Raw genomic sequence first — 57,671 nt, 5'->3', positions numbered from 1 at the left:
GTTTGCCAGCGCTCGGCATCGTTCACGTAGATTTCCGGCCAGGGCGGCGCCAGAAAAACCAGCGGCCGATACGGATGCGCCGCCACCGCCGCGTAGTAGGCGGGCGGCACCGATTGGCCTGCCACTTCCAGGTAGGCAATCAGGTCGGGCAGGCCCCGGTCGAAGAACGTGACGCCGCCGCGCAGGGTGGCCTGCCGGTGCTGGGTGACCATGCGGGCCAAAGCCAGCTCGGCAAAGCCGGCCAGATCCAGCCATGGCACCTGGCGGCTGCCCAGGGCCACTTGCTCTTGGATAAGCTGGCGCGACACTTCCTCGGCCACCGCAAAGCCGGCGTGGCCGAGGGCGGTGAGCAGGGTGCTTTTGCCGGCTCCGGGGCCACCGGAAAGAAGATAAAGGGCCATCTTGCGCTGATTTCAACCGTAAACATACCGTCTGTGGCTTTACCTACCGTTTCCGAAAAGCCCCAATTCCTGCTCGCCGCCCCGGCCAGCGGCAACGGTAAGACCACCCTGACGCTGGGGCTGCTGCGGGTGCTGGCCCGGCGCGGGCTGGTGGTGCAGCCCTTCAAGTGCGGCCCCGATTACCTCGACACCCACCACCACACCCAGGCCGCCGGCCGCCCGAGTCTCAACCTCGACGTGTTCATGGCCTCGCCGGCCCACCTGCACAGCACCTACGCCCGCTACACCGCCCCCGCCGACGTGGCCGTGGTGGAAGGCGTGATGGGCCTCTTCGATGGGGCCGTGCGGATGCAGGGTAGCGCCGCCGACGTGGCCGAGCAGCTGGGTATTCCGGTGATTCTGGTGGTCAATGCCAAAGCCATGGCGTACTCGGTGGCCCCGCTGCTGTTCGGGTTCAAGACGTTTCACCCCGGTATCCGGCTGGTGGGGGCTATTTTCAACTTTGTCAATACGGCCTCGCACTACGAGTTTCTGCGCGAAGCCTGCGCCGACGTGGGGGTGGAAGCCTTGGGCTACCTGCCCAATAATCCGGCCTTTACCATCCCGTCGCGCCACCTGGGCCTCTCCATCGACGCCGAGCTGCAATACGAAACCGTGGTGGAAGCCCTGGCCGACGCCCTGCCCCACACCGTGGACGTGGACCGGCTGCTGGAGCTCACGCGCACCGCCGTGCCAACCACCGTGCCGCCGCCAGCCGCGCCGGTAATGGCTGGCCGCCGCCGCATTGCCGTGGCCCGCGACGCGGCGTTTACGTTCACTTATCATCAGAATTTGCAGGCGTTGTCCCGGTTTGGCGAGGTTCGGTACTTCAGCCCCCTGACCGATGCCGCGCTGCCGCTGGGCACCGATTTTCTGTACTTGCCCGGCGGGTATCCGGAGCTGTTTGCCGAAGCCCTGAGCGCCAACGAAACCATGCGGACCAGCATTGCCGCGTACTGCCGGCAAGGCGGGGCAACCTACGCCGAGTGCGGGGGGCTGATGTACCTGGGCCAGCACCTCCTGGATGCGCCGGGCCAGCCGTTTGCCATGGCGGGCGTGCTGCCGTGCTCCACCACCATGCAGGACGCCAAGCTGACCCTCGGCTACCGCGTGGTGCACTGGGACGGGCTAACAGTCAAAGGCCACGAGTTCCACTATTCGCGCCTGCTCGACCACGGCCTGACCCCAGAAGCCGTGGAGGTCACCAACGCCAAGGGCGGGCCCGTTTTGGGGCAACTGTACCGCCAGGGCAACGTGTGGGCCTCCTACCTGCACCTGTACTGGGGCGAAGATGCCGGCTTTATTGCGCGCTTATTGGAGGCGTCGGCGCCGGTGCTGCCGCCACAGTAGCCCCACAATGCCGGCCACCACTACGGCGCACACGGCGTGGTTGAGCCGAGCCACCCGGTTGATTTCCTGGTGCGCCAACGGGCGCGGGTTGTGGCCGATGTAGGGTTTAGGTACGAGCTGGCCGTGGTAGTAGTTGGGCCCGCCGAAGCGGCAGTCGAGCACGCCCGCCAGGGCGGCCTCCGGGTAGCCGGCGTTGGGGCTTTTGTGTTGGTGGCCGTACCGGAAAATGAAGCGAAACCCCCGCCCACTGCCGCCCAGCAGCGCCAGCAAACCGGCCGTGAGCCGGGCCGGTACCAGATTCGCCACGTCGTCGAGGCGGGCGGCAAACTTGCCGAACTGCTCGTAGCGCGGGCTGCGGTAGCCCACCATCGAATCGAGGGTGTTCACCATTTTGTAGGCCATTAAACCCGGCACGCCCGCCAGCGCGTAGTAGAGCAGGGGCGCCACCACCCCGTCGCTCAGGTTTTCCGCCAGGCTCTCCAGCACGGCCGTGCGGATTTGCTGGTGGTCGAACCGGGCGGTTTCGCGCCCCACGATGCGGGCCAGCTGGCGGCGGCCCGCTGCCAGCCCGTCCCGTTCCAGCACCTCGAACACGGCCCGGCCTTCGCGCACTAGGCCCGTATTGGCCAGCCCGTAGAACACCCACAAGCTGTTTAGCGCCAAGGGAATAGAGGGAGGCAGGCGCCGCCCGGCCTTGTCCAGTAGCGTGAAGCCGGCGAAGGTGCCGCCCACTAAGGTGCTTGCCAGCAGTGCCCCTTTCGCTAGGCGCCAGGTGCCGTGGTTGAGCTGCTGTTCGCCGACAGCAATAAGGGTGCCGTAGGTGCGCACGGGGTGGGGCCAGCTTTCGGGGTCGGCCAGCAGCAAATCGAGGGTGTAGCCCAAAGCCAGGGGCGCGGCTAGGCGGGTGAATCGGTCCATTCGCGCAGGGCGTTGAGCAGGAGGTGGTTGTCGGCGGGCGGGCGGGTACCTAGCCGGAAATGCGCGGGCGTGAGGTCCCGGAAATTGGCCGCATCCCGGATCAGCAGGCCGTGGCGGGCCAGCAGCCAGCGTTTCAAGTCGGCGGCGGTGCCGCGCCGCAACTGGCCCACAAAGTAGTGGGTGTGGCTGGGGTGGATTTCGAGGGCCTTGTTTTCGGCTAGCTGAGCCGCGAAGCTGGCGCGGTCGGCAAGCAGCTGGGCGACGGGCGGCTGCACGGCCTCGAAGTGCTCGAACAGGAAGTGCCCGGCGGCGGCAGCCAGGGCGTTGACCGTCCAGGGTGCTTTGGCGGCCGTGAGGTGGGCCACCAGCTTTTCCGAAGCCACCACGTAGCCCAGCCGCAGCCCCGGAATGGCGTAGGCCTTGGTCATGGAGCGCATAATCACCAGGTTATCGAACCGGCCCAGCAGCGGCAGCGCGGTGGTGATGCTGGTCGTAAACTCGATGAAGGCCTCGTCGAGCACAAAAACCATTTGGGGGTGGCAGGCCAGCAATTGCGCTACTTCCCCCTCTTGCAGCACGCTGCCGGTAGGGTTGTTGGGGTTGCACAAAAACACCAGCTCCGCGGCCAGCGGCGCACCGGCCATCAGCTGCTCCCAGGGCAGAAAGGTGAGCTGGTGGCCGTGCAGGCGGGTGGCGTCCTCGTACTCGGCAAAAGCCGGCGTGACGATGGTGGTGCGGCGCCCGGCCCAGGCCTGGGCCAGCAGATAAATGCTTTCGGTGGTGCCGCTGCTGGTCAGCACCTGGTTGGCGCTAAGGCCGTGGTGCGCGGCAATACGGGCGGCCAGACTCTCGGCCAGCACCTCGGGGTAGCGGTTCACGGTGGCCCACTGGCTGAACACGTAGTCGCGCAGGCCCGCCGGCTCGCCACCGTACCACACGTTGGTGCTGAAATCGGCCTTGATGGGGTGCGGGTGCCGGTAGCCGTCGTCGCCATGTCCGTGGAGCATAATGTGGAAAGATTAGCTGCGCAGGGCCGCGTAGATTTGCTCCATGTTCACGTTGGCGCGGATGAGAGCGGCCAGGCGGTCGTACTGCTCGTTTTTGAAGGCCGCGAAATCAACGGGCGCGCTGCTTTCCTGCTGGGTGAACGGGGCCAGCAGCGCGTCGATTACCGTGGGGTTGTCGAGGATGCCGTGCAGGTAGGTGCCCCAGCAGCGCGGACCGGCAAAGTAGCCGTCGGGCGTGCCGTCGTCGAGGGTGGCCACGGGCTGCGGCGGGCCGTCGGGGGTGGTCTGGCCCATGTGAATCTCGTAGCCCCGGCAGGCAGCTTGGGGGCCGTTCCGGAAGGTGAACTGGCGCTGGCGGGTGGTTTTTTCGCCTTGCAGCACCGTGCGCACGGGCAGCAGCCCCAGGCCCGCGGCAGCCGGCACCGGGCTTTCCACCCCGGTGGGGTCTTCCACCGAGCGGCCCAGCATCTGGTAGCCCCCGCAAATGCCCACCACGGTTTTGCCGGCCCGGTGCGCCGCCACAATGGCGGCGGCCAGCCCGCTGCGGGTCAGCGCCAGCAGGTCGTCGATGGTGTTTTTGCTGCCGGGCAGGATGATGATGTCGGCCGCGCTGATTTCGGCGGCGTCGTGGGTGAAAAACACGTCGGTGCGGGCGTCGTGGTTCAGCGCGTCGAAATCGGTGAAGTTGGACATGCGCCCCAGCAGCACCACGGCCACGCGCACCCGGCGGTCCGGCCCGGCGCGCCGCTGCTTGTAAGCCAGCACCACCGAGTCCTCTTCCTCCACAAAAATGTCGCGGAAGTAGGGCAGCACGCCCACCACTGGCACGCCGGTCAGGTCTTCGAGCTGCTGACGGCCGTCGGCAAACAGCCGCGCGTCGCCCCGGAACTTGTTGATGAGAATGCCTTTGATGCAGGCTTTTTCGGCGGGGTCCAGCAGCGCCAGCGTGCCGTAGACGCTCCCGAACACGCCGCCCTTGTCGATGTCGGCAATCAGGTAGGTGGCGGCGCCGGCGTGCTGGGCCATGCGCAGGTTGGTGATGTCGCGCCGCTTCAGGTTCAGCTCGGAAATGCTGCCGGCGCCTTCCAGCACAACGGGCGAAAAGCGGGCTGCCAGCCGGTCGTAGGCCTGGGTGGCGGCGACAAACAGCGCATGACGGTCGTTTACCTGGAAATATTCGTGGGCCGTTTGGGTGCCGATGGGCCGACCGTTGAGCACCACCTGCGAAGCCTGGTCGGAGGTGGGCTTGAGCAGCACTGGGTTCATATCGACGTGGCAGGCAATGCCCGCCGCCTCGGCCTGTACCGCCTGCGCCCGCCCGATTTCCAGCCCCTCGGGCGTGGCGTAGCTGTTCAGCGACATGTTCTGGGCCTTGAACGGAGCCGGCTGATAGCCATCCTGGCGGAAAATCCGGCAGAAGCCAGCCGTGATAACGCTCTTGCCCACGTCGGACGCGGTGCCGACGAACATGATGGAACGAAGCATGAAGCTGACGAAAGGATATGAGCCGCCAAGGTAGGGGCCTTGTTCATAAGTTTGGTCCACCAGTAGCGCTTGTATCAAGTAAGGGGTTGGGAATTATTTTGGGGTGAGTAATGCGCCCGCTGCGTGTCGGCGTTGGTGCTGCGCGGCACGGGCCCCTCGGCACGGGCAGCTTAGTGGCACCGAGCAGCACGCGCAAGTGGCGGGCTAGCACGGCCGGCAGCGTTTGGGCGCGGGGCCACCGCAAAGCCTAGCTGCCGTTGCGCCTGCGCCCGTGCCTGCTGAATTTCACGCAGCAGGTCAGGTAGGTGGAAGGTGTGCGACATTTTCCGGTCATCCACGCTTAGAAATAAGGTGAATATGTCATCAGTCCTCACAAGGACCAAGATGGTGTACGATGCGGAGAATAAGCCATATATTCACCGCAATATATGCGGAGAATGCCCACGTACATTTATCATCTACCCAACTGGCCGGTCTTTAGCTGGCAACCTGCGGCCATTGAGAGCCTGCTGGGTCAGGTGCGCCATCGGCAAGGCCGGCTACTGGGGCGGCTGGAAGGGCTTGGTCTGGACCTGCGCACCGAGGCCACGCTCCAGACCTTAACCCTGGACATACTGAAATCCAGCGAGATAGAGGGAGAAATACTGCCCCCAGCTTCGGTACGCTCCTCTTTGGCGTACCGGCTGGGGCTGGAGCAGGGTGGCTTGCCCCCGGCCGACCGGCGGGTGGAAGGCGTGGTGGCAATGATGCTAGATGCCACTCAGCAGGCTAACCAGCCGCTAACGGCTGAGCGTCTGTTCGGCTGGCATCACGCCCTGTTTCCGGCCGGGTACAGCGGGCCGTACCCGCTGCGGGTGGGGGCTTGGCGCACCGGCCCCATGCAGGTAGTGTCCGGCCCGATGGGCCGGGAGCGAGTGCACTACGAGGCCCCCCCGGCCGAGGCGCTGACGGCGCAGATGAACGAGTTTCTGGCCTGGTTTAACGCTCCCGGCGAACTGGACCCCGTGCTGAAGGCTGCCTTGGCCCACTTCTGGTTTGTTACCATTCACCCCTTCGATGATGGCAACGGGCGCATTGCCCGCGCCATTGCCGATCTGCAGCTAACCCGGGCCGACGCCACGGCCCAGCGCTGCTATAGCATGTCGGCCCAGATCCAGGCCGAGCGCCAGACCTATTACGACCTACTGGAAACCAGCCAGCACGGCTCGCTGGATGTGACGCCCTGGCTGACGTGGTTTCTGCAGTGCCTGGACCGCGCCCTGACCCGGGCCGAACATACGCTGGCTCAGGTATTGGGCAAGGCCCGGTTCTGGGAGCGGCACCGCATGACCGAGCTCAGCGAACGGCAGCGCCGGCTGGTGCAGCGGCTGCTCGACGGCTTCGAGGGCAAGCTGACCACGTCCAAGTGGGCCCGCATGGCCAAGTGCTCCCAGGACACGGCTGGCCGCGATATGGCGGACCTGCTGGCAAAGGGAGTTCTGCGCAAGGAAAGTGCCGGCGGGCGCAGCACCAGCTACCGCTTAGCCCTGGAGCCACCGATCTGCTGACTCCCATTTAAATGCCTAAATGCCGGACAACGAGGGCTTGGCAGCTTGCCAGGCCATCATTGTCCGGCTAGACCATTGGGGGGGTATTTTACTTCAATTGTGCTGAAAAGACTGTCGGAAAGCCAGGGGCGAAAGGTCCGTCTTGGTTTTGAAAAGCCGGCTGAAGGACTGCGGATGCTCGAAGCCGAGTGCGTAGGCTACCTCGCTCACCGACAAGCCCGTGATGGCGAGCTGCTCCTTGGCTTGCTCGATGAGCTTGTCGTGGATGTGCTGCTGGGTACTTTGGCCGGTGAGCGTGCGCAGCATGTTACTCAGGTAGCTCGGCGACACATGCAGGCGCTCAGCGAGATGCTGCACCGTGGGGATGCCTCGGTTAAGCAGGTTCTCGCATCAGAAGCAGTCCGCCAGGGTTTCTTCCAGCTGTTGCAGTAAGTCGCTGTGCCCGGCTTTGCGCGTGAGAAACTGGCGCTTGTAAAAGCGGTTGGCGTAGGTAAACAGCAGTTCGAGTTGGGCGATGACGACCTCCTGGCTGAATTCATCGAGGCGGCTGGCCAGCTCCGTTTTCATGGTGTTGAAGAGGGCCAGCAGCAGCTCTTTTTCCGGTTCCGAGACGTGCAGCGCCTCATTGGCCGAGTAGGTGAAGAAGCCGTAGTGCCGCATCTTTTTGGCCAGCGGGTAAGAGGCCAGAAAATCCGGATGAATCAGGCAGTGAGAGTTACCCTAGCCGTGAGAGAAGTTCAAACAACGGCTGATTAACGTAGTAGTTTGAGTTCACCTGCTTATGCTTGACCAGAACGCCGTCTTGCGCCAGCTTATTTAAGTAGCTGGCAGCGGTAGGACGACTCACATTAAGTTCCTGCTGTAAGAATTCGATGCGGGTATAGGGATGCCGATAGAGGTTGTTTAGCAGGTCTTGGCTGTAGAATTTATAAGTTCGCAGTTTTTGCTTGGTTTGCTGCATCAAGCTGCGCATTTCCGTGATTAATATGATGCTTTCGCGCGCCGTTTGCTCGATGCCCGTGAGCATATAGAGTAGCCACGGCTCCCAGTCGCCGGTATTGCGTACTTTTTGCAGATAGTGATAATAGTCAGCCTTGTTTTGCGTAATAAAGCGGCTCAAGTAAAGAACTGGTATATCCAGCAACTCTTTGAGCACGAGGTACAAAATGTTGAGAATACGCCCGGTGCGTCCATTGCCATCATAAAACGGGTGGATGCTTTCAAACTGAAAATGCAGCACAGCCATCTTCACTAGCGGGTCGACGTCGTGCAGGGAATCATCGTTGAGGTATTGCTCTAGATTCCCCATCAGGTCGAGGATGGTGGCGGGGTCTTGTGGGGGCGTATACACCACCTCTCCACGCTGATTTTTAAGGGTTGTCCCTGGAAGCTTGCGGTAACCCCCGTTATCGCGCTTCAGCTCTTGTTGTATCTGGGCAATGTGATTGGTGCTTAGAAACCCGAACTGCTTTACTAAGTCAGTACCCAAACGCAGGGCTGCCGCATAGCGCTGCACCTCTTTAGCCGCCTGTGAAACGCCTAAATTAAGCTCAGCATTAAAAAGCTCATCGTGCGTGGTGATGATATTTTCAATTGCGGAGCTGTCTTTCGCCTCTTGCAACGGCAGCGTATCGAGCAGAATGCTCTCGTTTGGGATAGCCGCAACCAAACCCTTTAGCTCTGCTAAAGCCCGGTGGGCAGCCGGCAGTTTTTTTAACACAGCTCGCGTTTCCAGTTCTATCGCAGGTGGAAGCTCAGAAGGTTGCCAGGTGGTTTGCACGCAGGACAGGAAGTAACCAGGAAGAAAGCCGACCTAGCTTTGTAAAGAAACTTGATTTTTCTTTACAAAGGATCACGACCTATATAAAAGAAGAGTAGGTTTTCTTTCTATAGGCACTGTCATCGCTTTAATTGGTGTGTTAAATTCCAAAGAGGATGAGTGTAATTATACTTATAACAGGGAGTTTTTGCCCAAAGACGATGACCATATTACTCAAAGAGCATGCGTCTACCGGACATTTACTCATACTTGTTGCGAGTAAATAACACACAGTGATTAGAATATTTTTTGACATATCGGGCATAAGCTTATATTTTCTAACTACTTATAGGCATGTAATCTGTTCCCGGTATGGCCGACCTATTTTCCATAGCAGCTGGAGTTAGTTGTAGCTATCTGGGCCAATCCGTTATGGTACGTCAGATTATCAACTTGACGCATGTAGTGGTTGAAATAGAGTCTGGACGTCTAACAACTGTTCCCCTGCACCTTTTGCAAGCGGCATCAACGCACAAATCCTCGCAACGGGAACAAGACACGTACCAATTCGCTACCGAACAGGCCCAACGTACTGCCTTATCACGGTATTCTATTATCCAACCTTACCTGCAACGACGAGTTCCAGCATCCACTTTGGCTGAGGTTATTAGTCAACAGCACATCAGCGAATCTACCTTTCGTAGATGGCTACAAGCATACAGACAATCGGGTTTGGCGGGGTTATTACCCAAAAAACCAGGTGGAGGGAAGCGAAAGTCGAGACTACAGCAACAGCAGGATGAGGTACTTCAACTAGCTATCGAGCAGTATTTATCGCCACAGCGCCCTTCCGTAAAGTACGTTTACGAAACGCTGTGTCTGCATTGCATCAAGCAGCAAATACCCCCTCCTTCACTCAGTACTGTCCGCCGGCGGATTGCGCACCTGCCATCCAAGGTACGTATTAAGGGACGGCAGGGAAAGCAGGCGGCTCAACAGCAGTGCGATCCTGTGCAGTCATCTACACTTGAAGCAAACCAGCCGTTAGATGTAGTTGAAGTGGATCACGCTCTGCTCAACATCGTGTTGTTGGATGAGCAGACGCATCGGCCTGTAGGACGTCCCTGGTTGACTGTCGCCCTTGATGTTTACTCCCGTATGGTTATCGGATTCCATTTAGGGCTGGAACTACCTGGGGCTGGAGGGACTGGTATGTGTTTATCGCACGCTTTTTTACCGAAAGAAACTTGGCTGGCACAGCGCAACATTACTGGAGAATGGCCGTGCTGGGGCATCATGCGTACGCTTCACTTTGACAATGCGAAAGAGTTTCGCGGCAACATGGTGCGCCGGGCATGCGAGCAATACGAAGTTGCTATCCAGCATCGTCCACCTGGTGAACCCCATTATGGAGGCCATGTAGAGCGTTGGATAAAAACATTGAAATTCCGTATTCGACATCTATCAGGAGCCTACTTATCTAATCGCCAAGCACGGAGAACTTACCGCGCCCACGCTCATGCGGTTTTTACGCTGCCAGCCTTCGAGAAATGGCTAGCAACTTATATCGTGCAAGTATATCATCACCGTCCGCATTCCAGTTTATTAATCAGTCCCCTACAATGCTACGAACAAGGCTTGCTGGCTGCCAATGGACGCGGTATCCCACCTCGACCTACGAATGAACGCCAAGTGCAACTCGACTTCTTGCCGTTTGTTGAGCGAACTATTCAACGGTACGGAGTTGTGATTGGGCATTTGCACTATTATGATGGTGTACTAAGTCCATTCATTGAGGGCAGATCAGAATCAGGCCGCTCAGTTGAACGTATTAAGTATGTCTTTCGACTGGATCCACGAGACATAAGCAAAGTGTATTTTTTGGATCCGGCAACAAGAGAATATCATACAATCCCTTTGCTTGATATGAGTCAAGGGCAGTTCTCAGCCCTGACAAAGCGAGAGGCCTTACGCCGAGTTCGATTGCAGGATCCAACTGCTACCCACGTACGGGAGAGCCACTTATTCAGTGCTTTACAGGAATTACAGGATCTGGAACAACAGGCTCAACAGCAGGTAGCCGCGCAGAGAGGACCACATCGCAAACCTATTTCACCCAGGCAACGCCGACTTCAGCAGGAGGCTGCGAGTCGTAACCCTGTATCCAGGAGTTTACAAGCAGAAGAACTCCCAGAAGCATTGATATCCACCACAGTTGTCTCATCAGACGAATCATCTGTCTCACAGCTACCACGGGTGCGTCGACCATTCCCAAACCTAGATGATGGAACATCTCACCTGCTCGACAGCTAAATGGTTGGATAAGCCACAAGATGCACGCATTCGTGCTATTCTGGTAAACAAATGGGTTCCGTATACTCTGGCGCAACAGGTGCTAAAGTTCCTCGCTTTCCTGCAAACGCACCCAAGTTCCAGCCGCATGCCTAATTTGATGCTAGTAGAGGATACAGGTAACGGAAAGACACATTTATTAGAGCATTACGTCAAAACCTGCTATTCAGTACACCAACAATCCACTGCAGGTGAATTTAAACAACACCAGCCGGTATTGTATGTGTGTGCTCCTCATATACCCGATGTACAGTTATTCTATTCATTTATTCTAGAAAAGCTACATGTACCTGTTGCACTTGGTGCCCGTACCAAAATGCGTCTCCAACTAGTTGGCGATCTATTACACGATGTGGGCGTGCGGATGCTTATTGTGGACGAAATACAGCATGTGTTGGCAGGTTCTCCTATGAAGCAACGTGAAGTGCTGAACATGCTTAAACTATTGGCAAATACTGTGTGTATACCCCTCGTATTTGCCGGTATTCGCACGGCTAATCACGTTATTCAGCACGATGATCAGCTAAAGAGCCGATTTGAGCGGATTGAGTTACCAGCCTGGAGCATGGATGAGGAGTATCTACGCTTACTTGATAGCCTGGAACAGTTATTACCATTGCGATTTCCTTCGCATTTATCGGAGCCACAACTTGCCAGTAAGCTACTAGCATTAAGCAAAAATACAATTGGTGGCTTGGTGAACGTATTGAAACGCTTAGCTGTAAATGCTGTTGAATCCAACGAGGAGAGAATCAGCCTCAAGCAGATTAAACGGCTAGAATCTACACCAATGGCATTTTGGATCAGTGTAGATTACGAGTTGCGGGTAAACTCCTAACGCATACCTCATCTGTGCGGCATGCGTCGATTGGGATATGGGACAGGTGCCAAAGGCAACAGCCAAGGAATCAGTAAAGCGTAATGCTAGACGTTCTAAGCACTTACTGTTGATTCTGGCCAGTTCCGGGACTGTAAATCCTTTCTTCTACCAATCGTAAGAGTTCGGCAACACTTATGCGTAGAACACTTGCTATACGGAAAATGGTGAGTAGTGAGGGTTGCTTATGGCCCGTCTCCAGCCGCGATAAAAATGCCCGGTCAAGATCGCTCTCAAACGCCAATGCCTCTTGCGAAAGGCCGCGTTGCCTACGGATTTCCCGTAAAACCTGACCGAACGCTTGAACTGGATCACCCTGCATGAGGGTGGCAAGCTATCGGCCATTCCTCCCGCTAACTGTTGTCAATAGACAACAAAAATCAATTACTTTTGCAGGAAACCTCATATTCATCGAGGAAGATACTTTCCACTATCCCTGCAATGTCCTCCTTTTCACCACCTCCCAACGAACAGGAATCGACGCTACGCTACTTGGCTAGTCGCATGATGGGAGATACATGGATTGCGCGTAAACTAGCCCGCGAACTACCAGATCTTTCACCAATGCAACAATTGGAAAGGTTACGAGGATTCCTAGCCGCGTCGACTGTTTCGAACACAATTGCCGCAGAAATCTGCAACCAGCACGGTATCATCATTGGCATTCCCACTGCTGAAAACACAGTTCTAGGAAACTCCAATTTTTCAGGGGAAGGCCACCGAATGTGTAGCAGGTACATGCATGCTGACGCACTAGTGGTATCACAGTATTGTGCGGAACAACTACTATCTGCTTGTCAACATAATGACGGCATATCTCGCAGTTAGAAATAATTATTTATTTGTATGCGAAGACATTTTTGGTATCGCAGCCTATACGGCCGGTTAGTCGTCGTTGAGCACTAAGCCGGGGCTCACGCGCAGTTCGTAGCGGTACGTAGTAGGCTCCCATTCCAACCAGCCTTGCCAAAAGCTGAATTCCGCCTGGAACAGCTGATTGAGCGGTGGGCCTAGGGGCAGGGTGCGCCGGGCCTGGCCTTGACCTAGGCGCACGCTTATTACAGACGGGAGTTCAGGAGGGTGCGTGTCATCTGGCAAGGAGGATGACCAATACCTTGACAACCGGAGCGTGTCGCCAGGTATTATCTTGTAGGTAACCTCGCTCGTCGTGTCATTCATCGTGGCGGCGTGCAGGTTTCCGGCTGCGTCGCGCCAAGTGGGATCGCGTGGTGAATAGGTGTTTACCCAGTACCAGCGCCTGCGGTGCCAAGCCAGGTAGTGGAATAAACGTTTAGGGTTCCGCTGAACGGTCAAGACCTGAAGCAGTGAATCAGCGGTTTGCATCTGGCGGAGCCGTGGCACATCTGGCAAGGCCACTACGGTTGAGTCAGAAGAGTAGCCCACGCTTACCAAAAGCGTGTCGGCGGTGCAGTTCGTCACGTACGATTCTACAGCATCCATTGGGGGATGGCGGGCCGGCGTACAGGCCAGCAGGCCCGCAGAGGAGGCGACCAGTAAGCCGGTTAGCGGGCGCTTATACATCCGTACAAAGGTCATTGATGACGCATGGGGGGCACGTTTGATTCGTCACGCGGCCAAATGTAACCCGCCGGAGTCCATGCTTGGCCAACTAGGCAGCACCCGTTCACGAAAACGGTCGGAATTGCTAAAACGAGCGTATGGGGATGTTAAGCCTTGAGGTTTACGCCCGCCTGCCATTCTTCAAACAGCGTGAAAAAATCCCTGAGCGCCGTGCTTTCATCTTGCGAGTAGAACAAAATGATATTGGCCCACCCGCGGCTGGCGGTAATTCTATACTTGGCAACTATCCAGTCCTGAAACTCCCCCAGGCACTCGGCATCGAAGTCGATACCGTATTGATCAGCCAAGAGAAACCATCCGTCTAAAAAGGCTTTGAGGCACGAGATATAATTTTTGCTCAGGTACATGGCCGGCCGACGCTTGATAGCCGCCAGCAGCTCCACAAGCGTGGTAAAGCGTTCCGGTGGCGTGCTATCAGAAACGAGATTATGCTGTTCAGTCATCGTACGAGGAGTTAGTTTTGTTAGCCTGCAAGGCTTACCATTTGTAACAAAGTAGAACTGTCCTTGACGTTCACGCAAACGGTACCTCTGTGAACGCTCTATTAATTTGAAGGAGCTTAATTTGACTGCTACTATTACTTCTCTGAAATGAGTGGATTACTGACGTTACGCTATGTAGTAGGAGCCATGTGCACGTACTTACCTGCTCTGCTATCCCCTCACCAAACGCCTTCCTCAGGCCCTGAGGCAAGTCTAGTCCAGGTACAACCAAAATTGATGGTGGGCGATACCTGCGACGTTAATGCTTCACTGCTCAACGTGCGCAGCACTCCCACGATCAAGGGCTATTGCCATGCCCGGTTTGAACGCAATAGGAAGCTCGTTTTGAAGGAACTTACCAGCAGTGACTGGGTACGGATAGAATACTGGAATGGTGACGTGGGCATTAGTGGCTATGTGTTACAGCGGTACTTATCTAGAAAGCCAGTTGAGTAAGCACGCTAGTACTTTAAGGGTGGGTCGGTGAACACGGCCCGTTCAAAGTAAGGAGGGTATTGTTAATGTTGTAATTGCAGGCATGAATCTACCGGAAGAAATTGCGCTCAATCAATTTGGCCAAGGTCTGCGCCCGCATGCCGAGTTGCTGGGGTATTTTCATTCGCTGTCGGCGGATGCACAAGGGCATCATCTGCAGGAGTTAACTGACCTGATTCGGCAATCCAAGGCCCACCTCGCGGATATCGACCCTGGCATTGCGGAGAGCGGCTTGCGGCCCACGTATACCCCGTGCATGGTCTTGCGCACCTACGGCTTGGTGCCGGGACTAGCTAGGCTGCTGAGCCTGCCCCTTGCCGAGCGCGACCGCGTCTATCGCCTGCTGCTCTACGTGTTCAAGCAGGCGTACCAGCGTCGGTTTGCTGCCGAAAAGAACGACCCAAACAAGTGGTAGTACTGGGACTTATCTGCCCCAGACACGATTGCTTTGCTCTTGAACGGACAACCCGAAGAGCCTAGCAGGTAGTGCAGCGAAACGGTGATTTAAACAGCCCCGTCTTTTGAACAGGGACCGAGAATTGCCCGCTAGTGGTTCTTAAGGTGATGCTTGCCAGCGAATGAAACTAACAGCGGCCAGCAAATGTAATTACATTGTACGTACATTTGCATCCATGAATACGCGCCTGATTCGGGTGGGCAATTCCCAAGGAATTGTGCTGCCCAAGAAGTTACTGGAACAATATCACCTCACCGGCGAAGTGGACCTGCAGCCCACGCCTGAAGGCCTGCTCATCAAGCCGGTGATGAAGCCCCGCCGCCAAGGTTGGGACGAGCGCTTCCAGCAGGCCATTGCCCAGGGCCAGGCCCCGGAGGGCGAGCTGCTGGAGGGATTTTCGGACGAGGCCTTTGAGGAAACGGAATGGCAGTGGTAGCCGTGCAGCGCTTCGAGGTGTGGCTCATTAACCTCGACCCGACCCAGGGCAGCGAAATCAACAAGACCCGACCCTGTGTGGTGCTCTCCCCCGACGAGATGAACCGCTACCTGCGCACGGTCACCATCGCGGCTCTGACCAGCACCCGGCGCGACTACCCGTCCCGGGTAGACTGCACCTTCCAGGGCAAAGAGGGCCAGGTCGCGCTCGACCACATCCGTTCCGTGGACAAAACCCGTTTGGTGCGCCGCTTAGGCGTATTGTCCAAAGCCACTGCCCAGGAGGTATGTGACCGGCTGCAGGAGATATTTCAGTACTGATACCCGCTAGGGGGCTGCGGATTGCCTGATGCTGTAATATGTTGCTTGATAGCTATTTGAGTTTTGCAAATTAAACCCAGCGTTTAGATGCGAAGCACCGTCTCGCTTAGATTATGGGTGGCAGTTGCTCATCTGCTTAAGGCTGTTGGGCGCGCTTTTCCATCCGCCGCAGGACTTTGCGCAATGGCTTGTCTGCCAAGGAGATTATAATCCAGCCAGTAAACGCCTTATTGACATACACGCCCTCTGGTTCGCGCTCGAGAACGGTAATGGCCTTCACCTTATCCGGCGTTAATTGGGCCAACACTACTTCCCGGACGGGGTCGCCTGCGCTGGTCACATCGACGGCAATGCCCTCCACGAGCAGCAGCGGCAGGCTGGTCACCTCGCCGTGGGGCGATGAAGCCGATTGCGGCGAGGAAAAATACCGGCTGCGGATTCGGCCCTACTGGTCGGCCGTTCTCTGCTCTTTCAAAGCAATTAACCAGCGGCGGTTCTGCGCGTGCGTCATAAAAAGACTGTCCGTTTCCATGCGCGCCTGCGCAGCAGCGGGAAGCCCTGCACAAGCGAAGACACAGGAGAGAATCCACAACTTTTTAGCCATAGCGTAATGGGGGAGGAAGGGAGCTCCAATCTAGGGCTAATAGGGCCTTTTGGAAGTTTACCAAAACGGTGCTGCTGGAAACGGTTCCGTCCCGAGGAAAGACGCATTCAACAAAAAGTTGTTAGCGCTTACTGAGGGTATGCCCGCTCTTTTGCCACACTCCAAAACGAGAAAATACCCACAGCCGGTCTTTCGTATCACATCGCAACTGCAGGTAGTCTTCCTTCGTCTGGATTGAGTCGCGTATGCGGCCATTACGTACCTGTACCAACATTTGATTTGCATCGCCCGAATTCCGGTTGCGTCCTGCTAAAAAGATGCTGCCTTGACACAAGCAGACGTCGCTGACTTCATTGATAGAGTCAACTTGGGCTACTGGCTTCCAGCCCTTTTTGGTTCGAAAAAACAACTGGCCTGTGTCGAGAAACTTGAATTGGGCGTCTGCAAAATAGGACACCCCCGCGACGGTATCTTGGACTGCATTTAGTTCTGCGATAGTCCGGATATAGGTCCATCGCTTGCCGAGGCGGTCCTGCATCTGGTAGAGTTTGCCGTGCCTATTCGTTAGCGCTTGAATAGGTTGGCCAGGTCGTGAATAAAAGCGATAGAGCAGAAACGTATCGGTGGGAAGCGACTGAGATTCGCTCCACGTTTCGCCAAAATCGGTGGAATACGATAAGCGCGAATACGGCTGTGAATGCGGTGGTTCTGCCCAAGTAAGCCCCCACAACACCTTGTGATGGTCCATCGTCACCGTATTGAGGATGGGGGCAAATGGCAGCCCCCACCGGAAGTATTTGAGGCGGGGTATTATATCCTGGTGGGGCCTTTGGATCCAATGTCTACCCGCGTCGGTCGTTAGGGCTATCCCCCCCTGGAGCTGCAGCACGGCAAGGAGGGAGTCGCCGTGGATAGGCACTAAGTCCGCATAAAGGGGCCCCGACCGTACGGCGGAAGTCGCGGGCGGTCGCCGAATGGTCGGGTAGCGGGGCGGCTCTTGGCCGCAGGAAGCCAGCCATGCGCCCAATAAGAGCATACCCCAGTGGCACACGGACGAACACAGGGGGGATCCCAAAGTAGTCATAACAAAATAACGGCTGTTCCACGCATCCATTGTCACTGACCGGCACGAAGCCCAATTGACATGCTTTCGCCAACCGTCTAATTCACAAAAGACCGGGCCAGTACGGTTGTTCAGTCAAAGGGTGGTGGCCTAAACGCGGCAATTCAGTTAAAGGAACGAAGTGATTTACTCGTCCGGCTCCTCATCACCCATATACAGTACAGCTGAATCTCGCTTGTAGAGGGCGAGAAACTCGGTAAAACTCTCCGCTATTGGCCGGTATTCGCCCCCGCAGAGCACGTACACGGGATGGGTCGAGGAAGCACCTGCATCCAGCCGAATGGCATAGGCAAAGAGGTGAATCATGTAATCGGCAAACACATAAAACTGCTTGTGCTCGGGCCAGGTGTGGAGCAAGTCGCTATACTTGGGCACCCCATGGTAGTCGTGAAACCGTTCGGCTACGGACGTCACTTCCGCTAGGCTATTAAAGCAAAAGAACGGCTCGTCGTACTTCCCGCCAGTGCCATTGACGAGGGTAAAGTAGCGGACCATATCAGCAGGCAACTGGACCTGGTGTGCTGCAGCAAAACGCATTAGCTCGGTTGCGGAAGCTGTTTGCCGGGCAATGGTCCCCGCTTGTTGCCAGCGCTGTTGGGCCCATAATAGGTTATCTGGCTCTGCCATGAGTGGGAGTCTTCTTGGTCTGGTGCGTTCACGCAAACGGTCAATTTCCTTAACGTGCTATTTGTTCTGTTTTCTGAGGGGACCCCAAGTCAATGAACTTTTCCTCCCGACAGCCCCACCCTGTCACACCGTCAGGTATCGGGTAATTACCGGGCTTTGGCCTAAATCTGGCTGAATAGTGCCCTCACCCTTATCATTTTCCATGAATCCATTCTCTCTAGATCAGCACATCAGAAACAACATCCGCCTGGACCACCTCAAATACGGATCGGGTACGACTCCAGCGGAGTTGAAGCTCGACCACATTTTCAATAATGTGATTGATGTCGACCTGGACACTCCCATTTACCGCCTGTTCGGCGCGAAACGCTTTTACCAGCTGCTAGACGAGAAACAGTTAGCCCTGGTGAACCCGTCCAGCTGGGAAGATCCGTTTGAAAATTTCTTGCTCAAGGCACGGTGGGAACTGGCCGACGGCACGCCCGTCAACATGGCCAGCATTCGTGACCGTTACTATGGTCAGTGCTGGACGCTGCGGCGGGAATGCGACGGCTTGTGGCAGAATTACCGGGGCGCCGCGACGGAGGAAAACAAAGCGCCCTATGCCTTCAAGGTGGCCACTACCGTTCGGCAGCTGATGAACGAGTTCTACGACATGAGCAACCCGTACCACCAGCTTAGCTATTTCTTGGGTAAAGTCCGGTACCGGACGGACGAAGAAATCCTGAACTTCTTTGCCAACGACGAACGGTTGAATACGCGGGAGCAGATGGCCAACCTGCGTTACACCCGGACGCTGCTGATTAAGCGGGAGGCATTCAGCTACGAAGAAGAGGTACGCCTGATTTACAGCGACTCGAACTCTGCTGAGCCTGGCCAGCCCGGCCCGCCGCCCGTACACCTGGTGCCGGTGGACCTTAACCGGCTGTTCAACTACATCGAGCTGGACCCAAAAATGCCCTTAGCTGAAGCAACCCAGGCCGCCCAACGCATTGCGCAGGCCGGCTACAATGGGCAGGTTACCCAATCCTCGCTGTATAACAACCCAAATTTCATAGTTCGCCTGAGCATGTAGAGTCAAAAAGCCCTGGAGTGATCCAGGGCTTTTTCGTACCTGCCGGCCAGCAGCTTGCCGGACCCAACTAGCCAAGAGAGCTAACCTGCTCGGCTAGTTGCTTGAGAATCTCGAAAGCCGCATGGCCTCCTACGCTGCCAAGGCCTTCCGCCGCCAGCTCCTGCAGCGATTTGACTGACCGCTCCAGAATACTTTTCCTGGGTTCGGGGCGCTGCAACTGGGCCTCGACCATCTGCAACTGATCGTCAATATCTTCGCGCTGCCGGGCGAAAGACTCTCCCGCCAGCACCTGCTTCAACTGCTCGACCAGCTCTTTCATCTGTTGTACGTCGCCCGCCCCCCCGGATTGAGTAATGGTATTTCCGCGGGCGACGTTTAGCAGCGCCCCCTGGCCGGTGTTCGTCGTTTGCATGGCGTTTGCCCCAGTAGCTACTGTATTGGTACTGCCACCGCTAAAATTGAAGATGTGGTTTGTCTGGAATGGAAAAGCCACTTCCACTTTACCCAGCTTTTTTACTTCCTGCTGCACGAAGTGAATCGTTTCCTGCATGCCCAGCTCAATTGGACACGGCTCACTCTTACCCCTGAATTCGCATCCGGGCTTATGCTTCGCAAGTGCCGTATCAAGCAGATTTAGCACTTCCTCCAGATAGATCTTTTTATCGCTCTTATCATAAAACTGCTCCGTGCCAGCAATTAAGACGGTTCGTGTTTTAACCAGGCCGTCCGGTGAATTAAACGCAAAACGTTGAGCCTGCGCCCTGCTGAAAGCAACCTGCGCCTGCCGGCGAACAATGTCCTCAGATGTCATGGTAGAAGTAGTTAGTTGTGGTGGTAGTATGCTGTCGGCGGCGGCTTTCTCGCCAGCTCGGGTAAGATGCACCCCGAAATAGTGCGTGCGCCGGCCGTCTGGCCAGTCGTTGGGCGTGTCGAATGGCTTTTGGAAATCCAGTAGGCCGCGCCGTATGCATTCCTCTAGGATGAGGTGTAATTCCGCGCCGTTCTGGGCAAATGCCAGGGGAAAATCCTGATGAATATCAATGTCGCGGGTTTTATAGGCCGGTATATCCACTTCCAGAAGCACCCGTAGCAAATGGTCCCGTTTTTCGTCCAGTGTTTCTGAGGTGCCCTGCGCGTCGTGGAAGAGCTTGCTGGTGATGTGCACCGGCTCTTGTCCTTTCTCCGAGGCCTGCCGGCACAGCCCGGCCAGCTTGGCACTGGGGGAGAGGGTGCCGGCCGCGGCGCTGTGGTAAAGCCCAACTAAAAAGTTGAACTCAAAAACCGCGCGGCCGATAGGGACGAATTGAAATAGAACCAGACTATTATTGCCTTCGTAGGGTGAAAAGCTGGCGCGACCTTTTGAGGGAAGCCCGGTCAAAGGGCAAACCGTAAACTCGTTGAATAAAGAATCAGGCATAATACTCTAATTCTGGGTGTTGTTGAACTGACAGGAAAAAATCCCGACTCATCTATCTCCTGGTTTTGAGCAACCCAACAACGCTCTAGGAAGTGCGGTTTGCGTAGCGTGGGCCGGGGTAAACATCAGGCCCAGGCGGGACAGGAGTAGCTATTTGCACACGGCACGTTATGGAATATCTACCGGCTAGTTTCAGGGCGCTTATCCGGTGGTTACCCTCGCCGCTGATGTAATACTCATCGGTGCCTGCTACTTGAATTAAATCCAGTGTTGAAGTATCAGCATTCAGAAAACCCGGCCAATTATCGGAGCGGAAATTATAATACTTCTTGGTCTTCAACATATCGAGCCAGCGTACACTGTTACCGTAGAGGGAATGGGTAGTACCTACTATCAATGCTAAAGGTATCGTTCGAATGGCGTCGTGCTTGTGCACATAACCATTGACATCCAACAGTTTGATCGTGGCTAATGCCCACTTCGGAATAGCTTGGCCAGGGAACAGCCGAGCGTATTCTTCTTCTGCGGTTGGAATTGAGGGCTCTTCCATTGTTGGCCTCGGTTACTTAATTAGATGATAGGTGGGCGTTGTTAAACAAATAGGGGAAAACCGCCAACCTAAGGCAAGGGCTAGTGCTTCGCCAAGGCTTTACGTACCGCGGCTGCCGTGGGTAGTTCGTCGAGATAGGGACGGGATGTCGTATCGCGCACATACCGCGGGCGGCCGGCACGATCGGTGCCAGCTAGGCGGAACACGTCCGTAGCGTAGTGGGAAAAGTGGCCGTAGGAACTCTGGCCGTGCTTGTCGGTCCAGCCTACGTCCTTAAGGCTGCACTCCTTCAACGCCAGCAGTTCCAGACGCCCGTCGTGGTCTACGTCCGTAAAGAAGAGGGACTCGAGGTTAGTCAGGTCGCCCATGTCTTCCAGCGGCAGGATGCGCAGCGCGTACGTGTTGGGGCGGTAGGGGTCGAGCACCAGCAGGTCCGTCCCGTACTCGTTCTCGCCCTGGCTGCGGACGGCCAGGAACAGCTGCTTGCCGAAGGCAGTGGGCCGCCACACATAGCTTATCACGCGGCCAGAATAGGACAGCGACAGCGGCAGGATGCGGCGCAGGAACCGTGTATCGGTTTCACCGGGGAGCCGCCGGGCCTCCCCCTGCTGCCGGGTACGGGCTTCCAGACGCGCGGCCTCGGACTGTCGTAAGGGGGCGTTTCGGCCAGTCGGCTCCACCACGAGCCGAAGGGCGACGCGCACGGGCTTGCCCTGACGCCGGCCTGGAAGCAAGCGGGGGATGGAACCGAAGCCACCGGTCAGGGCCGCATCGATGTCCGGACTGATGCTTTCCAACACGCGGTAGCCGTGCACGTCCCCCGTCTTCTCAACTACCAGTCCGATCACCAGTCGGGCGTGCGGGGGCACCGGCTCGTTGTCGGGCAGAATCAGGTGGGCAAGCGCCTCGCGCCGTAAGCGCGGCAATAACGCCTCCCCGTTTGCAAAAGCAGGCAGCTGCTCTACATCGGTGTAGATGGGTTCCTCTCCGGGCAGTGGCGTGGGGGGAAACGTGAGGGGCGGGCCTTCGCCCGACAGGCCCGGAACTAGCTGCAACGCGACGCGAACCGGGCGGCCGTGCAGCCGGCCCGGCACCAGCCGCAGCTGGCGGAGTGCGTCAAGCATGGCCGAGTCGATACCGGGACTGATGCGCCCACCAAGTTCGGGGTGCTCCACCGCGCCGGTTGGTCCAACGACCAACCGCACATAGTAGGGGGGACGGGACGAGCTGAAGGAATGGCCGGGCGGCACGACCAGGCGCCGTTGCATGGCGGCGGCCACGACTGCTTCCACCGCCATGCCTCCCGGACCGGTGGGCATTTGGTCCACCTCCTCGTAATAGTCCGCGCTGGTGGGCAGGCGCAGGTTGCTGAGTGAAGCCCGCGCCGGCTGGCCACTACCAGGCTCGCGAACAGACAACGGTGACAATACATCGAGCCGGCCGTCGTGGTTGAGATCAGCCAGGTGTAGTTCCTCCAGCGCGGCGGGCGGGGTCGCGATATGATACGCCGGCTCGAAGTGCGCCCGACCGTCATTGAGGCGCACCCATACGTCATCGCCAAAGTTGAACGCCAGGTCCACGTCACCATCCCGGTCCACGTCCCCCAGCGCCACCCAGCATGGGATGGCCCGGGGCTCGGGCTGTCCCACCTGTTGCGAAAGGCTGTCTGCGCCGAACTGGCCGGTGCCGTCGTTCAGGTACACCCCCAGCTTGCCGTCGCCGAGGTCCAGGACCAGGTCGGGCCGGGTATCCCCGTTGAGGTCCCCGATGGCCAGACTGTAGCCGGTAGCGGGCAGGTCCTGCTCGTGGCCAAAATGACCCCGCCCGTCATTGAACAATACGCGGCCCTGGTTCTGCACGGATACAAGGTCCAGGTCGTGGTCCCCATCCACATCCGCCAGCGCAATGCGTTCGATCATATCGCTGGGTTCAAATGACTTCCTATCCGGCCGCATGTCTTGGGACTGCCAGTGAAAATGCCCCCTCCCATCGTTGAGCCCCACCTGTAACCGGGTTCCGTCGGGGATGAGGATATCCGGATCACCGTCGCCATCCACGTCCCCGGTAGTCATATCGGTGGTACCCCACCATGGCATCGGGATGAACTCCACCACTCGCCTGCCCCGGCCGTCGTGCCGCCACAGCACCAGGCTATCGTCGTGGCGGCTGGCGGCCAGCAGGTCGGTATCGCCGTCCCCATCGGCATCGAAGGACGCCAGCAGAGTGGCCTCCAACGCCCGCAGCACGGCCCCGTGGCGCAGGCCGCCGAGCCCGTCACCCAGCCAAAGCGTAACCGCCCCCTGTGGGTCAGTGTACACGCTCCCCGGACCCGCATTTGGGTCACCGTTGGTCAGAGCCAGGTCCTGATGGCCGTCTCCGTTAAAATCCCCCATTGCTACGATGTGTTCCTCCGATCCCAGCGGCGAACTCACCCTGCCTGCCGCCCATTGCGGGTGGGCAACCGTCTGCTTGCCCACCCGCAATGGGGCAGGATGGGAGAAGCGGGGCCAAGTGAAAAGCGCGGCCAGCAGGCACAGCAACCCAAGGCCGCTGAGTAGCCACCAACCGTAGCGATGAATGAGTGACACGGAAAGCATAGGAATGGATAGCGAATAGATAAAGAACGCTACGAAATGGAATCAGCGAAAAGATAACGGAAGGAAATGATCGACTGCAGCGCAGCGAGCCCCACGGCCAGCGCCTGGCGGCAGCTGGGACAGGTGGTTCACCCAGTATCCCCAGAGGGCATTCGTAGATGTCCAGCCAGACCGGTAGCATGTAAAAGTGCTACAGAACCAGGCGTATGCCCATGGTTTGTCGCCCGTCGCCGGCAAGTCAGGGATAATGCCCGGAGCGGGGCACCGTATCCCCTGGGACGTGTACCCCCCGGTACCACAAGTTGCCGGCACTGTAGACAAATTCGGGATCAGCGAGAAAACGTACTGCTCCCCGACGTCCTAATGCGAAGAAGAAGTATTGGCCCGGATAGGGTACCCAGGGGTCAGTATAAATAAAATGCCGGTCTTGCCAATAATTGGACGTGCCCGGTACCCGCCGGAAGGTAGGAATGTCAATGCCCTGGTTCAAGCTAACTCCGCTGTCCCCGGTAACCCCGTTAAAGTAGACGAAGTCCTCATAATTATAGGGCGGGTCTTGACTGATGTCTTCGTGCACGTACCGATACGGCAAGCGGATATATACCCGGCCGGCCGGATCGCGAAAAAGCGTGCTGTCAACGCCTCCCACGGGCGTTAACGAGTGCTCAAATCGGGTATACTCCGACTCGCAGGAAGCACACAGGCCCAGCGTGATTGGCATACATAGCAGGTAAAAGCAAGATTTCATACGCAGAGCGTAGACGGCCGGCAGCATCGTGCAGCTCAGGATGGTGTAGTACAGCTGCCGGAAGCCAAGTTCGGCCTTTTAGGTCGGATTCCCGGTATGATTTTGTATCTATACCCTGCTGCCAGACCGCGCAGGAGTTGACTCCTGAACCGCACCGTTTCTGCTCCCGGCCGGTCGGCGGGCTGGTAGCAGATGAGATGCTTTCCGGCTGCAACTTCTCTACCGGATTGCTATGAAGAAATACGCTATTGCTCTGCTAGGTTGTGCGTATGGCCGCTGCACTTCGGCGCAGCCGCCCATCATCGCCGCCGCTGATACCGGGACCTACGAGGGTCTGTTGGCCGTGCCTGCCTCCCGGGTGATCATACAGATGCCGACTGGAGAGGAAGGCCTGGGCTATGCCCTTCCGGTAACAAATCTGGCTGAGATCTATTTGGTGCCTTACGGAGCAGGCCGGCCGTTTCACTACGGGCGCGCGATCCGACAAGGGGTGTTTGTGACCAGCCTCTACAGCCTGCCCCATCTACTGGAACCACCCAGAGCTGATAGTCTACGCGCGGCCTATGTGCACTATCCCACCCCGGGGTCCGCGAATTACCTGCCGATACTCCCCGGATCCGGAACCGTGTCGGTACGGGTAGGCCGGTTCTGGAAAAAGCGCGCCTTAGACGGCTTGTTTCATCTCTATCGCATCAGGGCCCGCTACGTGGCCCTGGGCCACGTTCCGGTGGTCTACCCGCACTTGGCCTACCGGGCTCGGCCTAACAAGCCGCTGATGCCCTGGAGCACCCAGCGTGCGCCCCTGTATTATATCACGGATATTATCCGCATCGAGCGCGTTTCGCGGCCTTGAGTACCTACGGGTCCGTAGCCGGCCGCCAAGGAGCTTGTCAAAGCAGATGCGCGGGCATGCGCACGGCGGTGAGGGTGCCCTGTTGAAAGGGGTGGAGACGTTTTACCCATCGAGGATTCTGCAGGGACAGATAGCAGCTGCTGTCCTCTTCAAACTCCGGTGCAAACAGCAGATCACCAACGACGCGGCCCCCATCTACTACCTCGAACTGCAGGTTGCTGTCGGTGCCAGTACACGGGCGAAGCTCCAGGGTGACGACCGTATCGCCCACCAGCAGGTGCAGGTCAGCTGTGCTCACCGAAACGCAGAGAGCGGAACGGGTGTACTGATCCTGAAAGACGTGCGGGTGCTGCTGCCAAAAGCTCATGCGCCCTTCCCGGGAAGGATCCATACCGGCAGCTGCCGTCGCCGCTTGGCCAGGAGCTTGCCCGGAGTCAGCGGAGGCCATGTGTTCCGGTTGGCAACTGCTCAGGACCCATAGCATTGGCCCCATCACGCAAAAGGATTTGACGGTCATACTGGGTTTGGGTAGAGTTGAAATAGTGCCTGAAAACGCCTGAACGGGCAAGTGATGCGGAGGAGTTATGTACGCTGCAGTGCGTTATCTGGTATTGCCGGTCGGTGGCGGATACAGCTCTGCGCGTACTGCAGAGGGCATGGGGGTTAGCTGGTACAGGTAGCCTACGCGGTAGCAAGGACGATAGAATATATCGGCGAAAATTCCAGTAGGGTTGAGCGGGTAGCTGCCATCCTGCCCCTTTATCAGCGGCCATTCTGCCGGAAAGCAATAGCCCGCAAAAGGATTGTGCCTGTTCAACGCGGCAACATGTTGTTGGTAGTAGCCCACCACCGATACCGGGTAAGTACCTTCGGTGGGCAGTTCCGGCATCCCGCCTCGGCCCCGAGTACCGGCAGGGGCTAAGCGATAGAAGCCCGGGCGAAACGGGATGGAGTCAATCAGCGCAGAGGAACGTTCTGCGTAACCAACGTTGAAATAGGGGGTAACCAGCACATGCATGGTGTCGCGGCCCGCCACGCAGTAGACCCATACTTGACGGGTATAGAATGCGCTAGAAGGAACTAAGTAAAACGCGCCGAAGCGTAAGGCTCCCTGAAGCCGTTTGTCGTCCATTTTTCGACTAGCAATGGGGTCAAGGCATTCTACTACCCGCCCCTGTTGCACAAAGCGCAATACGGTGTAGCCAACTCCAGATACAGTTTGGGAAGGTTCTCCAATTTGCCCTTTCGGGCAGGACTGGAGAGCCAATTGCTGCGAACATGCAGACAGAGTACACAGCCAAGTAAGTGGGAGCAGCAGGGATTTCATGGTAGCGATTCTATTCCGACTGTCATACTGCTTTGAACACTCTGTACCAATGTGCGCAGATTGGTGTACCTAGCGCACTGTCTGTTCTTACCAGACCACCCCAATAACGCCGAACGCCGACATTCTGCCCTCGGCTATCACTCGCCCAACCACTTCGAAACCCATCTCCAAACCATGTCCCAATTGTGTCCGCCTTAGCTAGACCACCTCATATTAGCTTGCTTACCAACCGGAGGCTATTTGAGTCATCTGCTACACGGGAGCGAGAGCCTGACAGCTTGCTTGGCAAAGGCGGGTGTGGTGTTAGCCTTAGTTCTGCTGACTTGGATGTGAATATTGTTGATAAAGCAACTATGGCGGCAAGGTTGGCTAAGCGCAGTCGCGTTACTCTTTTTATTGGTGGCGGATGGGCTGGCTCTTTGTGGGAGCCTATGGCTGCTGTTAATGCTCGGCATGGCAGCCGGCCCCAACTAGTAGTACACTCCTTTTGCTATAAGCACCCTTTTAGTGAACTGCAACTTGATACGACGGGGCAAGTGGTTGTAGGCTCAGACCTACTGGATCATTACCGCTGTGACTGTTCCAGCATTCGTAAAACGCCTTTACCAAGGGTAATGGCATCCTCTTCGGAAACCACCAGTGGCTGACCTATGTATTCAGACGACCCAATACCATTGGTTTTCGTCGCCCATATCTCGAACTGGCCATTGGAATACTCTACCGAGCAGACATTACAATCCTTAAAGAAGGTGCGCGCCGAACGCGCGCCTAGATGCTGGAGCCATTGCTGCTTTGATAGCTTCCAATCGGTAGGATGAGGCAGACCGGTTCGTTCGTGCCGCCTCAGTTGCAACAATGTATTGCCCAATTCGGCTGCCTCCACGGAAGGAGCAAACTGCTGCACTGGTATCCCAAGATCCACTATTGACATACCTTGTGTCGAGAGGCCATAGACTTCGAGTAACAAGCGCTCTGGCTTTTGGTAGATGATCATAATATTGAGGCGGCTTATGCGACTGTGAGCACTATAAACCCGGTAGTTAATGCCAAGTGCTTGCTTGTCATCGGTTCTTGTTCGGGAATGACAGTAGCTGGTTGCTACCTTGTCACTGAACAGCCGTAAGCGGTAAATAGCTCTCGACCATAACCCCTTGCTATGTACTACGATATATATGGCCTCTCAGCAGGGCGTGACGCGGACACTGTAGAACGCTTTCTAGCCCATTTTTGCGACCGCACCTGCATCGAGCCATTGGTAAATAAATCGCTGTACGTCTGGCAGAATGATACATACCACACACCGGAGGTGTTTCGGCCGCTGCACTCCATCGCTGAACTGAATGCGTACGCCATAGCACATCCGAATCACGCCTTCAACTTCTACAACCATAAAGGGTTGCGAGACGACGTGTTCAGTACCATCATCCAATTCACCAATGACGGGAAGGTCGTGTTCGGCATCTCCGTTTGGTACAATACGGAAGAGGGAAGCGACACGTATGAGGACGCGTACCTGGTGGAAGCAGAAATCAGACAGGTGACCGGAGCGTACAAAAGCTACATCGCAGTGGAATACCCACCTGCGAAGAATGAAGAAGAGTTTGACGAAGATGTGGCCATGTGGAAAGATATACACGATCGGTTCGAAAGAGACAACCCAGACTTGGTTATCCGTTGATGCCCACAGCAAAATTCCCAACACGCTCTAATTCAAGGGTGGGGTTATACACAGCACTTCCACGCGGCTAGACTTCTGTAGTAAACTTCTCCTCACACGATGGATTAGTAGCTTTTTCCGTGGGTGAGCTTCAGCACCTGATCGGTAAGTCCAGGCAGGCCTTTGAGGGCCTGAATTGCCAGCGTTGTCAGGGCCGGGCGGCCGAAAAACTGGTGAATAAGGCGGCCAGCTCTGATGCGCAGGCTCAGCAGATTGCGCCAGGCCTGCGTGTATTGCTGCTCCAACTCGGCGCGGGACAGGCGGCCCTCCAGAAACTCGAGCAGTAGGCTGTGCAGTAGAAAGCTGGCGTTCATGCCCATGCTCATGCCATTGCCGGCCAACGGGGCAATAGTGCCGGCGGCGTCGCCCAGCATGAGCACGTGGGCATCCACGGTGGAGCGCTCCCGAAACGTGATTTGGGAAATGACGATGGGCGCCTGCCCGGCCCGTTGGGCCTGCTCCAGGTAGGGGCGCAACAAGGGGTTTTGCATCAGCACCTGGCGCTCCATCTCCGCCACGCTGTTGCCGTGGGCGCGCAGGTTACGCACGTCGCTGATGTAGCTGCAGTTGGTCAACCCCCCGGGTACCGGCGAGAGCCCGCAGTAGCCGTCGCGAAAATTATGCATCTCCACCAAATCCTGCGGAAAGCCACCGGCCAGCTGCAAGTGATACTTCACGGCCACAAACTGGCGCCCCTGCTGGCTGGATGCAAGAAACGGGCGGCGCAGCTTGCCGTCGAGGTTGGCGTGCTTGCCCCAGGCCCCGCAGGCCGTGCGGGCTCGAACGGTTGCTCCTGCGGCCGTGGTGAGGGTGAACACATCATCCGCGAAGACGACATCCGTCACCTTGGTGCCCTCCTGAATGCTGGCCCCGTGCGCCGCGGCCAGCCGGGCCAGCAGCAAATCCAGCTCGTAGCGCGTGATGCCGATGCCGCCGATATCCAGGGGGTGATGCAGGGCCACCCCGGTGGGGGAGGAGACGGTGAAGCGCGTCATTCTCGGCAGGTTCATCTCGCGCAGCGGCACCCCGATGCGGCACAGAAAGTCGTAGTTCTCCAGCGAGATGTACTCGCCGCAGACGCGGTGAAACGGGTACGTTTCCTTTTCAAACAGCACGACCCGCCGCCCGGCCTGGGCCAGCTGCACGGCCAGCGTCAACCCGGAAACCCCGCCCCCGATAATGGCGCAGTCGTAGATTGCCTCCACCGGATCGGATCCGATGGAGGGGGAAGCAGGATTCAGGTCAGGCATGCCGAGCGGTGGTCGATATAGGTGGGAGAGATGATGGCCGGCCAACAGAATCAGGCCTGCTGGGTCCGGGGCCGTCGTACACGGGCAGCGAAAAGCACCCCGGCGGCCAGCAGGCTGGTGTAGGCCGTGGCCTTCAGCCACTGGGGCACTCGCATGCCGTTTTCCTTGAGCACGGCGGTGGCGGCCACCTCGTCTTTGCCCGCTATTTTCTGGTTGATCGTCTCGTAGTCCTGGGCCACGTAGGCCACGGCCCCGGCCAGCGGCAACAGGGCCAGATAGGCGGCTTTCGGCAGCTTTTCGGCTCGGAACAGATACGCGAAGCTGCCTAGCGCCAGCAACCCGGCCCCGCCGGTCAGGGCCTGTGCGACCCGCATGCTGCGGTGCAGCCCCAGCGCCACGATGGCCGTGTTGAGGCCCGCGGCATGGTCTTCGGTGTAGTCCTCGGCGTTGTTGAGCATCAGTACGCCCACCTGCAGCAGCCCGTAAGCCCCCGCCAGGGTGAGTACCGCCGGCCGGGGAAAGTGCGTGACCAGGCTGCCGGTGTAGGCCATGGGCCCGAAAAAGATAACGGCCCACTGCGCGGCCAGCTGCCAAAGCCCGCGCGACTTAAAGTGCAGCGGCCGCCAGGAGTACTGGAAGCCCAGCGCCCAGCCGATTACGGTCAGCGGCACAAACTGCCAGCGCCCGGTATGGCGCGTCAGCCACAGGCTGATGAGCACGGTGCCCGCCACCGAAGCCCGCATCTGCCAGCGCACCCCGGCCGGCCCCAGCTCGAAGATGGCGTTGGACAAGTGGCTTTTGTAGACGGCATCCACGCGGCGGTCGGCGTAGGCGTTCACCATATCGCCGAAGTTGAAGAGCAGGTAGATGCCCGCCAGCCCCGCGTACAGCTCCGGCTTTTTCAGGAAACGCAAATTCTCGGCGCTGAGGAAGATGGGAATGAGAAAAATGGGAATTTCGGCAATCAGAAACTCGGTGCGGCGCAGGGTTTTGCTGTTTTTCAGAAACTGCGCCACGCCCCGGTGCGCCGGCCGGGCCAGCAGGTTGATGCGCTGAATGTGGCGCTCATTGGGGTTCAGAAACGCGTCGCGGCCGTGCAGCAGCACGTGGTTGTCAGCCAGCACGATGTCGTTGTCCTGCCAGGTGTGAATGTAGAACACTTCCGGGGCGTACAGGGCAGTTTGCAGCTCGGCAATCAGCGCCACCTGCTGCTCTGCCGTGGCATCGAGCACTTCTACCGTAACCGGGTTGAGGTCGTGCACGGGCTCGGCAAAGCGGATGGTCGGCTCGCCCGTGACCGGGTGGGCCTGCAGCAGCTGCTGGGTGAGCGTGCCGCCATAGTGCACGATTTTCTCGGTCCGGTAGCGGAGCGTGGCCTGGGCCCACCGGGCCCGCTGCGCGGCCGTGGCTCGGGCCAGTGCCCGGCCGGTATCGGCAAAGGTGGTGCCGCCCCGGTCCTCAGCGCGGGGCGCTTTCAGGCACTGGAAGAAGATCAGGTACGGGATGCGGCCCACAAAGGCCCCGTCCCAGTGCAGGGGTACGGCGCTGGGCGTGTAGAGGTAGTTCTTGGCGTCGGCCTTTACCTTCAACTCATTGATGGCCCCGAACGGCCACTGCAGCGGCTCGCCCAACTGCTGCGCGTAAAGGGCAAACTGGGTTTTATCGAACAGCGCAAACCCGCGAAAAATCAGCAGGCGGTGCTCCTGCACCCACGCCCGGATCTGGTCGGCGGATATACCCGCAATGGTTTGGCCGGGCGAATCGGCCTGGACGAGCAGGCCAAAGGGCGTTTGGGGTTCAAGGAAGTAAGTAGGCATAACAGGACGTAGAATAGCGCGAAAACGTGCTCCGCAGGTACAAAAGAGGAGTGAGATATGATAGGGTGCTACTGATCTTAATGCTGCATTAGCTTCTGCGGGTTATTGGGGGGGGTAGTAGCTCGATGGTCGTCGTATGGTTGCAATGAAAGCACCACCAGTAGCGGCGCTGTTGATCAACCAGAAGCAGCTCTTCTCCGTTGTGGCAGCGCAGACAAGGGCAGGCTAGGCGCTCGTCATATTCATAAGCACTATATCGACACGTTGCGCATCCCCATAGGGTAGCGTCCTGACCATTTTCGTCTTCGGACCCTCCCCAGAAAAAATCCTTCTGTTGACAGTTTGGACAAAGGTGCAGTGCCATTCGATAGGTATTGGTTAGAAATTTAGCTTGTTTGGTACAGTTTCCGGGCGGGCGACGAAGTGGCTGGGCCGGCCGTCTTTCTCCACCAGCTCGGCCCCGGCTGCTTCGGCCTGGCGGCGTTTGAGCAGCACGTACTCGTTGTCGCGCAGCAGCACTACCCCGTGCCAGGGCGTAAGCCAGTCATCCACGGCCCGGGTCATGCGCAGGCCAATTTTGTCGGAGTAGGGGTGCTGCGGGTGAATGCTCAGGCGCACGGCGTGCGGGAACTCCTGGGCCAGCAGCCGGGTCCAAGCGTTGCTGCGCCGGATAACCTCGTACGCCACTTCCTTGCTTTCCTGCTTTACGCGGCTCTTGCTTTTGGTCGGCTCCAGGGCCAGGCGGTCTTCTGAAACGAAGCGGTGAATGCCATTGAACATGGCCCGGTGGTGCTCCGTGTCTCGCACCCGGGCTTTGAGATCCTCCAACGGCTCCCCATACTGGCCGGCAATCCAGGTGCGAGCCTCGTCGAAAGAGTCCGTAGCCAACAGATCTTCCAGGTTTACCACATCCAGATCCGGCGTGTTTAGCTGCTGGAGCAGCCGCTTCAGCTCCTCGTTGTAGGCCGACACGTCCGCGTCGCTGACCTGCACCAGGTCGGCGAAGACGCGTCCGTCGGCGCAAATGCTCAGGCGGGCCCCTGGCGCGTATATCTGCCGGATTTCCTCGCAGAGACTCTGCAGAAAGGTCAGGGCAATTTCCTCACCCAGATCCGGGAGCTTGCCCAGTACCTTGTGGAGGTTGGGCGACTTGGCCGGAAAGGCGGGCAAAATCAGGTGGATGGGCAGGCCCTGCCGGATGTAGTAGTGTAGCTTAGGCAGGTGCAGAGCAATGCTCTGGTCTTCGGTAGTGACCTGCTCATCGGGTCCGGTTGGCAGCACCTTGCGATGCCGTAGCAGTATTTTGGCAATGCGGCGGGCCACGTCGAAGTCAACAGTCGGGTCCAGATTCAGGAACTGGGCTACAGCCCCGGATAATTGCCCTAACAGCAGCGGCCCCAGCAGGGTAGACAAGCTAGGCGTGGTAAGCTCGAGCCCGGCCCCGAACAGCTGCAGCAGCTCATCAGTTGCTTTTCCATCGGCTGAGCGGTCAAGCAGGCGCAGCGCCAGCACGCCCCAATGAGCCGCGTAGAGGGTCTGAGCCAAGGCGGACCGTAGTTCAGGCGCGGGAGCATCCGAGGCCCCGCTCACCACGAGTTCAAATAAGGCCAGCCCGCGCAGCCGGATGCTCTCCGTTTCGACGCTGAGCACGCCCACGGGCGCCTCCGCGTCGAGCAGATTGGCCAGTTGCGAGCGAAGCAAGCGTTGCTGGGGCAGCAGCAACGCTACTTTCCAGCGCACCAACGCCTGAAAGCGTAATGCTACCGAGCCGGTTGGCAGGTCCGATATCTTCACTTCCAACTCATCGTGCAGGCGCTGGTAGAAGCCCAGCACAAAGTCGCTTTTAGTACCGAAATGGCGGTAAACCTCCGCCAGGGGCCGCCCGGCGGCCGTGGCAATGTCCACCAGGTATACCTGCTGAAATCCCTGCTCTTCCAGTAGGCGTAACCCGATATCCAGCAGTTGGCGACGAGGAGAAGCAGCCGCAGGTAGATAGCTTGAAGGTGGTGTCATGGGGAGTGCGTACGTAGCGTGGGGGTGCAGGCGTGGCCTTGGCTAAAAGGGTGATACAACAGTTACATGGAGGAGTCGTTACCGATTGCCGCCTCCCATTTCAGCGTAGCGTAGTTGGCCGTTCTGCCCGTAAAACGTGGCCCGGTTACTGGCTGCTGGCCCCTCGTTTTCTCCTGACGATGCTGATACACTACCAGGGTCCGGTTGTCTCATGCCCTCCTATTAACGTATTTGTCGAGACGATAAAAAACATACTCCCCAGGTGAGGAGAAGATATGACTAGTGAGTCAGGAGTTCGCCACGTAAATAAAAAGTCTCTCGCTACCACAGTCTTTGCATTCCATAAATTTCGAGTAGCAATTAGCGATACAGTTGGCTTGCTAAAAATACCCGTATCGGTGGTGCGTTCAACTACGACTGTTTGATGTAAGCTGAAACCACTGTTATAAGCACGAATCGATACGGATTCAGTAGGTTTGCCGGGAATCGAAGTACTTATTTGATCGGTAGTAGCAGCGCAAGAATGAAGCAATAATGCTAATAGCAACGTTTGTATACCGAAAATACATCTAATCATTGCTTGAGTCTTTGTGACCTAGGAAGGTATCTGTGCAGGCGATGGTACACCAGTAGGTGATGCGTATATTGGGTACTGCTTCAGATGACTCTTACCTGTAAGCAGTGCGGTAGCACAGCCCTATGCAAGAATGGCGGCCTAAAGCGGAAGTTCTGCAAACAGAAAGTTCATTTCTTCTCAGCGTCATCCTCTCTTGCTTGTTCCAACCGGTGGTGTGCCAGCACAGCATTGAAAGCGGGATTCGCTGCCCACGCCCCGCTTTCGCGCATGGCCAGCAGCAGGTATTCTGTCGTTTGCTCCCATGAGTAGCTGGTGCCCTGTACTACCGCTCCTACCCAGGGGCGCCGATCGACCGGCATGAGGTACTCGATCTCATACGAACCAGGAATTGCATTTGCGCTGATCAGCACCCACCATTCACTCCCATAACGCGGGTCGGGCGAAAGGCCCAGCCGCGCCATGGAAGTCACGCCCCAAAGTGGTAGTTGAGGGAATAAACTGTCGAGCAAGGTGAGCAGTTGCAGCATCTGCTCACCTTCTAAACGATCAACGGGGTTCGTGCTTGCGGCAATATGCTGATAATAGTCCGTCAGGGATAGGGGACCTTGGATAGGGCTACGCTGGATAGGCATAGGTGAAGATAAGTAAGCATGAATTTGTCCTGTGTACCTCAGCATAAGAATCATAGCTGTATAGGTAGTCGGGGTACTGCAAGTAGAGCAAGATGAGGTATCGAGGACTCGTTTGAGCTTCTCGTTCCTGCTTTTTTTCTCAACCGTAACGCTGGCTTTGGTAGATGATACTCACTCGTAAGGTACAGTGGGCATAAGTTCCACCCTCTTCTTGGGCTCTGCTTTCAGCTCACTTGCCAAATGATTTCCGCCCATAGGCGTTTTGTCGGGACTATCACATGTGTGACTGTGCCTTGGTATAGCTTTGCTCGCCGGAGTCAAAATTCGTGCGACAATACTCCATCGCTGCCCAGAACTGACGTTTACATTCCGTCAACTGCCATATAATTGAATGGTCCAGTTTATTGGCTGTATACTGCTCCCATAATCCTCCAGGAACTAGGAATTCCTGCGCCCATGTTGTGCCCCGTCGTTCGTCTATCCATAATAACGCCGGCATCGCCCAGTGTTGATCATACTGCAGATCCGGCTGTCGTAGATAGGTGTCCAAGTAGACAGCCAAGTAAGTGGCGCTTTCTGCTGTGGCAAAACGGGCTAAAGCAAAACAATAGCCCTGGCCCGCATACATCGTCTTACTCTCCACCAGTAACGTGCCCAAAAGTGGCACAAACTGCTGCCAATTTTTCAAACCACACAGCCAGCTTCCTGTCAGTTTCTCCCGCCAGCTTGCCTTAAGGAGATGAGTAATGATATACTCATCTACGGAAGCTAAAGCGGTGTTAACTTGCTGATTGAAAGCGACTAGTTGTTGGGTTGATTCAGTTCCTGTATAGTTTGCATGGAGTATTTCCATATACAAAGGTTTCACCCACTTGGTGAATAGAGTTTGATCCCACATCAACGTGTCTGTTTAATCTTGTTTACTATCATGGTAGATTATCCTATCAAATTTGGCCCTGAGTTATATTATCTGCCTCCTGACCATATGCTATTTGGTCGTGCGTCTATCGATTACGAAGGCGCGAGTATGGCCGGGGCAGAGCTCAGCTGAAGTGCTACGAATAATATAGTGCTATGCTATATGATTAGGACCAAAATAATTAAGGATTGGATCCGCACTAGCGGATCTTTGACATCGTGATTGGTTTAGAAAGTACCTACAGAAGTATGCATTCCGCACTTACGGTGTAGATGCTTACGTACCGTTTCATTTACACTATGTCCAGTAAACTTGACCGACAACACCGTGCTTCAGACCGTCCGCTGAGCAATCTAGGCCACGACGACTTTCAGCGGGCCCCCTTTGCCCAGCGCATTGCCGATACACTTGTTTCTCGCATAAATCCTGATAGCATTGTACTTGGCCTGTACGGGGCGTGGGGTGAAGGTAAAAGTACGGTCCTCAACTTTATACGGCATGAATTAGGGTGTGCTAATGATAAAGTCGTGGTGTTGAACTTCAATCCTTGGCGCTTTACTGATGAAACCCAACTCCTCACCAACTTCTTTGGGGAGTTGGCGAAAACCATTGACCGGCAACTGCTCACGGCTGGTCAACGTGCCGCCAAGTTGGCCGCTGAGTACGTGGCACCCCTATTACCGAAGCTTACTCTCTCGTCAGCGGATAACGGTCCCAGCACGGAACTAGATTTCAGCAGCCAGGTGCAAGCCCTGCTGAACCGGGCCCAGCCTGATGCTGAGGGTCTGCGCCAGCGTATTGAGCAGCTGCTAGCCGATGCAGGCAAGCGAGTCGTCATTATCATTGATGATATTGACCGGCTGGAAAAGGGGCAAATTCAGGCACTGTTCCGCCTCGTTAAGCTCACGGCCGACTTCCGGCACACAGCTTACCTGCTCGCCTTTGACGACGCCATGGTAGCCCGCGCGCTCGGCGAAGTATTCAGTCCCGTCGGAGAAACAACTACTCTGCAGCAAGCTGGCCAGAACTTCTTGGAGAAAATTATTCAGGTACCGTTACGTTTGCCGCGTGCCCGCCCTGATGATTTATTCGGCTTCTGTCTTGCTCGCCTAAATGAGGTCTGCCAAGGCCAGAACATTGAGCCTGACGCTGAAGATGCCCAACGGGTAAGTAATACGTTGCGTGCGGTCCTGTTACCACGGCTCACCACCCCGCGTCTGGCCGTGCGCTTTGCCAATGCCGTGGAGTTTGGATTACCACTACTTTACCGGGAGGCTAATCTGGCTGATTTCATACTGGTTGAAGCCCTGCACCTCTTCTACCCAGAGTTGCACCGTTTCGTCGCGGCCCACCCCCAGTTGTTGACTGGTAGTACGCAACGCTTCAATGGCAGCTATGAATTTTTAGCCGAAATAGACGACGATCCGAAGAAGCCAAAAGTGGAGCAATTTCTTGACAGCCATTACCCTCTGCGTGAAGAACGGCAAGCGACGCAGCACTTGTTATGCACCCTGTTTCCACGCGTTAGCCGTCATTTCAACCGGAGCCGTAGTTTGTTTGACGACTCACCCAGTCGCCTTTCGGAGATTGAACTCGCACAACGGCAACATGTTGCGTCCTCTACCCATTTTGCTCGTTACTTCTCTTATACCATTCTGCGGGAGGATGTAGCCGACCAAGAGTTTGCGGCCTTTCTGGCTCACCCCCCCGCGCAGCAGTATAGTACCAGTAAATACCTGATTAGTCGGCTGGGGATGTCGAGCTTTCTTCAGAAACTGACTTACCGTGTGGATCTGCTCAGCCCGGATGAAGCGGCCAATATGTGGCACCTGCTTGGTAGGCTCAGCTACTCGCTCAGTGACACCCAAACCGGCTGGTTCTCCGGCCGAACGGATCTTTCTCAGGGGGCCTGGTTACTGGTCGCTCTGCTGGCTCGATTACCGGCTGACCAACGTGTACCCCACATTCTGGATTTACTTGCTGGCGAGGCTGCTTTCAGCTGCTGTGAACGGTTGGTATCCACATTATTCTCTCGCCGCGACAAAGCGTTGGCCCAACCTGTAGCAAATCAGGACCAAGACGAAACGGATCTGTTCACGCGAGCCAACTGGGAGCCACTAGAGCAAGTGCTTGCCTCCGCCTTAGTGGAACGCGCTCTGCAGGAAGCCGACGATCAGGCTATTTACAGCGCATTCCCAGTTATTGGTTGTCGAATTATGCATTTTTACTGGAGGCTGGCAGCAAACCGGCCACCGGTGGCGGAATATGTTTTACCACGGTTGAAGCGTAATCCTGTCGAGGTAATTCAATTATTGGAAACGTGCGCCCCGTATGTTTCCGTCAACCACGAGCCGCCGTTTCACGGCAACATTGAGCGAGACACGTTTGAGATGTTGCATCAATCCATAGGGCCTGAACTCTATGTCGCAATACGGCAGGTACTGGGGCCCATATCTGTCACTACGTATTCTGCTGAGCGTTTTCGCTCAACCCCTCCTACTAATGAGGAGCGCCTCCGCCAGTACGTTTACCTCTACGATCACCAAGCCGCTTCTCCTGCTGAACCGGAGTAATGCCGAGTGCTCAACACGCTTCACCAATCTATTTACCAAGCGATTAGCACAAGTCAAGGCTTGCTTGATTGCGTTTGTACCACCTCGGCTTCGTCCAGATTTCGGAGCAGGACACTGGCAAAGGAGAGCCATTCAAGAGCCCGTTGAGGATCAGTTGTGCCCCCGAGACTATGCGCTTTAGGGTTGCGGATAGCCAGCATGGCCCCTCGAAACAGCGTCATAAATCCTTGCTGCTCATCTGCGCTAGCGGCAATGCGTAGGAGGGGGTTAGCCGGAGCAAACGCCTGTTCCATTAGTTTTGTGCCATGGTACGTTGCAGGAAGCTGAGCTTTGTCACGCACGGCATTGTCTAAAGCGATATAGGTATTCAGGATGGCCTCGCGGTAGTGACCATTCTGAAACAGTTTAGTAGCCGCTTGTTGGACAACTGGGTGAAGTTGCGCTAACGGAAGCACAGCGCGTGGGCCGGTGGGCACGGCACGCACGTGCTGCTGCTCTAGCTGCAGTTCGTCCATGTAATTTCGAAGCAGACCAATAGTAATGGTCAAGTCCCGCTTAAACCGAGCTTCTCGCACTTCCCGATCAGCATCCGAGTAATCTATTCCGGCTATTCTGAGCTTTCGCCGGTAGGTAAACGTGAGTTCCGCAATGCGTTTGGTCTGACGCGAATCCTGGCCAAATACGCTTATCAAGGTGCTCAGCAGGCGGTCATGCCAGACAATAAACTCCGCATCCCGACTTGCTTTGTTCTGCTCTTGTTGATGCACTGCTTGTGTGAGCAATTGCTGTAACCGGTCTAGCTGGAGGGATAAATCAGGCAAAGCAGAAGGGGATAGTGAATATCTGATAAAGGGCTTTCCACAATGGGTACCGCCATATCAAGTATCCAGGGGGTAGTCAACCACACGAAAATAGCTGTTCAATTCTGATAAACGGATACTAGGCAACATGCTCCTGGCAAAACTATGCATATATCCATAAACGGGTATTCTCGATCTACCTATAACTACAGTATATCAACTTTAGAAGCAGAAATTCTGCCCCATCAATGTATGATATGTGCAAGCCTGCATACATCGCCTATAGCCATACACAAAAACTACTTCTGGGGCAACCCGACTGCGAAAGGAAGTTGCGTTTAGCTTTGCTTTCAACGTACGGTAAACACCCCGCCAACACGGTTGCCTATAAACGGCGACCCCCCGGCTGGTGGAACAACCGAGGGGTCAGAAGATTGGGTGGTGTATCACCCTCACTTCGACTGCAATGAAGAAGGTGCGTACGAATATGAAACCAGCTAGCAAGGCTAGTTGGTTTCATATCTCCTTAGAGCTGTGTAAAGCAGCTGTATCGGGAGCAATTCGAGCCGTGGTAAGTCACTGGCTCGGACACTAAGTAAGGTGGCGGCAGTCAGGGTTTCGGCCTTGGCTGCCGTTTGTTTACGAAGCAGGACCAAGTGCTTGTCCCACTTATACGGGACAAACATACGAGGTTTCGGAAAAACTATCCGACTATTTGGAATAGCGCAGGACTATTCTGGAGAACTATCTCACTATTCTGAAAATTTTGAAGGATGCGTTGACCCACTTCCCTGCTCAGTAGGATTTAGGAACACGGTATGAACAAGATCTTAGGATTCAATTTTTTTATTCTAACGTTAGTGTAATTGGTGAGCAGGGTCGCTAAAGGCGAAGCGTTGCGCTGAACATGACCCTCAACCTTTCCTGTGATTTGGGCAGTAGGTGATTCAGATGATTATCATAGCTCAGAAAGAAATTGCTATACATATTAGCTTGCCAATATTATGAGATAAAATGGTTGTAACTTGGTGGTAGAAAGCATCTAAAGTCACTTCATTATGGGCAATAAGGCCAAAGAGATTATCACCCCGCCAACTGGCGTTTTTCGCATCGTATTTTTGTACGTTGGCCAAGGCGACGCAACTATCCTTGCAATTCCTGACGGCAGCAAGTTCAAATACGTGCTATTAGATAACAACATCGACAGGAGCGCGTGTGGTATCAATACAGAGAAGTTGCTGAAGGACTTGCTGGACGGCTCGCTTGATGCCTTTATCAATACCCACCCACACTGCGACCACGCTGAAGGTATTGAGGCCATTCATAAAGCAGTGAAAGTTGCTGAAGTATGGCATTCTGGTCACGTGCCAGGTAAAGACAATGATGACGCTTACCAGGAAATGCGTCGCGTCATTAAAGACATTGGCCCAACGAACGAGTACAAGCTTTTCGGCACTAACTCCCTCAATAAGATTCGTAAATCCGATGGGTCAACGGAGGTGATTAAAAAGCTGGGTGATATCGATTACCAAATTCTATCCCCGGCTGAATACCTCTGCGACGACATCGCCGAAGGGAAGGACTCCGAGCGCGACCAGCGCATTCATGAGCACTGTGCTGTCCTGCGTTTCTCTTATGGCAGTACACCTGTTTACGTGCTGTTTACGGGTGACTCTGACCGGGTGGCCTGGGAAGAACACATCATGAGCAACCACTCCAAGAATGTGGCAGCGCATGTGCTGAGCGCCTCTCACCACGGCTCCCGTACCTTCTTCAAAACTTCCGGCGAGGACGAAGATCCCTATGAGAAGCATATAGAGAGCATCCAACCCAGTGTCATCGTAGTGAGTGCGCCCAAGCAAAAGGAAAGCCGGTACAAGCATCCGCACGCTGATGCCATGGACCTGTACCGGAAACATTTGGAGGAGGAGGACAACTTAATGCACTCCGGAGAAAATCGTGAATCTATCATCGTCGATATAAAATCTGATGGGTCCTGGGAAGTGAAAACAGATCAAGATCTTGTCAAAGCATACGGCTATGACAACGACGGCGGAAGCGAAAAGGGAAGCAACCGCAGTGCTGCCATCATTGGGGCTGGCACCCGTTTGGACGATAAACCCATGGGCTAGTATGAGCAAGTGGTTTGAGCGGCATCCTTTCATTCTTCACCGCGAGATTCATCAACTCAGCAGCCACGGAGACTACCGGCAAGTTGGCATCGCCTGCAATCAGGTGTTACTTTCTGCCGGAACCCTGCTGCTCCGCCTGAATGGTAAAGCAAGCCGCTATCCAGCGGCTTTTCTTTATCCCGATTCTACACCCTTTGCCCTGCCCACGGTCTTTCTGCTGGAACGGGAGCTAACCGAGCAGGAAGTCACCCGGCTAGCGGCTAGCAGCTTTGCCACGATTACCGCCAGTTTGAGCAAAATCAAACGCCTGGTTTATCAGCGCCATCAGAATTCCAATGGCAGCCTGTGTTTGTTAGAGCAAGACAACGTTGAGCAGCTAGGTGCCGAAACATTCGAGGCGCACAGCATCATCAACCGCGTCGTGCAGTGGCTCAAAGCCCTCGAGCTAGGTACACCTCTACCCGAGAGTAAGGAGGTTGAGCTATATGCCCACTTTCCGGGGAAGGCAGCCATGCGCATACTGCTCACCGAAACCTACTTCACTACTGTAGGCCAGCAAGGGCGCATGTACTTCACCCCTCTGCTGCAGGAGCCTCGCAAAACCCTTGTCCATGAGCGACTTTTCATTGGGGCAGGTATCTTGGTTGATGGGGCGCCCATGCCACCTGATGATGGAACGTTTTGGCATTTTATGCCAGACAGTATCAACTCGCCTAATCTGCTGTACCGTTACCCAGCCAGAGCACAGCAAGCCACTAAGCAGTTGAAGTTGCTCGAGGGTTACTGGTGGCAAGTCGTGGAGGAGCCCCCGGTGATACGCGATACCGGGCATCTTCTTGCGTTTTTAGGCGAGGGCGACGCCGACCAAGGTCTTACCCGAATTAGCTCCGAGTTGAAAGCGGCAGTAGCAGACTCAAGGCAACCGTTACTGGTAGGCTTACGGTTTACCAATCGGAAAGGGTCTCCGGAATGGCTGGTGCTCAAACTGGAAATGCCTGAAATGCTCCAGCTGCCCAAGGGCGCACCTTTTCGCCAGCGGTGGGTAGCTCTCTCCATTGAGGCTTGTCCAATAGAGGCATTCACGGCTAGAGAATACCACACCCGCAATGCCGGCCGGGTAGCATATGACGTCATCAGCCAACAGGCAGTCACCGTCATTGGATGCGGTGCGTTGGGTAGCGAAGTAGCCGATTGTCTCGGCAAAGCCGGCGTGGGGTCTTTACAGCTTGTTGATAACCAGCTACTGCACCCCCACAACTCTATGCGCCACCTAGCCAGCTACGCGTTTGTTGAACTGCCAAAGGCCACAGCCGTGTGGAATCTAGTCAAGCTGCACAACTTCTTCGTTAAGGCAACCCCTGTTATTGGCAATGTCCTCAATGATCCACTGTCGAAGTATTTACTTCCAACTGGCATTGGTATCTGCACTATCGCCGACGATAACGCCGAAGAATTTGTGAACGAACAGGCCGTAAATCTGGATCGGACCATCTTCTATGCTCGTGCTCTTCGGGGTGGTAAGATGGCCCGCATTTTCCGGGTAATTCCCGGGCAGGATGCTTGCTTTCATTGCCTGACCCTTTACAAACGAGAGCAGCATCCGGACTTTATTTCTGTGCCTGAAGATGAGCGGTTGCCCACCATCCGTAATGAGTGTAATAATCCCATCCGCCCGGCCAGCGCAGCGGATTTAAAGCTTATATCTTCCCTTACTAGTAGGCTGATTCTCGATCATCTGCAAGCTCCAAACCCGGGCCCTGTCAACCACTGGATATGGGCCACTGAGCCCCTGCCGGGCCGACCAGCCACCCAGGCGCTGCCCTTTGTACTAGAGACCTGTCAGCTTCCGCCGCATGAGTATTGCTCGTACTGCAATGCCCTGAAGCCGACCGCAGTTGCCATCCAAGCAGCCACCTACTCATTTGTGCAGGAGGAGACGATCCGCCGCGCCGGCACGGAGACGGGGGGCATTCTTACCGGCCAGCTTCAGCCCGACGGCTCCATCCAGGTCCTCAATGCTTCAGGCCCGGGTCCAGCTGCGGTGCATTCTACTACGCTGTTTAAGCGGGACGTGGCCTACTGCCAGCAGTTTTTGGCTGATGAAGAGAAAGCCGGACGCGTGTATGTAGGAGAGTGGCACAGCCACCCCAACGAAAACAACAACCCCAGCCAAACAGATCTTACCAGCCTTGCTGCCATTGCCTATCAACTCAACTACCACACCAGCAAGCCCGTGATGCTCATTTTCTCACGCAGTGGCCGTGGGCGGTGCACAGTTCATCCTGTTGGTGCTCCGCACTGTCTAGTTGACCTTACTTTCTTATCCGACCCGGTATGAATTTTTCCGTTTACGACGTCCTATCCAAGCTGCTGCCGGGCGGAATCCTTTTTTGCGTAGTAGTGCTCGGACAGTTAGTGCCTAAGTCTGATCGGCTCACCGACGTCTTGTCGCTGGTCATCATGTACTTGCTCGGCTATTTCATCGATGCTACGGCTAGTAGTATAGAGCCTATGCTCTTTACATTTATGGGTGGCCGCCCCAGTGCCCGCCTAATTCAGGACCAGTATGAGGGACGCTACCGCTTAAGCCGTCTCCCTGTCCTCATTCAACATATGCAGCAAACCTTTCCGGAGCAGTTTGCTGACCGCTCTTTATGGTTCGACCTACTGGCCCGCACTGTTAATCAGAAAGCTCCGCCGCGGGTCACCACCTTTCAGGAAGCTTATGCTTTTGCCCGCAATCTATCCGTGAGCTTATGTCTAAGCTTACCGTTAGTTCAGCTTGCATTCCACTCGTGGTATCTCACGGCGGCAGTGGCCTGTCTGTGTGTGCTAGCGTTTCGCCGCACAAAAGAGCGAGCTTACTACTATGTACGTGAGCTTATCAATTGCTATATGCATGAGAAATGCCCATAGCAGCCCTAACTAGGAGCATTGAGCCTGCTTTCTTACACTATCTGAAATATGAGGTACTAAGTAAATAGGTCACACTCTTTAGCACTACCATTCACTCCATCTCCTCTCGTAAGTCTGTAAAACAGTTTGGGTAGCGGTAAAATACGGCTTCGATTGTATCATTTAAAGTCCCAGTTTCTTAGCCGAATTGTGCTGCAGTACATTATCTAGCCGAGTATAGCGGCGAATCATTGCACTGGTCTTATGTTTGGTTTGATTCATAACTTCGCTGTCATCAGCGCCGTTCAACTTCGAAATAGTCACAAAAGAGGCTCGCAGAGAGTGAGCACTGTATTTCTCACCGAGGTGCATTTGCACCAGTATATTCAGCCGAATTGGGGTAAGCCGGCGGTTGCTCAGACGCTGACCTTTGTAGAAGGAACGAAATAAGGGGCCGCTAGTGTAGCCATGTTCCTGCAGCAGCTGCAGCCAATCCTTTAAGGCGCGAACCGGGCAGGTGCGTCGATCCGGGTAAAAGAACACCGCTTTTTCTTCCGCCTCGCCCTGTTGGTTGGTTTTACTGCGAGCCAAGTGCACGATGATGTGGCCCTCCTCCACCTGCAAGTCTTCCATGTTCAGACTGGTTAGCTCCTGCCGGCGGAAGGCGCCCACAAACCCCAGCAACAGCAACGCCCGGTCCCGCACACCGGCCGGTCGGCTTAAGTCGATCGCGTGAATGGCTCGTTTCAAATGATCGAGCGTAAAGGCAGGCGCCTGTTTCACCCGAACGCCATTTTCTTTACTGATACCCTCTAGCAGCTTTTTGATTTTCTTGTCCTCGCCCGGTGAGGGATGCCCTGCTAAGTCATGCGCTTTACTGATGGCCGCCAAATGCTGCTTGATAGTCGAGACTTTCTTATCCCGCGCCAAGTGAATAAGAAACCCAGCTACCGTTTGCGAAGCCGCTGGTAGGGGTACCAGGTCACATTCCTGACACCAGTGCAAGAAGCGCTTCCAGTTACCCGAGTAGGCTTCCTTCGTATTGACTGCTCCTTGTTCAGCCCGGCTGAAATACCGTGCTCCTTCCTCCGCGTAGTCGTGTAAGTGACGGTGGATAACAGGGCTTTGGGGCTGAGTCTGGTCAGGTAACATGTAGGCAGGTAAAGTGGTTGGCGGGATGATGAAAAGAGGTATGGGCATGATTGCGCCAGTCATCACACAAGCAGGTAAGCGGGCGCTTCGCGATTCAATGATGTTGCATGAGTGAGTACGAGCTTTTACCTAATAGCCAGAATGACCTCTTTAGTCACTGGCTTTCGCAAATTCTTAGCGGTCAAGGTTAAGTGAAAATGCAATTGCCGGCCCGAGGCCTGGTGCGGCACAAACACGCGCAACGGCTCTTGAAAGGCGTAGTTTTCGACTCCGTGCTTTAAGCTTTTAATGCTTTCCTGGATCAGATACTCGCCGGCATCCTCCTGCACGTGAGGATACCTCATCTGCAGAAAATGGGCTGTAGCGGTGGAATAAGATGATTGCGCTTCCGGTCGATCTATGATTTTCGTGGCAATGCTAATTCCAGCATCGTTATGTAGCCTGACCGTCAGCGAACAATCTTCCACGTACTGTTCGCTGTTATTGAGCAGAACAAAGTTTAGCTGGTGTGCCTGCTCCTCAAATTTGGCATACAGATCGTGCTCCCGGTACGCGCTTTTGACATGCAATAGGTTCTTTTCCAGTTCCTCGATACTTCGGTCCTCGTATCGGGAGCCTCCCCGTGCACCTGTTATACTCAGATTAGATAAGCCAAGTCCCTTCGGTAACTGTAGCTGCTCCATCGCTTTCAGTAAGGGAGAGTTGTTCCAATTCTCTGTTGCCTGCCGCTGACGACGCTGCTCCGCTTCCTGCTGCTGCAACTTTTCCCGTTTTTCGGCGAGAATGGAGGTAATCTTTTGGCGGGCCACTTCAGAGGGGAAGATAGCCTCCGAGCACGTAGGCGCGGAAGTCACTTTCTGATCATCGACCACTAACTGTACCTCAATCTTTCCCGCAAACGGGTCAGCCGCCTGCCGCTGGGCAAACATCCGGTCAATGTCCGCTCGCCGGAGATTGAACGTCGAGGTTCCTTTCCGGATAACAGCATGCCCGATTTTCAGGCCGGCGGAATCTTTCCGCATCATGTACGGCGGGTCGTCCGTGCCGAATATGCGGAAGACGCCGACCGCTTTCCCTTTTACCTCAATGTAGGAGTAAGCAAAAGGAATTTCGGGCTCAATGTTCTCCAGAATAGCTTTGTGATAACTGGCATCATCTAGTTGATCCTCCGGTGGCACGCCAAGTATTTCCCTCGTATTGTCCGGATAGTGTTTGACGCCTACAATCAGATATCTATCCCCCGACACTTGGGCGTTGGCCATGGCCAGCACATCTTTAATGAACTCGGGGTTGGAGGCTGGCTTATAGGCTGTCGCCTTGAAATCGACGGCCGTACTTTCCGCTTCGTGAAGAATGATCTCTTGAATAGTCATGGACAGTAATAGAATGCGACCGACTGAGTACTGGTCGGTTTAGTAGTATCCACTATTATATAAAGGAGACAGCAGCCAACTCCTTATATATATGGTGCTCCACTCGAAGATATAAATAAGGTATCATAATCGCACACTATGAAACCTAATATCGGAATAATTTTACTTTATCCTATTAAGTGATATTTATTAGAAATATCTAAATAAGTAGCGAATTAATTAAATCACAACTGATTGGGGTGCTATAAAATAGAAGTGTGCTAGCGCAAGGGGCGTTCGAGCATTTTGTCTCCAGCAAATCTGACTTGTCCTTTGCGTAGCAGTCTTGATGCGATATAGAACAGGTTCTCCTCATGATCATCAAAATGCTTCTGAAGAGAAATTTTTCCAGAGTTGACGGCTAACAACTTGTATGCATTCCACAGCCGTATGCCTTCCTTCATTTTAAGGAGACACCACGCACAAAGTTCTGCAGGAGAAGCCAACGGGCGACGAATGTTTGTGCCTATGATTTCCCCAATCGAAAATCGTTCTTCCTCTTCTTCCTGCCAGTAATCTGGGCTATAACTATACGTGTATAGAAACTCCGCCAACTCTTCTTCAGACATCGCGCAGAGTTGCCGATCATACAGGAGAATTATTCGCTTCTGGAAACTCATATATATAAGGTAGTAGAAACCTCCACCTCGTTGTACTTGTGCGATACCGATTGGACGGAGACGTCTGGAGGGTAAATGGGTTAGCACAGAAGGCAGTGACCCCAACGGGAAACTACTTAAACCTCGCCCATGAATTTGGTCCGGGTTATTAACTTCTATGGGCTGGATGCGGTCCACCAACTGAGCCAACTTAGCGAGCAATTGACCAAATACTGGTTCTTCAGTGGCCAATGAAGAGCGTGAACCAGAATCGGTGGTGTCCTTGTACCCGGGACATGATTCCCATAGATAGGGCCCAATAGATTCTAGGGTCGGGTACGGAATGTTAACTCGTTTTTCTGGCTCTACCACACCCCAGTGAAATCCACGATAGATAGGAGGAAACTCCGAATTATATTGTGTGCGAGACCCACTAATCGCCTTCTCAATCGCCAACTGCTCCTCCTTGGATGCGCCATACCCTGGCAGTAAGCGTTGTACAATCGGGTTTACGGATACCGTTTCTGGAAAGGGATTTTTATCCAATATATGTATCGAGTACCGCAAGCCATGGTAGATAACCCGCTTGTAACAAAACCAATTTTCGCCCGACTCCAACGATTGGACGAGAAAATAGGCTTTCCCTTGCCACGTAAACGCATGCCCTTTGGCCCGAACAGATATAGTTCTCCCAAAACACCAATCCAAACGCAACCACGGTGCCGGTTTGAGTGGCTGCAGACGTTGCTCGGACCATTCCTGAGCTAAGCGCGCGTGGGCGCGCCGAATCGTTTGGTAACAGTGTGGATTGAACAGCATCTCCGCAAACAGTCGTATTTCTCCACTATACATCCTCTGTGCGGCAATACAGAAGTGAGCTGACTGTTCATACGTATCTTGGGGGGAGGCAAGAGGCCAACAGATGCGATTCAGTGCTAATCGGGATAGGAAAAAAACTGATAATCCGTTTTCCTGTGCTATAATAATATACGCGAGCTAGCTCGAAACAGGGGATCAAGACTTGCTCTTCCGCCGTATCGATTACTAGATACCAGCCGTGAAGCCTATAGTGTTTCAGCTGGCTGGGCCGTGGGGACGAGGGAAATACATGGTGAAGTTTTCGTGCTAGCTGACGACCGGCATCTATCGACAAATGACGATGATTTTCCTCGGGTGTCGCTTTCTGCAGAGCAAGTAAATGGCCATCAGCCGACCAACGACTGCCGGGAATAAGCAGACCGGCCCGATACATATCCACGTCACATTCGATCGGATGTGCTTGTGAAGAAACAGTGCCATCCGCTAAGTGAGTACAAGCAAGGAAACGCGCTTGAACAGTATACGATTCACCCTGCAGTGAAGCGGGTCTTAAGCTCCCTGCTTCTATTAATTCATAGAATTGGCCTGGGGCCAATGTTGGCAAGGTAGTACCAAGCGACGCCGTAGAGGAATTTGCCATACCGCATTTGATAGAAGTGGCTTGAAGGAAAGCCATTTACTCAAAAGATAGTCATCCACTTTGAGTATTTCTTGTTCATTAACTGTGGGATATTTACTCATTCACTTTGACTTAAATAGTCATTTACTTTGAAATACAGTCATCCACTTTGGCATTTTACAGGTGGACTGGTATAACCAATGAGAAAGCAAAATCATAAGGACTGATAACATTCTCTTATCGTTCCTTATCTTAGTGAGCGGAAAAGTCGTTACTTTTCGCTCTGCTACTCCTTATATATATGGCTACCGAAAGTCAGCTGCCCGCCGCTTCGTCTCCGCCCGCCGTCCAGGTGCCGGCGCACCTGGTCAAATCCACCCAACGCTACGTGGAGTCCGGCCTGCGCGGGGCGGCCAACACGGTGCGCGCCTACGCCGGGGACTGGAAACGGTTTGCCGCCTGGTGCGGGCTGCATCAGCTCGCGGCCTTGCCCGCGCCGGTCGAGGCGCTGGTGGGATTTCTGACGGAGCTGGCGGATGCCGGGAAAAAGTTTGCGACGATTGAGCGGCACGCGGCCGCCGTTGCGAAGGCGCATGAGTTGGCGGGCGTCGAGTCGCCCACGGCGGACAAGAAAATTAAGGTGCTGCTCAAGGGCATTGCCCGGGAGATTAAGACAAGGCAAAAGCAGGCGCCCGCGTTTTCGCTGGAGAGTTTTAAGCGTATTATACGCAGTATTGATGTCACGGTGCCGGCGGGGCTGCGCAACCGGGCGCTGCTGCTGCTGGGCTTTACGGGGGCGTTTCGCCGCTCCGAGCTCGAGGCGCTGAACATTGAAGACCTGGCGTTTGATGAGGATGGCCTGGTGGTGACGCTGCCGCAGAGTAAAACCAACCAGCTGGGTCAGGCCGAGGAAAAGGCTATTTTTTATTCGCCGGATTCGGCGGTATGTCCGATTCGTTCCCTGCAGGCCTGGCTTCGAGTTTTGGAGCGTACCGAGGGGCCGGTGTTTGTGTCGCTGCGTAAGAACAATCAGGTAACTAGCCGGCGCATGACTACCAAGTACACGAATCTAATCGTGCAGCAGTACCTGGGCAGTCAGTTCACGGCTCACTCGCTTCGGGCCTCGTTCGTCACGGTGTCCAAGCTGAACGGTGCCGATGACAGTAAGGTGATGAATCAGACCAAGCACAAGACCAGTGCCATGATTCGCCGCTATACCCGCCTCGATAATGTGCGGCAGCATAATTCGGCCAAAGAGCTAGGCCTTTAAATAATATTATTCACAATACATAAGAGCATAAGTTCGACCCCGGCTCTTGGTACTCAGATTGACTGCCAAAAGGCACTAAATACTGCTTCGCTATACGCAAAAGCGGTATAAATAGCATTGATCCGCCTGATGAAAGGCTAAGAAAAGGCCGGCTACCCTCATGTGGGAAGCAGGCCTTTTGTGTTTTAGATCCATTATACACGTGTAAAAACGGGAAAATCGAGGCAAGTAAAAGCAGCTCTCCATACTATTTAGCTCAACTCTTCACTTTGTTAGTTTGACAACCTAAGAACCTTGTGTATAATTGTATTCCTCAAATGTGCCCTTTACATTTATTATGAAAATAATCTACTTAACACTACTCATTCTCGTTACTCTATTTAAGCCCTTAATGGCTCAGGATGAAAAATTTAGAGTTGACTACAACTATGTAGCGCTTTATGATGGCACAACGCAGGAATGGGGTGATTGGAATGAAGGATACAATACTTTCGTCTTTAATTACAACGCAAACAAAGACATTCTACATATTAAGGCAAATGGCACAAAAGTTATCTATAGAAAGTTATCAGGAATAGAAGAGGGAACCACAAGTGATGGTAAGCATTATCAAATATTGCGCGCCTTAGATGAAGATGGTGACAGTTTCAAATTTCAACTATTTGACGAATCATCTGATGGAGCAAAAATTATATATTCTAATCTAATGATTCAATTTTCAAATCATTAATACCCAGGTTCTTAATAAAAATCATTTCCTACTTGTGCCATAGGCTACAAGCAACCTTTCGTTTGTTTAACTGCACTTGCTTATTATTTTTTTTATGAATAAATTTTACTTCACACTTGTTTTCACCCTTCTCTCTCTCCAAGGCTTCTCGCAAAATTTCAGTACCACTATGAAGAATAGGTGGAACTGGGGAACCTCCGAGAGCCGAGTAAAAGATGAAGTCATGTCTACTCCAGGCTGGAAACTACAGGAAACTAAAGCGCTAGCAGAAGACCATAGAGGAGATAAGCAACTAACGTTCTCATCGATTGACGGTAAAATTGTAGCAGTATACTATTTCCGAAAAGGTATACTTAGTAACATAGCTTATGGCTATCCTGTAGGTGATGCCATTGAGGGTAAATTACTAGCGGGGCTCACTCAAGTAAGGCCTGTAGAGTGGGTTGACAAAGCGAATAATGCTAGACTATTGAGAAGGTTTAATGGGGATTTGGCCATTCTAAAAATCACCCCTAATTCCGTTATCATGCTCCCTAGTCCATCCTATAATTGGCTAATGGGAATGCCCAGTGCTCAAATAGATACCTATATGGTTTCTAAGAACAGCTGGCATTTAGACATGAAACGAGAAGATATGCTAGTATATGTCTCGGAAGATGGTTCTATTTCTGTCGGCTTTATGTTGAAAAGCGACAAGCTAGCTGGGCTAATGATTACTTTTTGGGATGATTCGCCGAGCAAGACATCAGAATATCTTTCCAACATAGGCCTTTCTGACCAAGAGAGTACAGTCGACAAAGAAAATGGGCTATATATCACTTATGAAAAATCAGAAGGAAAAACAACAGTATTTGTTAAGGCGACCAATACTGCCTCTACTAACTAATACAGGCTTCTAACGGAGTTTTCATTACTGGACTCTAAAGGGCTCAGCACCTTATAGTGCACTTGCAGGCCGCGAGGTCGTGACGACCAAGCGTTTGGTTATCGAATAGCTCGGAGTATCAGAGCTATTCCGGGTCTATTGGAAAGCAAAAAAGCCGCCCCCTAGTGGGGCGGCTTTTTGCTTTTTTAATACATGAAAAACGCGGCAGGATAGGCAGAAATTAAACTTAGTTTCGCATCATATTGCACAGAGTGCGTGAATTTGCGCCCTTATCTTCTCTATGTATACTGTATTGGAAACTGGCCACTACGAAACCCTCGTCACGCAACAGCTGCGGGGCCAACTTGCTACTTTAGAAACGGCGGTTTATGCCATTGCGGAAAAGAAACTGGGTGCCGACGATGCGGCGGTATTTATTACGCGGCACCTGACGCAACTGCTGGGCAATGTGCTGGGGCATTTGGCAAAGAACGAAGAGGTAAGAGAGCAATTGGCGCTGGCCAACGAGATAATTGCCTACCTACAGGACAAGTCTGATGTGCTGGCAACTGGTAGCCGCCTGGCGCCGGAAGGGCAGTTGCTGCGGGCGGTATTGCCGCGGCTGCAGTTGCCGCTGGCCGCGCAGCACGATTTGGGCAAGCACCTCGATGGCATGGAGCCGGCGCTGCGGTTTTCGCAAAGCGACCTTTTCAGCGGAGGCAATTCGGAGCTGTCGATGGAAGCCGAGTTGAAAAAGGAAATTGCGACGGCCGACCGGATTGACTTCATCGTGAGCTTTGTGAAGTGGAGCGGGTTGCGGCTGTTGCTGCCCTCACTCCAGTCGTTTGCCGAGCAAGGCAAGCCGCTGCGGCTGCTCACGACCACCTACATGGGCGCCACCGACCAAAAGGCGGTGGATGCGCTGGCTGCGCTGCCGGGGGCCGAACTGCGCATCAGCTACAACAAGGCGCACGAGCGGCTGCACGCCAAGGCGTACCTGTTCAGCCGCAACTCGGGGTTTGACACGGCTTATATCGGGTCGAGCAACATGAGCCGCTCGGCGCTGACCAGCGGGCTGGAGTGGAACGTGAAGGTGACGGCCCAGGACAATGCGGCTATTTTGAACAAGTTCCGGGGCACGTTTGAGACCTACTGGAACTCGCCGGAATTTGAGAGCTACAGCGGCTTGCCCGAACAACGCCAGAAGCTAGCCCTGGCCTTGCGTCAGGCTGATAGTGGGGCGGCGGAGCCTGATTCACTACCCAACTTTCGCATCCGGCCCTTTCCGTACCAACAGGAAATTCTGGACCGCCTAGCAGTGGAAAGGAGCCTGCGGGGACACTTCCGCAACCTGGTGGTGGCGGCTACGGGCACAGGCAAAACGGTGGTGTCGGCGTTTGACTACGCCCGTTTTGCCAAGCAGTTTACCACGCTGCCGCGGCTGCTGTTTGTGGCGCACCGGGAGGAGATTCTGCGGCAGGCCCGGGCCACGTTCCGGCACATTCTAGGGGAGGCCAATTTTGGGGAATTGTGGGTGGGGACGGAACAGCCCATGCAGTTCGATTACCTGTTTGTGTCGGTGCAGACCTTTGCCTCTCGGCTGGATTTTTTTCAGCAAACCATCCCGCGCGACTATTACCAGTACCTGGTGATTGACGAGGTGCACCACCTGGCAGCGGCTTCTTACCGGCCCATTCTGGCCTGGTTTCAACCCACCATTCTGCTGGGGCTGACGGCCACCCCGGAGCGGGCTGATGGAGAGAGCATCCTGCCGGACTTCGATAACACCATTGCGGCGGAAATCCGCTTGCCCGAGGCAATTTCGCGGGGGCTGCTGGTACCGTTTCAGTATTTCTGCATTACCGACCCCGTGGACTACCGCAACGTGCGGTGGACCAATGGGCGCTACGCCGCCGAGGACCTGACCAACGTTTACACCGGCAACGATGTGCGGGTAAGTGCCATTGTCGGCGCGTTGCAGCGCTATTTGCTGGCTCCTCACCAGGCGCGGGCCCTGGGTTTCTGCGCCACGCGGGAGCATGCCCGGCTGATGGCGGCCAAGTTTCAGGCGGCGGGTCTAAAGGCTAGTTACCTGGCCAGCGGCGACACTACGACGGAGCAGCGGCGGGCGGCGGTGGCGCAGCTGCGGCGCGGGGAACTCAACTACCTGTTCGTGGTGGACATCTTCAACGAGGGCGTTGATATTCCCGAGGTGGATACGCTGTTGTTTTTGCGGCCCACGGAAAGCCTGACGGTGTTTTTGCAGCAGCTGGGCCGGGGGTTGCGCCTGCACGAAAGCAAGGAGTGTTTAACGGTACTTGACTTTGTGGGGCAGGCCCGGCAGGAATACAGCTACGAGCAGAAGTTCCGGGCGCTGCTGGGACGCACCGGTGGCTCGGTGCTGAGCGAAGCAGAAGCGGGATTTCCGCGGCTGCCCGTGGGGTGCAGCATTCAGATGGAGCGCGAGGCCATGAAGTTTATTCTAGATAACATCAAGGCGGCCACCGGCGAGAATGTGCGGGTGTTGGAGCGGCGGATACGCGGCTTCGCCCTGGAAAGTGCACTGCCGCTCACCCTGTCCACCTTTTTGGCGCACACGCATTTTGCGCTGGTGGACATTTATCGTTCGCGCGGTGACCGGGGCTGGACGGCACTGAAAGTGCGAGCGGGGGTGCTGGCTCCGCCGGAGCTGGCGGCCACGGAAAAGCAACTGGTGGGTAGTGTCTGGCGGTTGGCGCAAGCGAACGGGCCAGCCTTTCTGGCCTTTGTGCGGCGGGTCTTTGAGGCAGTGGAAGCATTGCCACAGCTACTGAAACTGCCGCTGGGCGTGGAAATGGGGCTGATGCTGCACTACCTACTCTACCAGAAGCCGGGGCCTAAGCTGGACCTGGATTCGTTGCAGGACAGTCTGGCTACGCTACGGGCTACGCCTACGCTCGCGGCGGAGGTGCTGGAGGTAGTCGAGGTCTGCGAAGCGCAAATCAGCATTCCACCTGGGGCGTTGGCGCTACCTTATCCCTGCGCCCTGCAGCTGCATAGCCGCTACAGTCGTGATGAGATTCTGTGCGCATTTGGCGTGTGGACGTTTGAGCGCAATCCTTCCGTGCGCGAAGGGGTGTGTTATATAGCAGCGCTGAACACGGAGCTGCTGTTCGTCACACTCCAAAAGTCCAGCCGCAACTACTCGCCTACCACACTTTACAACGACTATGCTATCAGTGACACGCTGTTTCATTGGGAGTCGCAGAACAGCACGGCGGAAGACACGCCGAAGGGCATCAGCTACATTCAGCACCAGGCACAAGGGAAGCATATTCTGCTGTTTGTCCGCGAGCAGAATCAGGATGCGGCGGGCTTAACCATGACATATGTGTTCCTGGGGCCCGTGCGGTACGTGAGTCACAAGGGCAACCGGCCCATGGCGATTACCTGGGAATTGGCGACGCCGCTACCGGGGTTCCTGTGGTATGAAGCGGGGAAAATGGCCGTGGGGTAGGCTATGTCCGGCACCTTTGCAGCTAGCAGGGAAACTGACTCTTAAAACGGATAGTCTAAGCCCTTTGGCAAGATGCACCAATCACATTAGTTTGAGCCGTTATACGTGCTAAAAAAGCGCGCAACTTCGTTGCCCTTTCCAGGAGCCGGCCAGATGCGTTGACACTGTTATTTTTTTCGGGGCACTTGCGAAGGCAGAAAAATAATCTACATTTGACTTAACTTTTAAGGTAAGTTGGTCGTTTACATCGAAGAATACCGCCAAATGCCGAAGGTGAATTTTTACACCGTTCGGCTTGAAAACGAAGAAGATAGTGAGACTGACCGGTTCATTTCCCGTTTCATTGCTAGCCACGAATACCGGCCAGACCTTGAGGTTATCCTCGCGGCTCTGGAAGAAATCGGGGCTAAGCGTGGAGCACTTCCACCCGGCGATGCCACTTTGTTCCGTCCTGAAAAAGACGCGATGGCGCTTCCTCCCCCGCAAGCCTACGGCAACCTGCTGCGCTTGTATGGATTCATCTGCTCGGACGATATAATGGTCCTTGGCGGTGGTGGCCGCAAGACCACCAAAAAAGCGCAGGACGGCGACACCCGGCCCGCGTTTCGTATGATGAACCAGGTAGCGGAAATCCTGAAGCACCGCCTAGCGAATCAGACCGTTTGGATTGAAAACCAACAGCTGCACGGCGCGTACCAGCAGATGAACCTACCGGGCTAACATAAAAATCAACCCCTCCCATCATGGCTAGCAAGTATTTCGGCCACATCGAAATATCCCCCGAGGCCCGGCAATTCGTGGAACGCTCGTTCCTTATCGCCGACCAAATCAAACATTCATTGCGTACACAAGGGCTGACGCAAAAGGACTTGGCCGAACGGCTGGGTAAGAAAGAGCCCGAAGTAAGCCGGATGCTGACCGGCACCCACAACTTTACCCTTAAAATGCTCATCCGTTTGGAGCAAGCACTGGGGACGCAGCTGGTAACTACGCCGCAGGAAGTGCAAAGCAAAGCCGTGGCTGTCACGCTACACGATTCAGTGGCAACGGACGATTTCACCAGCGCCGATTGGCACAAGATGGTGATGTTTGTTGCACCCGAAGAAAAGCCGCCGCGAGCGAGTAATCACACTGCCGGAAACCAACCTAAAAAAGCTGCCGGTCAACCGGCAGCTTTTTCTGTGTTATCTGAGGTTTGTGACCTTTACTAAAAACTTTCGTTCACGTTTATTTTATCTTTCTGTTGAGCGCCAAATCTGTTTCTCCGGCCACATTTAAAGTTGACCAGATTAAATTTCTGGAAAGCCGGGTTGTTTTGTTTCGCATGGACAATCAACTTGACCCGGTTATTGCTGGCAAGCAGTTGAGTGGATTCGACTATCGAATCACAACCGAGCAGGATATGGATGCCAAGAAGTGCATCGTGCGGGTTCGGATTGGGGTCGTTATCCAAGCTACGCTAAAAGACGCTGCCGAGAAAATAGAAGTTGGGGAAATACGCACCGAAACAGTTTTTAAAGTAACCCAATTGCCCAAGCTATTGACCAGTAGCCAACAAAATGGGTCACCTGCAATGCCGGCGCCTATTGGCGGGACGATGATTGGGTTAGCTTATTCCACTACACGGGGACAGTTGTTGGCGCTCGGTGCAGGCACAATTTTAAGCCGCGCATTTCTACCCGTTGTCAATCCCATACAGTTGCTGCAAAACGCGGGGGCTGAGGTTAAGGGCTAGACTCAATTTGCTGCCGCTCATTGTTGACAACGTTATATCAAGTTTGATTAAGGCACGTCAAACGTGTTCACGGAAAGAAGCCTCTGTATCCACTGAAGCCTTGCGTAACACGCGGGAGTAGTCGTAGGTGGTGCGGGGGCTTCTGCTTTTGATGGGTGGCGGCTACTGCCGGGCACCGAAATAAATAGCAACGGTCATTTTTGCAACATCTTGTTGCAAATATATAATAGTGCAACAAGCTGTTGCACTAGCACCAGTGATATATTCAGCACAACAGCCTTATCAGTGTCCAACGTCGATACCTGTTCCCGCCTGGAGCGGTTGAAACAGCCCATACACCTATATACCCTGGCGCAGGAGGATCAGGAGGCACAATGGACGGCAAAGCTCCCTGATGACCTTCTAGGCGTTTTTCGCAATGCCACATAAGCACTGGGGCCGCCACGCCTAGTAAATGGCCTGTACCACGTAGTTCCTACGGCGGCCGACAGCCTGGCGCTGAATCAGGCTGAAACGATGCTGGAAAATGCCAGCGCGCAGTGGCCTGACTCCCTATTAAGCAGCCGTCAACTGAACCTACTGACGGGCACAGTTCCGGCAATGCCTTCCATTGCGTACCTGCGCACTGACTTGTACCGGCTGATTGCTGCGGAAGAAACCGACAGACCAGGTAACGAGAACAGCACTGCACCACTTGCCCGCTACCTGCAGGATTGGGAGGCTCAGCGCCGCGACAGGAAGGAAGACCCCATGCCCTGGCTGCGGCGGCTGCAGGAGGAACAGCCGCTGACCACTTTTGAGCAGGCACTACAGCGACAACAACAATATCTCGCACAACTGGGCCAGATACGGCAGCGGACGCAACAGCTGCAGGCCCGTCTGGCGCAGGTTGCCGCGCCGACCAGTCAAAGTTCTAAATAAGCTTCTTTTCTAAAGTTTGCAATCTTATATTCCTATTCGCGGTTGCGGGCGTCGTCGCCGAGTAGCAGGTGGAGTACACCAGCTGCGTCGGCATGAAGGGGCTGGACCAGGGGCATCGAAGGGTAGCACCTCAACCGGGGCGGTGGGGCCGGAACGAGCTGCAGCTGGCGAATGAGGGTGGGGCGGGTAGCCATTCTATAAAGTGTGAAGAACTTGAGCAGCAGGGCCGCAGCGGACTCGCCGCCCCAGTAAGTAGCGGCGTCGGGCGTGGCCCAGCGGT

50 protein-coding genes and 1 pseudogene (1 of these 51 only partly in view) are annotated in these 57,671 nt (G+C 55.2%); 22 read left to right on the top strand and 29 right to left on the bottom strand.

Features of this window, described 5'->3' with window-relative positions; all coding sequences use genetic code 11:
* Positions 1-401, bottom strand: the 5' portion of a protein-coding gene (locus HSW_RS01430) for an AAA family ATPase (protein ID WP_044000477.1). 133 nt of this gene lie to the left of the window's left edge; the window shows 401 of its 534 coding nt (coding positions 1-401); the start codon lies at positions 399-401; its stop codon lies off the left edge, out of view.
* A 33-nt stretch (positions 402-434) separates the two neighbouring features.
* Between HSW_RS01430 and HSW_RS01425 the strand changes: the two genes are divergently transcribed.
* Entirely contained in the window at positions 435-1,790 is a 1,356-nt protein-coding gene (locus HSW_RS01425; RefSeq protein WP_044000476.1) for a cobyrinate a,c-diamide synthase, read from the top strand.
* Here HSW_RS01425 and cbiB read toward each other — a convergent pair.
* From cbiB to HSW_RS01410, 3 genes are read right to left on the bottom strand one after another with little or no spacing between them, the layout of a single operon-like run.
* Positions 1,752-2,708 carry an adenosylcobinamide-phosphate synthase CbiB gene (gene cbiB / locus HSW_RS01420; RefSeq protein WP_044000475.1) on the bottom strand — a complete coding sequence of 319 codons (957 nt, stop codon included), beginning with the start codon at positions 2,706-2,708 and terminating at the stop codon, positions 1,752-1,754. The two genes, HSW_RS01425 and cbiB, sit on opposite strands and share 39 nt — an antisense overlap.
* Positions 2,687-3,715 carry a pyridoxal phosphate-dependent aminotransferase gene (locus HSW_RS01415; protein ID WP_044000474.1) on the bottom strand — a complete coding sequence of 343 codons (1,029 nt, stop codon included), beginning with the start codon at positions 3,713-3,715 and terminating at the stop codon, positions 2,687-2,689. The genes cbiB and HSW_RS01415 overlap by 22 nt, the downstream gene beginning before the upstream one ends.
* 12 nt (positions 3,716-3,727) lie before the next feature.
* Positions 3,728-5,200, bottom strand: a complete 1,473-nt coding sequence (locus tag HSW_RS01410; RefSeq protein WP_044000473.1) for a cobyric acid synthase — start codon at positions 5,198-5,200, stop codon at positions 3,728-3,730.
* Between the two features lie 428 nt (positions 5,201-5,628).
* On the opposite strand from HSW_RS01410, the gene HSW_RS01405 reads away from it, so the two are divergent.
* Positions 5,629-6,747: a Fic family protein gene (locus HSW_RS01405; protein ID WP_044000472.1), complete on the top strand. Its 1,119-nt coding sequence runs from the start codon at positions 5,629-5,631 to the stop codon at positions 6,745-6,747.
* Between the two features lie 93 nt (positions 6,748-6,840).
* Here the strand turns inward: HSW_RS01405 and HSW_RS25135 are convergent.
* Together HSW_RS25135 and HSW_RS01395 are read right to left on the bottom strand one after the other, a co-directional pair.
* Positions 6,841-7,452 (bottom strand): annotated as a pseudogene (locus HSW_RS25135) (helix-turn-helix domain-containing protein); the annotation flags it as partial.
* 10 nt (positions 7,453-7,462) lie between these two features.
* Positions 7,463-8,527 (bottom strand): Fic family protein, encoded by a 1,065-nt coding sequence (locus HSW_RS01395; protein ID WP_044000471.1) that lies wholly within the window; start codon positions 8,525-8,527, stop codon positions 7,463-7,465.
* Positions 8,528-8,878: 351 nt separating this feature from the next.
* Here HSW_RS01395 and HSW_RS23375 point away from each other — a divergent pair, with 351 nt between their 5' ends.
* Together HSW_RS23375 and HSW_RS23370 are read left to right on the top strand one after the other, a co-directional pair.
* The gene (locus HSW_RS23375) at positions 8,879-10,819 is read left to right on the top strand and encodes a DNA-binding domain-containing protein (RefSeq protein ID WP_071883038.1); all 1,941 of its coding nucleotides are present in this window, start codon (positions 8,879-8,881) and stop codon (positions 10,817-10,819) included.
* Positions 10,788-11,696 (top strand): TniB family NTP-binding protein, encoded by a 909-nt coding sequence (locus tag HSW_RS23370; RefSeq protein WP_071883037.1) that lies wholly within the window; start codon positions 10,788-10,790, stop codon positions 11,694-11,696. The genes HSW_RS23375 and HSW_RS23370 overlap by 32 nt, the downstream gene beginning before the upstream one ends.
* 103 nt (positions 11,697-11,799) lie before the next feature.
* Here the strand turns inward: HSW_RS23370 and HSW_RS23365 are convergent, their stop codons facing one another.
* The 3 genes from HSW_RS23365 to HSW_RS01385 form a co-directional block, all read right to left on the bottom strand.
* Complete coding sequence (locus tag HSW_RS23365) at positions 11,800-12,057, bottom strand: helix-turn-helix domain-containing protein (RefSeq protein WP_071883036.1); 258 nt, start codon at positions 12,055-12,057, stop codon at positions 11,800-11,802.
* A 563-nt stretch (positions 12,058-12,620) separates the two neighbouring features.
* A complete protein-coding gene (locus tag HSW_RS24005; RefSeq protein ID WP_155832772.1) occupies positions 12,621-12,788 on the bottom strand; it encodes a hypothetical protein in 168 nt (55 codons plus the stop codon).
* A gap of 635 nt (positions 12,789-13,423) precedes the next feature.
* Entirely contained in the window at positions 13,424-13,780 is a 357-nt protein-coding gene (locus tag HSW_RS01385; RefSeq protein ID WP_155832771.1) for a hypothetical protein, read from the bottom strand.
* Positions 13,781-14,357: 577 nt separating this feature from the next.
* Here HSW_RS01385 and HSW_RS01380 point away from each other — a divergent pair.
* The 3 genes from HSW_RS01380 to HSW_RS01370 all read left to right on the top strand — a co-directional run bounded on the left by HSW_RS01380 (position 14,358) and on the right by HSW_RS01370 (position 15,527).
* A complete protein-coding gene (locus tag HSW_RS01380) occupies positions 14,358-14,729 on the top strand; it encodes a DUF5958 family protein (RefSeq protein ID WP_052345982.1) in 372 nt (123 codons plus the stop codon).
* Positions 14,730-14,946: 217 nt separating this feature from the next.
* Positions 14,947-15,207, top strand: coding sequence for an AbrB/MazE/SpoVT family DNA-binding domain-containing protein (locus HSW_RS01375; RefSeq protein ID WP_044000469.1), 261 nt, complete (start codon positions 14,947-14,949; stop codon positions 15,205-15,207).
* Entirely contained in the window at positions 15,195-15,527 is a 333-nt protein-coding gene (locus HSW_RS01370; RefSeq protein ID WP_044000468.1) for a type II toxin-antitoxin system PemK/MazF family toxin, read from the top strand. Before HSW_RS01375 ends, HSW_RS01370 begins: the two co-directional genes overlap by 13 nt.
* A gap of 136 nt (positions 15,528-15,663) precedes the next feature.
* Here the strand turns inward: HSW_RS01370 and HSW_RS01365 are convergent, their stop codons facing one another.
* The 4 genes from HSW_RS01365 to HSW_RS01355 all read right to left on the bottom strand — a co-directional run bounded on the left by HSW_RS01365 (position 15,664) and on the right by HSW_RS01355 (position 17,881).
* Entirely contained in the window at positions 15,664-15,912 is a 249-nt protein-coding gene (locus tag HSW_RS01365; RefSeq protein WP_044000467.1) for a hypothetical protein, read from the bottom strand.
* Between the two features lie 60 nt (positions 15,913-15,972).
* The gene (locus tag HSW_RS24000) at positions 15,973-16,131 is read right to left on the bottom strand and encodes a hypothetical protein (protein ID WP_155832770.1); all 159 of its coding nucleotides are present in this window, start codon (positions 16,129-16,131) and stop codon (positions 15,973-15,975) included.
* Between the two features lie 121 nt (positions 16,132-16,252).
* Positions 16,253-16,879 carry a hypothetical protein gene (locus tag HSW_RS01360; RefSeq protein WP_155832769.1) on the bottom strand — a complete coding sequence of 209 codons (627 nt, stop codon included), beginning with the start codon at positions 16,877-16,879 and terminating at the stop codon, positions 16,253-16,255.
* A gap of 501 nt (positions 16,880-17,380) precedes the next feature.
* A complete protein-coding gene (locus HSW_RS01355; protein ID WP_044000465.1) occupies positions 17,381-17,881 on the bottom strand; it encodes an SMI1/KNR4 family protein in 501 nt (166 codons plus the stop codon).
* 202 nt (positions 17,882-18,083) lie between these two features.
* Between HSW_RS01355 and HSW_RS01350 the strand changes: the two genes are divergently transcribed.
* Positions 18,084-18,956, top strand: a complete 873-nt coding sequence (locus HSW_RS01350) for a DUF2971 domain-containing protein (RefSeq protein ID WP_044000464.1) — start codon at positions 18,084-18,086, stop codon at positions 18,954-18,956.
* A 67-nt stretch (positions 18,957-19,023) separates the two neighbouring features.
* On the opposite strand, the gene HSW_RS01345 is transcribed toward HSW_RS01350, so the two are convergent.
* The 3 genes from HSW_RS01345 to HSW_RS01340 all read right to left on the bottom strand — a co-directional run bounded on the left by HSW_RS01345 (position 19,024) and on the right by HSW_RS01340 (position 23,520).
* Positions 19,024-20,373, bottom strand: coding sequence for a hypothetical protein (locus HSW_RS01345; RefSeq protein ID WP_044000463.1), 1,350 nt, complete (start codon positions 20,371-20,373; stop codon positions 19,024-19,026).
* 85 nt (positions 20,374-20,458) lie between these two features.
* On the bottom strand, positions 20,459-20,923 hold the full coding sequence (locus HSW_RS23995; protein ID WP_155832768.1) for a hypothetical protein: 465 nt from the start codon (positions 20,921-20,923) through the stop codon (positions 20,459-20,461).
* A gap of 80 nt (positions 20,924-21,003) precedes the next feature.
* On the bottom strand, positions 21,004-23,520 hold the full coding sequence (locus HSW_RS01340) for an FG-GAP-like repeat-containing protein (protein WP_081768209.1): 2,517 nt from the start codon (positions 23,518-23,520) through the stop codon (positions 21,004-21,006).
* Between the two features lie 980 nt (positions 23,521-24,500).
* Here HSW_RS01340 and HSW_RS01330 point away from each other — a divergent pair.
* Complete coding sequence (locus HSW_RS01330; RefSeq protein ID WP_044000460.1) at positions 24,501-25,121, top strand: hypothetical protein; 621 nt, start codon at positions 24,501-24,503, stop codon at positions 25,119-25,121.
* Between the two features lie 37 nt (positions 25,122-25,158).
* Here HSW_RS01330 and HSW_RS01325 read toward each other — a convergent pair whose 3' ends face one another.
* The 3 genes from HSW_RS01325 to HSW_RS01315 all read right to left on the bottom strand — a co-directional run bounded on the left by HSW_RS01325 (position 25,159) and on the right by HSW_RS01315 (position 27,442).
* Entirely contained in the window at positions 25,159-25,512 is a 354-nt protein-coding gene (locus tag HSW_RS01325) for a hypothetical protein (protein ID WP_155832767.1), read from the bottom strand.
* A 210-nt stretch (positions 25,513-25,722) separates the two neighbouring features.
* Positions 25,723-26,448, bottom strand: coding sequence for a hypothetical protein (locus HSW_RS01320; protein ID WP_155832766.1), 726 nt, complete (start codon positions 26,446-26,448; stop codon positions 25,723-25,725).
* Between the two features lie 565 nt (positions 26,449-27,013).
* A complete protein-coding gene (locus HSW_RS01315; protein WP_044000457.1) occupies positions 27,014-27,442 on the bottom strand; it encodes a hypothetical protein in 429 nt (142 codons plus the stop codon).
* A 162-nt stretch (positions 27,443-27,604) separates the two neighbouring features.
* Between HSW_RS01315 and HSW_RS01310 the strand changes: the two genes are divergently transcribed.
* Positions 27,605-28,126 carry a hypothetical protein gene (locus tag HSW_RS01310; RefSeq protein WP_044000456.1) on the top strand — a complete coding sequence of 174 codons (522 nt, stop codon included), beginning with the start codon at positions 27,605-27,607 and terminating at the stop codon, positions 28,124-28,126.
* A gap of 104 nt (positions 28,127-28,230) precedes the next feature.
* Here HSW_RS01310 and HSW_RS01305 read toward each other — a convergent pair whose 3' ends face one another.
* The 5 genes from HSW_RS01305 to HSW_RS22340 all read right to left on the bottom strand — a co-directional run bounded on the left by HSW_RS01305 (position 28,231) and on the right by HSW_RS22340 (position 35,352).
* Positions 28,231-29,415, bottom strand: coding sequence for an NAD(P)/FAD-dependent oxidoreductase (locus HSW_RS01305; protein WP_071883035.1), 1,185 nt, complete (start codon positions 29,413-29,415; stop codon positions 28,231-28,233).
* 50 nt (positions 29,416-29,465) lie between these two features.
* Complete coding sequence (locus HSW_RS22350; protein ID WP_052345980.1) at positions 29,466-31,232, bottom strand: TauD/TfdA family dioxygenase; 1,767 nt, start codon at positions 31,230-31,232, stop codon at positions 29,466-29,468.
* Between the two features lie 378 nt (positions 31,233-31,610).
* Complete coding sequence (locus HSW_RS23700; protein WP_081768208.1) at positions 31,611-33,245, bottom strand: L-tyrosine/L-tryptophan isonitrile synthase family protein; 1,635 nt, start codon at positions 33,243-33,245, stop codon at positions 31,611-31,613.
* A 744-nt stretch (positions 33,246-33,989) separates the two neighbouring features.
* Positions 33,990-34,508, bottom strand: coding sequence for a hypothetical protein (locus tag HSW_RS01290; protein WP_155832765.1), 519 nt, complete (start codon positions 34,506-34,508; stop codon positions 33,990-33,992).
* A gap of 220 nt (positions 34,509-34,728) precedes the next feature.
* Positions 34,729-35,352 carry a DUF6000 family protein gene (locus HSW_RS22340; RefSeq protein ID WP_052345978.1) on the bottom strand — a complete coding sequence of 208 codons (624 nt, stop codon included), beginning with the start codon at positions 35,350-35,352 and terminating at the stop codon, positions 34,729-34,731.
* Positions 35,353-35,672: 320 nt separating this feature from the next.
* Here HSW_RS22340 and HSW_RS01280 point away from each other — a divergent pair, with 320 nt between their 5' ends.
* A complete protein-coding gene (locus tag HSW_RS01280; RefSeq protein ID WP_044000453.1) occupies positions 35,673-37,946 on the top strand; it encodes a KAP family P-loop NTPase fold protein in 2,274 nt (757 codons plus the stop codon).
* Between the two features lie 53 nt (positions 37,947-37,999).
* Here HSW_RS01280 and HSW_RS22335 read toward each other — a convergent pair whose 3' ends face one another.
* Positions 38,000-38,767 carry a TIGR02391 family protein gene (locus HSW_RS22335; RefSeq protein ID WP_052345977.1) on the bottom strand — a complete coding sequence of 256 codons (768 nt, stop codon included), beginning with the start codon at positions 38,765-38,767 and terminating at the stop codon, positions 38,000-38,002.
* A 1,037-nt stretch (positions 38,768-39,804) separates the two neighbouring features.
* Between HSW_RS22335 and HSW_RS01265 the strand changes: the two genes are divergently transcribed.
* Genes HSW_RS01265 through HSW_RS01255 form a run of 3 tightly spaced genes read left to right on the top strand, consistent with a single transcriptional unit; the run spans position 39,805 to position 43,794 of the window.
* Complete coding sequence (locus HSW_RS01265) at positions 39,805-40,878, top strand: ComEC/Rec2 family competence protein (RefSeq protein WP_044000451.1); 1,074 nt, start codon at positions 39,805-39,807, stop codon at positions 40,876-40,878.
* Between the two features lies 1 nt (position 40,879).
* Positions 40,880-43,216 carry a ThiF family adenylyltransferase gene (locus tag HSW_RS22330; RefSeq protein WP_052345976.1) on the top strand — a complete coding sequence of 779 codons (2,337 nt, stop codon included), beginning with the start codon at positions 40,880-40,882 and terminating at the stop codon, positions 43,214-43,216.
* On the top strand, positions 43,213-43,794 hold the full coding sequence (locus tag HSW_RS01255) for a hypothetical protein (RefSeq protein WP_044000450.1): 582 nt from the start codon (positions 43,213-43,215) through the stop codon (positions 43,792-43,794). The genes HSW_RS22330 and HSW_RS01255 overlap by 4 nt, the downstream gene beginning before the upstream one ends.
* Before the next feature lie 162 nt (positions 43,795-43,956).
* Here HSW_RS01255 and HSW_RS01250 read toward each other — a convergent pair whose 3' ends face one another.
* The 3 genes from HSW_RS01250 to HSW_RS23990 all read right to left on the bottom strand — a co-directional run bounded on the left by HSW_RS01250 (position 43,957) and on the right by HSW_RS23990 (position 47,482).
* Complete coding sequence (locus tag HSW_RS01250) at positions 43,957-44,973, bottom strand: tyrosine-type recombinase/integrase (protein WP_231501281.1); 1,017 nt, start codon at positions 44,971-44,973, stop codon at positions 43,957-43,959.
* 77 nt (positions 44,974-45,050) lie between these two features.
* Complete coding sequence (locus tag HSW_RS22325) at positions 45,051-46,298, bottom strand: AlbA family DNA-binding domain-containing protein (RefSeq protein ID WP_052345975.1); 1,248 nt, start codon at positions 46,296-46,298, stop codon at positions 45,051-45,053.
* 260 nt (positions 46,299-46,558) lie between these two features.
* A complete protein-coding gene (locus tag HSW_RS23990) occupies positions 46,559-47,482 on the bottom strand; it encodes a hypothetical protein (protein WP_155832763.1) in 924 nt (307 codons plus the stop codon).
* Positions 47,483-48,675: 1,193 nt separating this feature from the next.
* Between HSW_RS23990 and HSW_RS01235 the strand changes: the two genes are divergently transcribed.
* The 8 genes from HSW_RS01235 to HSW_RS01200 all read left to right on the top strand — a co-directional run bounded on the left by HSW_RS01235 (position 48,676) and on the right by HSW_RS01200 (position 57,391).
* Positions 48,676-49,644 carry a tyrosine-type recombinase/integrase gene (locus HSW_RS01235; RefSeq protein ID WP_052345974.1) on the top strand — a complete coding sequence of 323 codons (969 nt, stop codon included), beginning with the start codon at positions 48,676-48,678 and terminating at the stop codon, positions 49,642-49,644.
* A 337-nt stretch (positions 49,645-49,981) separates the two neighbouring features.
* The gene (locus HSW_RS01230; RefSeq protein WP_044000447.1) at positions 49,982-50,374 is read left to right on the top strand and encodes a hypothetical protein; all 393 of its coding nucleotides are present in this window, start codon (positions 49,982-49,984) and stop codon (positions 50,372-50,374) included.
* Between the two features lie 94 nt (positions 50,375-50,468).
* Positions 50,469-51,260 carry a hypothetical protein gene (locus HSW_RS01225; protein WP_044000446.1) on the top strand — a complete coding sequence of 264 codons (792 nt, stop codon included), beginning with the start codon at positions 50,469-50,471 and terminating at the stop codon, positions 51,258-51,260.
* Positions 51,261-51,540: 280 nt separating this feature from the next.
* Positions 51,541-54,735, top strand: coding sequence for a DUF3427 domain-containing protein (locus HSW_RS01220; protein WP_044000445.1), 3,195 nt, complete (start codon positions 51,541-51,543; stop codon positions 54,733-54,735).
* 234 nt (positions 54,736-54,969) lie between these two features.
* On the top strand, positions 54,970-55,455 hold the full coding sequence (locus tag HSW_RS01215; RefSeq protein WP_044000444.1) for a hypothetical protein: 486 nt from the start codon (positions 54,970-54,972) through the stop codon (positions 55,453-55,455).
* A gap of 23 nt (positions 55,456-55,478) precedes the next feature.
* Positions 55,479-55,946 carry a helix-turn-helix domain-containing protein gene (locus HSW_RS23350; RefSeq protein ID WP_071883034.1) on the top strand — a complete coding sequence of 156 codons (468 nt, stop codon included), beginning with the start codon at positions 55,479-55,481 and terminating at the stop codon, positions 55,944-55,946.
* A 32-nt stretch (positions 55,947-55,978) separates the two neighbouring features.
* Positions 55,979-56,470, top strand: coding sequence for a hypothetical protein (locus HSW_RS01205; protein ID WP_155832762.1), 492 nt, complete (start codon positions 55,979-55,981; stop codon positions 56,468-56,470).
* A gap of 516 nt (positions 56,471-56,986) precedes the next feature.
* Positions 56,987-57,391, top strand: coding sequence for a hypothetical protein (locus HSW_RS01200; RefSeq protein WP_155832761.1), 405 nt, complete (start codon positions 56,987-56,989; stop codon positions 57,389-57,391).
* A gap of 32 nt (positions 57,392-57,423) precedes the next feature.
* Here HSW_RS01200 and HSW_RS24500 read toward each other — a convergent pair whose 3' ends face one another.
* Positions 57,424-57,585, bottom strand: a complete 162-nt coding sequence (locus tag HSW_RS24500; protein WP_197031861.1) for a hypothetical protein — start codon at positions 57,583-57,585, stop codon at positions 57,424-57,426.
* Between the last annotated feature and the right edge of the window lie 86 nt (positions 57,586-57,671).

Source organism: Hymenobacter swuensis DY53 (assembly GCF_000576555.1).
Classification (GTDB): domain Bacteria; phylum Bacteroidota; class Bacteroidia; order Cytophagales; family Hymenobacteraceae; genus Hymenobacter; species Hymenobacter swuensis.
Note: the sequence above shows the minus strand (reverse complement) of the source record. Positions and strands in the feature narration are given on the sequence as shown.

Bases quoted from the DNA above. Each gene is read 5' to 3' on its own strand.
- cbiB (WP_044000475.1), bottom strand. From the start codon at position 2,708: ATGGACCGATTCACCCGCCTAGCCGCGCCCCTGGCTTTGGGCTACACC.
- HSW_RS01415 (WP_044000474.1), bottom strand. From the start codon at position 3,715: ATGCTCCACGGACATGGCGACGACGGCTACCGGCACCCGCACCCCATC.
- HSW_RS01410 (WP_044000473.1), bottom strand. From the start codon at position 5,200: ATGCTTCGTTCCATCATGTTCGTCGGCACCGCGTCCGACGTGGGCAAG.
- HSW_RS01405 (WP_044000472.1), top strand. From the start codon at position 5,629: ATGCGGAGAATGCCCACGTACATTTATCATCTACCCAACTGGCCGGTC.
- HSW_RS23375 (WP_071883038.1), top strand. From the start codon at position 8,879: ATGGCCGACCTATTTTCCATAGCAGCTGGAGTTAGTTGTAGCTATCTG.
- HSW_RS23370 (WP_071883037.1), top strand. From the start codon at position 10,788: ATGATGGAACATCTCACCTGCTCGACAGCTAAATGGTTGGATAAGCCA.
- HSW_RS23365 (WP_071883036.1), bottom strand. From the start codon at position 12,057: ATGCAGGGTGATCCAGTTCAAGCGTTCGGTCAGGTTTTACGGGAAATC.
- HSW_RS01385 (WP_155832771.1), bottom strand. From the start codon at position 13,780: ATGACTGAACAGCATAATCTCGTTTCTGATAGCACGCCACCGGAACGC.
- HSW_RS01380 (WP_052345982.1), top strand. From the start codon at position 14,358: ATGAATCTACCGGAAGAAATTGCGCTCAATCAATTTGGCCAAGGTCTG.
- HSW_RS01375 (WP_044000469.1), top strand. From the start codon at position 14,947: ATGAATACGCGCCTGATTCGGGTGGGCAATTCCCAAGGAATTGTGCTG.
- HSW_RS01370 (WP_044000468.1), top strand. From the start codon at position 15,195: ATGGCAGTGGTAGCCGTGCAGCGCTTCGAGGTGTGGCTCATTAACCTC.
- HSW_RS24000 (WP_155832770.1), bottom strand. From the start codon at position 16,131: ATGGCTAAAAAGTTGTGGATTCTCTCCTGTGTCTTCGCTTGTGCAGGG.
- HSW_RS01360 (WP_155832769.1), bottom strand. From the start codon at position 16,879: ATGGACCATCACAAGGTGTTGTGGGGGCTTACTTGGGCAGAACCACCG.
- HSW_RS01355 (WP_044000465.1), bottom strand. From the start codon at position 17,881: ATGGCAGAGCCAGATAACCTATTATGGGCCCAACAGCGCTGGCAACAA.
- HSW_RS01350 (WP_044000464.1), top strand. From the start codon at position 18,084: ATGAATCCATTCTCTCTAGATCAGCACATCAGAAACAACATCCGCCTG.
- HSW_RS01345 (WP_044000463.1), bottom strand. From the start codon at position 20,373: ATGCCTGATTCTTTATTCAACGAGTTTACGGTTTGCCCTTTGACCGGG.
- HSW_RS23995 (WP_155832768.1), bottom strand. From the start codon at position 20,923: ATGGAAGAGCCCTCAATTCCAACCGCAGAAGAAGAATACGCTCGGCTG.
- HSW_RS01340 (WP_081768209.1), bottom strand. From the start codon at position 23,520: ATGCTTTCCGTGTCACTCATTCATCGCTACGGTTGGTGGCTACTCAGC.
- HSW_RS01330 (WP_044000460.1), top strand. From the start codon at position 24,501: ATGAAGAAATACGCTATTGCTCTGCTAGGTTGTGCGTATGGCCGCTGC.
- HSW_RS01325 (WP_155832767.1), bottom strand. From the start codon at position 25,512: ATGGATCCTTCCCGGGAAGGGCGCATGAGCTTTTGGCAGCAGCACCCG.
- HSW_RS01320 (WP_155832766.1), bottom strand. From the start codon at position 26,448: ATGAAATCCCTGCTGCTCCCACTTACTTGGCTGTGTACTCTGTCTGCA.
- HSW_RS01315 (WP_044000457.1), bottom strand. From the start codon at position 27,442: ATGATCATCTACCAAAAGCCAGAGCGCTTGTTACTCGAAGTCTATGGC.
- HSW_RS01310 (WP_044000456.1), top strand. From the start codon at position 27,605: ATGTACTACGATATATATGGCCTCTCAGCAGGGCGTGACGCGGACACT.
- HSW_RS01305 (WP_071883035.1), bottom strand. From the start codon at position 29,415: ATGCCTGACCTGAATCCTGCTTCCCCCTCCATCGGATCCGATCCGGTG.
- HSW_RS22350 (WP_052345980.1), bottom strand. From the start codon at position 31,232: ATGCCTACTTACTTCCTTGAACCCCAAACGCCCTTTGGCCTGCTCGTC.
- HSW_RS23700 (WP_081768208.1), bottom strand. From the start codon at position 33,245: ATGACACCACCTTCAAGCTATCTACCTGCGGCTGCTTCTCCTCGTCGC.
- HSW_RS01290 (WP_155832765.1), bottom strand. From the start codon at position 34,508: ATGATTCTTATGCTGAGGTACACAGGACAAATTCATGCTTACTTATCT.
- HSW_RS22340 (WP_052345978.1), bottom strand. From the start codon at position 35,352: ATGTGGGATCAAACTCTATTCACCAAGTGGGTGAAACCTTTGTATATG.
- HSW_RS01280 (WP_044000453.1), top strand. From the start codon at position 35,673: ATGTCCAGTAAACTTGACCGACAACACCGTGCTTCAGACCGTCCGCTG.
- HSW_RS01265 (WP_044000451.1), top strand. From the start codon at position 39,805: ATGGGCAATAAGGCCAAAGAGATTATCACCCCGCCAACTGGCGTTTTT.
- HSW_RS22330 (WP_052345976.1), top strand. From the start codon at position 40,880: ATGAGCAAGTGGTTTGAGCGGCATCCTTTCATTCTTCACCGCGAGATT.
- HSW_RS01255 (WP_044000450.1), top strand. From the start codon at position 43,213: ATGAATTTTTCCGTTTACGACGTCCTATCCAAGCTGCTGCCGGGCGGA.
- HSW_RS01250 (WP_231501281.1), bottom strand. From the start codon at position 44,973: ATGCCCATACCTCTTTTCATCATCCCGCCAACCACTTTACCTGCCTAC.
- HSW_RS22325 (WP_052345975.1), bottom strand. From the start codon at position 46,298: ATGACTATTCAAGAGATCATTCTTCACGAAGCGGAAAGTACGGCCGTC.
- HSW_RS01235 (WP_052345974.1), top strand. From the start codon at position 48,676: ATGGCTACCGAAAGTCAGCTGCCCGCCGCTTCGTCTCCGCCCGCCGTC.
- HSW_RS01230 (WP_044000447.1), top strand. From the start codon at position 49,982: ATGAAAATAATCTACTTAACACTACTCATTCTCGTTACTCTATTTAAG.
- HSW_RS01225 (WP_044000446.1), top strand. From the start codon at position 50,469: ATGAATAAATTTTACTTCACACTTGTTTTCACCCTTCTCTCTCTCCAA.
- HSW_RS01220 (WP_044000445.1), top strand. From the start codon at position 51,541: ATGTATACTGTATTGGAAACTGGCCACTACGAAACCCTCGTCACGCAA.
- HSW_RS23350 (WP_071883034.1), top strand. From the start codon at position 55,479: ATGGCTAGCAAGTATTTCGGCCACATCGAAATATCCCCCGAGGCCCGG.
- HSW_RS01200 (WP_155832761.1), top strand. From the start codon at position 56,987: ATGCTGGAAAATGCCAGCGCGCAGTGGCCTGACTCCCTATTAAGCAGC.
- HSW_RS24500 (WP_197031861.1), bottom strand. From the start codon at position 57,585: ATGGCTACCCGCCCCACCCTCATTCGCCAGCTGCAGCTCGTTCCGGCC.